45 protein-coding genes and 1 pseudogene (1 of these 46 only partly in view) are annotated in these 52,500 nt (G+C 38.8%); 27 read left to right on the top strand and 19 right to left on the bottom strand.

From position 1 onward, the window contains the following. The 6 genes from gyrA to dnaA form a co-directional block, all read right to left on the bottom strand. Nucleotides 1-1,725, bottom strand: partial view of a DNA gyrase subunit A gene (gene gyrA, locus ACYQ2D_RS10010; RefSeq protein ID WP_117457891.1) — the 5' portion only. Its footprint begins 765 nt before the window's first position; the window shows 1,725 of its 2,490 coding nt (coding positions 1-1,725); the start codon lies at nt 1,723-1,725; its stop codon lies beyond the left edge, outside the window. Nucleotides 1,726-1,833: 108 nt separating this feature from the next. Then, on the bottom strand, nt 1,834-3,762 hold the full coding sequence (gyrB, locus tag ACYQ2D_RS10005; protein WP_022303320.1) for a DNA topoisomerase (ATP-hydrolyzing) subunit B: 1,929 nt from the start codon (nt 3,760-3,762) through the stop codon (nt 1,834-1,836). A 24-nt stretch (nt 3,763-3,786) separates the two neighbouring features. Continuing rightward, nucleotides 3,787-4,866, bottom strand: coding sequence for a DNA replication/repair protein RecF (gene recF, locus ACYQ2D_RS10000; protein ID WP_117457890.1), 1,080 nt, complete (start codon nt 4,864-4,866; stop codon nt 3,787-3,789). Between the two features lie 14 nt (nt 4,867-4,880). After that, on the bottom strand, nt 4,881-5,090 hold the full coding sequence (locus ACYQ2D_RS09995; RefSeq protein WP_022303322.1) for an RNA-binding S4 domain-containing protein: 210 nt from the start codon (nt 5,088-5,090) through the stop codon (nt 4,881-4,883). A gap of 51 nt (nt 5,091-5,141) precedes the next feature. After that, nucleotides 5,142-6,254, bottom strand: a complete 1,113-nt coding sequence (gene dnaN, locus ACYQ2D_RS09990; protein ID WP_117457889.1) for a DNA polymerase III subunit beta — start codon at nt 6,252-6,254, stop codon at nt 5,142-5,144. A gap of 396 nt (nt 6,255-6,650) precedes the next feature. Continuing rightward, complete coding sequence (dnaA, locus tag ACYQ2D_RS09985) at nt 6,651-8,021, bottom strand: chromosomal replication initiator protein DnaA (RefSeq protein ID WP_022303959.1); 1,371 nt, start codon at nt 8,019-8,021, stop codon at nt 6,651-6,653. 764 nt (nt 8,022-8,785) lie between these two features. On the opposite strand from dnaA, the gene rpmH reads away from it, so the two are divergent. The 12 genes from rpmH to ACYQ2D_RS09925 all read left to right on the top strand — a co-directional run bounded on the left by rpmH (nt 8,786) and on the right by ACYQ2D_RS09925 (nt 21,097). After that, nucleotides 8,786-8,920 (top strand): 50S ribosomal protein L34, encoded by a 135-nt coding sequence (gene rpmH, locus ACYQ2D_RS09980; RefSeq protein WP_022303960.1) that lies wholly within the window; start codon nt 8,786-8,788, stop codon nt 8,918-8,920. 49 nt (nt 8,921-8,969) lie between these two features. Further along, complete coding sequence (gene rnpA, locus ACYQ2D_RS09975) at nt 8,970-9,332, top strand: ribonuclease P protein component (RefSeq protein ID WP_022303961.1); 363 nt, start codon at nt 8,970-8,972, stop codon at nt 9,330-9,332. Further along, nucleotides 9,313-9,522, top strand: a complete 210-nt coding sequence (gene yidD, locus ACYQ2D_RS09970; RefSeq protein ID WP_117457887.1) for a membrane protein insertion efficiency factor YidD — start codon at nt 9,313-9,315, stop codon at nt 9,520-9,522. The genes rnpA and yidD overlap by 20 nt, the downstream gene beginning before the upstream one ends. An 81-nt stretch (nt 9,523-9,603) precedes the next feature. Further along, complete coding sequence (locus ACYQ2D_RS09965; RefSeq protein WP_243182813.1) at nt 9,604-10,884, top strand: YidC/Oxa1 family membrane protein insertase; 1,281 nt, start codon at nt 9,604-9,606, stop codon at nt 10,882-10,884. An 18-nt stretch (nt 10,885-10,902) separates the two neighbouring features. Next, nucleotides 10,903-11,727 (top strand): RNA-binding cell elongation regulator Jag/EloR, encoded by an 825-nt coding sequence (gene jag / locus ACYQ2D_RS09960; RefSeq protein ID WP_117457886.1) that lies wholly within the window; start codon nt 10,903-10,905, stop codon nt 11,725-11,727. 135 nt (nt 11,728-11,862) lie between these two features. Next, on the top strand, nt 11,863-13,248 hold the full coding sequence (mnmE, locus tag ACYQ2D_RS09955) for a tRNA uridine-5-carboxymethylaminomethyl(34) synthesis GTPase MnmE (protein ID WP_117457885.1): 1,386 nt from the start codon (nt 11,863-11,865) through the stop codon (nt 13,246-13,248). Nucleotides 13,249-13,289: 41 nt separating this feature from the next. Next, nucleotides 13,290-15,185 (top strand): tRNA uridine-5-carboxymethylaminomethyl(34) synthesis enzyme MnmG, encoded by a 1,896-nt coding sequence (gene mnmG / locus ACYQ2D_RS09950; protein ID WP_022303965.1) that lies wholly within the window; start codon nt 13,290-13,292, stop codon nt 15,183-15,185. Next, nucleotides 15,182-15,904 (top strand): 16S rRNA (guanine(527)-N(7))-methyltransferase RsmG, encoded by a 723-nt coding sequence (rsmG, locus tag ACYQ2D_RS09945; protein WP_187559276.1) that lies wholly within the window; start codon nt 15,182-15,184, stop codon nt 15,902-15,904. Before mnmG ends, rsmG begins: the two co-directional genes overlap by 4 nt. A 199-nt stretch (nt 15,905-16,103) precedes the next feature. Beyond that, nucleotides 16,104-17,072 carry an ABC transporter ATP-binding protein gene (locus ACYQ2D_RS09940; RefSeq protein WP_459785357.1) on the top strand — a complete coding sequence of 323 codons (969 nt, stop codon included), beginning with the start codon at nt 16,104-16,106 and terminating at the stop codon, nt 17,070-17,072. Then, on the top strand, nt 17,056-17,919 hold the full coding sequence (locus tag ACYQ2D_RS09935; protein ID WP_022303968.1) for an ABC transporter permease subunit: 864 nt from the start codon (nt 17,056-17,058) through the stop codon (nt 17,917-17,919). Before ACYQ2D_RS09940 ends, ACYQ2D_RS09935 begins: the two co-directional genes overlap by 17 nt. Before the next feature lie 35 nt (nt 17,920-17,954). Next, nucleotides 17,955-19,556, top strand: a complete 1,602-nt coding sequence (locus ACYQ2D_RS09930) for a DUF7088 domain-containing protein (RefSeq protein WP_459785355.1) — start codon at nt 17,955-17,957, stop codon at nt 19,554-19,556. Further along, a complete protein-coding gene (locus ACYQ2D_RS09925; protein ID WP_459785354.1) occupies nt 19,556-21,097 on the top strand; it encodes a DUF4340 domain-containing protein in 1,542 nt (513 codons plus the stop codon). The genes ACYQ2D_RS09930 and ACYQ2D_RS09925 overlap by 1 nt, the downstream gene beginning before the upstream one ends. Before the next feature lie 212 nt (nt 21,098-21,309). Here ACYQ2D_RS09925 and ACYQ2D_RS09920 read toward each other — a convergent pair whose 3' ends face one another. Next, on the bottom strand, nt 21,310-22,269 hold the full coding sequence (locus tag ACYQ2D_RS09920) for an alpha/beta fold hydrolase (RefSeq protein ID WP_459785353.1): 960 nt from the start codon (nt 22,267-22,269) through the stop codon (nt 21,310-21,312). A gap of 284 nt (nt 22,270-22,553) precedes the next feature. Between ACYQ2D_RS09920 and ACYQ2D_RS09915 the strand changes: the two genes are divergently transcribed. From ACYQ2D_RS09915 to ACYQ2D_RS09885, 7 genes are all read left to right on the top strand, one after another. Beyond that, nucleotides 22,554-23,330: a ParA family protein gene (locus tag ACYQ2D_RS09915; protein ID WP_022303610.1), complete on the top strand. Its 777-nt coding sequence runs from the start codon at nt 22,554-22,556 to the stop codon at nt 23,328-23,330. Then, a complete protein-coding gene (locus tag ACYQ2D_RS09910; RefSeq protein ID WP_459785351.1) occupies nt 23,321-24,292 on the top strand; it encodes a ParB/RepB/Spo0J family partition protein in 972 nt (323 codons plus the stop codon). The genes ACYQ2D_RS09915 and ACYQ2D_RS09910 overlap by 10 nt, the downstream gene beginning before the upstream one ends. Before the next feature lie 47 nt (nt 24,293-24,339). Then, nucleotides 24,340-24,846 carry a DUF4446 family protein gene (locus ACYQ2D_RS09905; RefSeq protein ID WP_372554596.1) on the top strand — a complete coding sequence of 169 codons (507 nt, stop codon included), beginning with the start codon at nt 24,340-24,342 and terminating at the stop codon, nt 24,844-24,846. A 24-nt stretch (nt 24,847-24,870) separates the two neighbouring features. Further along, nucleotides 24,871-26,148 carry a serine--tRNA ligase gene (gene serS / locus ACYQ2D_RS09900; RefSeq protein WP_022303613.1) on the top strand — a complete coding sequence of 426 codons (1,278 nt, stop codon included), beginning with the start codon at nt 24,871-24,873 and terminating at the stop codon, nt 26,146-26,148. An 11-nt stretch (nt 26,149-26,159) separates the two neighbouring features. Next, nucleotides 26,160-27,032, top strand: a complete 873-nt coding sequence (locus tag ACYQ2D_RS09895; protein ID WP_117457879.1) for a DUF3881 family protein — start codon at nt 26,160-26,162, stop codon at nt 27,030-27,032. A gap of 199 nt (nt 27,033-27,231) precedes the next feature. Continuing rightward, entirely contained in the window at nt 27,232-28,749 is a 1,518-nt protein-coding gene (locus ACYQ2D_RS09890; RefSeq protein ID WP_117457878.1) for an alanine/glycine:cation symporter family protein, read from the top strand. Between the two features lie 94 nt (nt 28,750-28,843). Then, nucleotides 28,844-29,857, top strand: a complete 1,014-nt coding sequence (locus ACYQ2D_RS09885; RefSeq protein WP_459785350.1) for a DHH family phosphoesterase — start codon at nt 28,844-28,846, stop codon at nt 29,855-29,857. Between the two features lie 639 nt (nt 29,858-30,496). Here the strand turns inward: ACYQ2D_RS09885 and ACYQ2D_RS09880 are convergent. Next, nucleotides 30,497-31,852 carry an MATE family efflux transporter gene (locus ACYQ2D_RS09880; protein WP_459785349.1) on the bottom strand — a complete coding sequence of 452 codons (1,356 nt, stop codon included), beginning with the start codon at nt 31,850-31,852 and terminating at the stop codon, nt 30,497-30,499. Between the two features lie 159 nt (nt 31,853-32,011). Between ACYQ2D_RS09880 and ACYQ2D_RS09875 the strand changes: the two genes are divergently transcribed. Further along, complete coding sequence (locus tag ACYQ2D_RS09875; protein WP_459785348.1) at nt 32,012-33,871, top strand: N-acetylmuramoyl-L-alanine amidase family protein; 1,860 nt, start codon at nt 32,012-32,014, stop codon at nt 33,869-33,871. 88 nt (nt 33,872-33,959) lie between these two features. On the opposite strand, the gene ACYQ2D_RS09870 is transcribed toward ACYQ2D_RS09875, so the two are convergent. Next, entirely contained in the window at nt 33,960-34,724 is a 765-nt protein-coding gene (locus ACYQ2D_RS09870; RefSeq protein ID WP_459786163.1) for a TRAP transporter large permease subunit, read from the bottom strand. A gap of 197 nt (nt 34,725-34,921) precedes the next feature. On the opposite strand from ACYQ2D_RS09870, the gene ACYQ2D_RS09865 reads away from it, so the two are divergent. After that, a complete protein-coding gene (locus tag ACYQ2D_RS09865) occupies nt 34,922-35,590 on the top strand; it encodes a 3'-5' exonuclease (RefSeq protein ID WP_459785347.1) in 669 nt (222 codons plus the stop codon). A gap of 121 nt (nt 35,591-35,711) precedes the next feature. Here the strand turns inward: ACYQ2D_RS09865 and ACYQ2D_RS09860 are convergent, their stop codons facing one another. From ACYQ2D_RS09860 to ACYQ2D_RS09840, 5 genes are all read right to left on the bottom strand, one after another. Next, entirely contained in the window at nt 35,712-38,156 is a 2,445-nt protein-coding gene (locus ACYQ2D_RS09860; protein WP_459785345.1) for an ABC transporter permease, read from the bottom strand. Then, complete coding sequence (locus ACYQ2D_RS09855; protein ID WP_459785344.1) at nt 38,153-38,827, bottom strand: ABC transporter ATP-binding protein; 675 nt, start codon at nt 38,825-38,827, stop codon at nt 38,153-38,155. Before ACYQ2D_RS09855 ends, ACYQ2D_RS09860 begins: the two co-directional genes overlap by 4 nt. 112 nt (nt 38,828-38,939) lie before the next feature. Next, nucleotides 38,940-40,205, bottom strand: a complete 1,266-nt coding sequence (locus ACYQ2D_RS09850) for a sensor histidine kinase (protein ID WP_117457871.1) — start codon at nt 40,203-40,205, stop codon at nt 38,940-38,942. Beyond that, a complete protein-coding gene (locus ACYQ2D_RS09845) occupies nt 40,181-40,870 on the bottom strand; it encodes a response regulator transcription factor (protein WP_459785343.1) in 690 nt (229 codons plus the stop codon). The genes ACYQ2D_RS09850 and ACYQ2D_RS09845 overlap by 25 nt, the downstream gene beginning before the upstream one ends. Nucleotides 40,871-40,949: 79 nt before the next feature. Next, nucleotides 40,950-41,072: a hypothetical protein gene (locus ACYQ2D_RS09840; RefSeq protein WP_459785342.1), complete on the bottom strand. Its 123-nt coding sequence runs from the start codon at nt 41,070-41,072 to the stop codon at nt 40,950-40,952. A gap of 136 nt (nt 41,073-41,208) precedes the next feature. Here ACYQ2D_RS09840 and tnpA point away from each other — a divergent pair, with 136 nt between their 5' ends. The 3 genes from tnpA (at nt 41,209) to ACYQ2D_RS09825 (ending at nt 43,951) form a co-directional block, all read left to right on the top strand. Further along, on the top strand, nt 41,209-41,658 hold the full coding sequence (tnpA, locus tag ACYQ2D_RS09835; RefSeq protein ID WP_118701188.1) for an IS200/IS605 family transposase: 450 nt from the start codon (nt 41,209-41,211) through the stop codon (nt 41,656-41,658). Nucleotides 41,659-41,826: 168 nt separating this feature from the next. Continuing rightward, a complete protein-coding gene (locus ACYQ2D_RS09830; protein ID WP_459785340.1) occupies nt 41,827-43,587 on the top strand; it encodes a diguanylate cyclase domain-containing protein in 1,761 nt (586 codons plus the stop codon). 196 nt (nt 43,588-43,783) lie between these two features. Continuing rightward, a complete protein-coding gene (locus ACYQ2D_RS09825; RefSeq protein WP_459785339.1) occupies nt 43,784-43,951 on the top strand; it encodes an AraC family ligand binding domain-containing protein in 168 nt (55 codons plus the stop codon). On the opposite strand, the pseudogene ACYQ2D_RS09820 reads toward ACYQ2D_RS09825, so the two are convergent. The 4 genes and pseudogenes from ACYQ2D_RS09820 to ACYQ2D_RS09805 form a co-directional block, all read right to left on the bottom strand. Next, a pseudogene (locus tag ACYQ2D_RS09820) lies at nt 43,928-44,578 on the bottom strand (ATP-binding protein); the annotation flags it as partial. The gene ACYQ2D_RS09825 and the pseudogene ACYQ2D_RS09820 overlap by 24 nt on opposite strands. Before the next feature lie 408 nt (nt 44,579-44,986). After that, nucleotides 44,987-47,599: a carboxylesterase family protein gene (locus ACYQ2D_RS09815; protein ID WP_459785338.1), complete on the bottom strand. Its 2,613-nt coding sequence runs from the start codon at nt 47,597-47,599 to the stop codon at nt 44,987-44,989. Between the two features lie 133 nt (nt 47,600-47,732). Further along, on the bottom strand, nt 47,733-49,130 hold the full coding sequence (locus ACYQ2D_RS09810) for a family 43 glycosylhydrolase (RefSeq protein WP_187559291.1): 1,398 nt from the start codon (nt 49,128-49,130) through the stop codon (nt 47,733-47,735). A 68-nt stretch (nt 49,131-49,198) separates the two neighbouring features. Next, on the bottom strand, nt 49,199-50,755 hold the full coding sequence (locus ACYQ2D_RS09805; protein ID WP_459785337.1) for a GH39 family glycosyl hydrolase: 1,557 nt from the start codon (nt 50,753-50,755) through the stop codon (nt 49,199-49,201). A 192-nt stretch (nt 50,756-50,947) separates the two neighbouring features. On the opposite strand from ACYQ2D_RS09805, the gene ACYQ2D_RS09800 reads away from it, so the two are divergent. Continuing rightward, complete coding sequence (locus ACYQ2D_RS09800) at nt 50,948-51,811, top strand: helix-turn-helix transcriptional regulator (RefSeq protein WP_117457050.1); 864 nt, start codon at nt 50,948-50,950, stop codon at nt 51,809-51,811. 56 nt (nt 51,812-51,867) lie between these two features. On the opposite strand, the gene ACYQ2D_RS09795 is transcribed toward ACYQ2D_RS09800, so the two are convergent. Further along, nucleotides 51,868-52,029: a TipAS antibiotic-recognition domain-containing protein gene (locus ACYQ2D_RS09795; protein WP_117457051.1), complete on the bottom strand. Its 162-nt coding sequence runs from the start codon at nt 52,027-52,029 to the stop codon at nt 51,868-51,870. Here ACYQ2D_RS09795 and ACYQ2D_RS09790 point away from each other — a divergent pair. Then, nucleotides 52,023-52,253: a flagellin gene (locus ACYQ2D_RS09790; RefSeq protein WP_334297844.1), complete on the top strand. Its 231-nt coding sequence runs from the start codon at nt 52,023-52,025 to the stop codon at nt 52,251-52,253. The genes ACYQ2D_RS09795 and ACYQ2D_RS09790 overlap by 7 nt on opposite strands. A 34-nt stretch (nt 52,254-52,287) precedes the next feature. Next, the coding region (locus tag ACYQ2D_RS09785) for a family 43 glycosylhydrolase (protein ID WP_459785335.1) at nt 52,288-52,500 on the top strand (213 nt) is incomplete at its 3' end.

The raw sequence follows: 52,500 nt of genomic DNA, 5'->3' as shown, positions 1-52,500 counted from the left end.
AGCTTTCAGACGATACACACGTCCCATATTCGTAAAGAACATCAGATAATGGTGAGTCGTTGTCATCAACAGTTCTTCCATATAGTCGTTATGAATGGTTGCCATGCCTTTGATTCCCTTACCGCCTCTGTTCTGACTGCGGAAATTATCTACGGTCATACGTTTGATATAACCTAATTTGGTCATGGCAATCACCGTATTTTCTTTTGGAATTAAATCTTCCATGGATAAATCATATTCATCAAAACCAATAGATGTTCTTCTGTCATCTCCGTATTTTTCAGCAATTAATAAAATTTCCTGTCTGATAACACGAAGCAGAAGGTTTCTGTCTCCTAAGATTGCTTTGAGCTCACGGATTTTATTCACCAGCTCATCGTACTCACCCTGCAGACGGGCACGTTCCAGTCCGGTTAATGCACGCAGACGCATGTCTACAATCGCCTGAGCCTGAACTTCTGTCAGTCCAAATGCAGTAATCAATCCTTCTTTGGCTTCCTGTGTATTTTTACTTGCACGGATAATACGAATCACTTCATCGATATTTTCCAGTGCTTTCAAAAGTCCTTCTAAGATGTGGGCTCTTTCCTGCGCTTTATTTAAATCATATTTGGTTCTTCTTGTAACTACATCTTCCTGATGCTGTAAATAATATTTCAGCATATCCAGAAGATTCATCACTTTCGGCTCATTATTTACAAGCGCAAGCATGTTTACCCCAAAGGTATCCTGAAGCTGGGTATGTTTGTATAACTGATTTAAAATAACATTCGCATTTGCATCTCTTCTCAACTCGATACAAATACGCATCCCCTCTCGGTTTGAGTGGTCGTTGATAGAAGTGATTCCATCAATCTTTTTATCTCTTACCAGTTCTGCCATCTTTTCAATCAGACGCGCTTTATTTACCATGTATGGCAGTTCTGTGACAATAATCTGGCTCTTGCCGTTTGGAAGCGTCTCAATATCTGTGACTGCGCGTACTCTGATTTTTCCACGTCCGGTACGGTAAGCTTCTTCAATTCCTCTTGTTCCAAGAATCATAGCTCCTGTTGGGAAATCCGGACCTTTTACGATGGATAAAATTTCATCCATCCCGGTATCTCGATCCTCTTCCACATAGTTGTCAATAATTTTAACAACCGCAGAAATGGTTTCTCTTAAATTGTGCGGTGGAATATTTGTTGCCATACCAACCGCAATACCGGAAGTTCCGTTTACTAAAAGATTCGGGTAACGGGACGGCAGTACCACCGGCTCTTTTTCTGTTTCATCAAAGTTCGGTGCAAAATCAACTGTATTCTTGTTGATATCTGCAAGCATTTCCATGGAAATTTTACTCAGCCTTGCTTCTGTATAACGCATAGCAGCTGCGCCATCACCATCCACAGATCCAAAGTTTCCATGACCGTCTACAAGCGGATATCTTGTAGACCAGTCCTGAGCCATGTTTACCAACGCTCCATAAATTGAACTGTCACCGTGAGGGTGATATTTACCCATCGTATCACCTACGATACGAGCACATTTTCTATGTGGCTTATCCGGTCCATTATTCAATTCAATCATTGAAAACAGAATTCTTCTCTGTACCGGCTTTAAGCCATCTCTTACATCGGGAAGCGCACGAGATGCAATAACACTCATTGCATACTCAATGTACGACTCTTCCATTTTTTTCTGCAGGTCCACCTCGTGAACTTTATCAAAAATATTATCTTCCATTCGTCTCTCCTTAACTCTGTTTAAGTCAATTTAACATCATATGCTGACCAGAATCACGCACCAAGTCTCACAGACATTCGACTTGAACAATCTATTCACGCATCAAACTTAAATATCAAGGTTCTTGACATATCTTGCATTTTCCTCGATAAACTCACGTCTAGGCTCTACTTTATCACCCATAAGTGTCTTAAATGTTAAATCCACTTCTGAAGAAGTTTCTTCATCCATAACAACTTTTAACAAAATACGGCGTTCTGGGTCCATTGTTGTCTCCCATAACTGCTCTGCATCCATCTCTCCAAGACCTTTATAACGCTGTATACGATTATTGCCGTCACGTCCGATTTCGTTAAGAATCTCATCCTGTTCTTTTTCTGAATAAGCATAATACACTTTTTTATTCCGTTCAATCTTAAACAAAGGTGGCTTTGCAAGATATACATGTCCCTGTTTAATCAGCTCCGGCATGAAACGATATAAAAATGTCAGAAGCAGGGTTGCAATATGTGCACCATCGACATCGGCATCCGTCATGATAATGATTTTATTATATCTGAGCTTGCTGATATCAAAATCTTCGTGAATTCCTGTTCCGAAAGCCGTAATCATCGCTTTGATTTCCGCATTTGCATAAATTCTGTCCAGACGCGCTTTCTCTACATTCAGAATTTTACCTCGAAGTGGAAGAATCGCCTGAGTCGCACGGCTTCTTGCAGTCTTTGCAGAACCACCGGCAGAATCACCCTCTACGATGTAAATTTCGCACTTAGACGGGTCTTTATCCATACAGTCTGCCAGCTTTCCAGGAAGAGACATTCCCTCAAGTGCAGTTTTTCTTCTGGTTAAATCTCTGGCTTTTCTTGCTGCATCTCTGGCTCTCTGTGAAAGCACAGATTTTTCTATAATGATTTTTGCAACTGCAGGATTCTGCTCTAAATAGATCTCAAGCTGATTGGCTACGATATTATCCACCGCACCTCTTGCTTCGCTGTTTCCAAGTTTCTGTTTTGTCTGTCCTTCAAACTGAGGGTCTTCAATCTTGACACTGATGATTGCAGTTAATCCCTCACGAATATCTTCACCGGAAAGATTCGCATCGCTGTCTTTTAATAATTTATTCTTTCTTGCATACTCATTAAAGGTTTTTGTCAGTGCATTTCTAAAACCAACTACATGCGTTCCGCCTTCCGGAGTTGTAATATTATTTACAAATCCATAAGTGTTTTCTGTGTAGGAATCATTATGCTGCATTGCAACTTCTACCATAACTCCGTCTTTTGTTCCCTCAAAATATAAAATCTCTTCGTAAAGAGCTGTAGTACTTTTATTTAAATACTGCACAAATTCCCGGATTCCGCCTTCATAGTGAAAAACTGTTTCTTTTGGTTCTTCCCCACGATTATCTTTTGCAATAATTTTAAGACCTTTTGTCAAAAATGCAATTTCACGGAATCTGTGTTTCAATGTATGAAAATCAAATACGGTCTCCTCAAAAATTTCAGGATCCGGATGGAACGTAACCATTGTTCCGGTCTTTTCCGAGTCACAATCCCCAATGACTTTTAGTTTATAAATAGTTTTTCCACGTTCATAACGCTGACGGTAAATTTTACCCTCATGATAAATCGTAACCTCAAGCCAGGTCGACAGTGCATTTACAACAGATGCACCTACACCATGCAGACCGCCGGATACTTTATATCCGCCACCGCCGAATTTTCCTCCGGCATGAAGAATTGTAAATACAACCTCTACCGCAGGGATTCCCGCTTTATGATTAATTCCTACCGGAATACCTCGTCCATTATCAATAACCGTAATCGAATTATCTTTGTTAATTGTAACTTCTACTGTATCACAATAACCGGCCAGCGCCTCGTCTACCGCATTATCCACAATCTCATACACAAGGTGATGCAGACCTCTGGATGAAGTACTGCCAATATACATACCCGGTCTCTTTCTTACTGCTTCCAGACCCTCCAGTATCTGAATCTGGTCGGCTCCATACTCTGTTTTAATTTCTGTGTTCATCCAATTCCTCCTGTTTCCCTGATATCAGTTAACGATGGTTCCGTCTACTACTTTGAAAAGTTTATTTATCTCAAACCTGCTGTTCACAAATTCATCCAGACCCGTACAGGTAATCATGGTCTGAATATTTTTGATGCTCTCCAGAAGATAATTCTGCCTGTTCACATCAAGTTCTGATAATACATCATCCAGCAGCAAAATGGGAACATCTTTAATTTTTCTTTCTACCAGATGAATTTCTGATAATTTCAATGACAAGGCTGCTGTACGCTGTTGTCCCTGAGAACCGTATTTTCTAATGTCGATATGATTTATTTTAACACACATATCGTCTCTGTGGGGACCCGATGATGTGTTTTTAAATTTAAAATCTTTTTCTCTGTTTTTAAGCAGTATTTCCAGAAACTGTTCTTCTTCCACATTGGGCTCATAAATCAGCTCAATCTGTTCTTTTTCTCCTGTAATACTGCTATGTATCCGCTGTATCACTTCATTCATCTCACGAACAAATTCACGTCTGCTTCGAATTACCGAGGCTCCATAGCGAACAAGCTGTTCGTCCCAGATATCCAGCGTACTCTTAAGACTTTCTTTTTGTGCAATATCTTTTAACAATTTATTGCGCTGATTTAAAATGTGATTGTACTGAAACAAATCCGACAAATAGATTTTATTAAGCTGACATAATTCTGAATCAAGAAATCTCCGGCGCTCACCTGGACCATTTTTTATAATATTTAAATCTTCCGGTGAGAAAAATACAATATTCACAATCCCCAGAAGTTCTTTTGCTTTACGGATTGGAATCCCGTCAATTGCAATTCCTTTCGCTTTATTTTTTTTCAAATGCATATCTATTCTGTGGGAAATGCCCCCTTTGTTTATTCTGAGCTTGATATGCGATTCATTTTCATGAAACCGAATCATCTCACGGTCTTTACTTCCTCTATGTGACTTTGTTGTTCCACAAAGATACACAGCTTCAAGGATATTTGTTTTTCCCTGTGCATTGTCGCCGTAAAAAATATTGGTTCCCTTGTCAAACCGCAAAGATAAAAACTCATAATTTCTAAAATCCTTTAATTCCATTGATTCAATATACATCTGTACACCTGTCGCTATTTCACAATTTTAATTTCCTGTCCATCATAAGCTACAACATCACCGTCATACAGTTTCCTGCCTCTTCTTGTATCTACTTCTCCATTTACGGTTACAAGACCATCCTGAATAACGTATTTTGCCTCCACTCCGTCTTCTACTAGATTAGCTGCTTTTAGTGCCTGACCTAATTTTATAAATTCATCTCTTAATTTTATAATTTCCATGTTTTGTCCTTTCTGCGTTAATACACTTCCGGAGTCTTTCTGTGCTTCCGATTATCTTCCGACAGAATTAAAGTTTACCGGAAGAATGAGATATACATATTGTCCTGCATCATCACGAATAAAGCAAGGTGCTTTTGGATTCATGAGATAAATATGGATTTCTTCATCATCAATGACCTTTAGTGCATCAATTAAAAATTTTGGATTAAAACCAATCATAATATCTTTTCCCATTTTGTTAATGTCGATGTCTTCTTTCATCGAACCAATCTGAGAGTCGATCTGGAGTTCCATACCCTCATCGTTAATTGTAATAATAATTGGTTTTTTATCTCCTTCTTTTACAAGAAGAGTTGCACGGTCAATACTATCTAAAAATTCTTTTTTGTTCAGTGTTACCTTTGTTTCGTAATCACTGGACAACATCTGGTCAATCTTGAAATATTCTCCCTCAATTAATCTCGAAACAACTTTTGTATTGTCAAATTCAAACAGAATATGATTTTCAGCAAAATAGATATCCACCATGTCTTCTGTCTCACCGGATAAAATCTTACTGATTTCATTTAAAGTTTTTCCCGGAACAACCACTTTCTTGTCAGAACATTCATTCTTTAACGGAATCTTTCGGATTGAAATACGATGTCCATCAAGGGATACGACTCTCAATGTGTTGTTGGCAATCTGAAATAATTCACCTGTCATCAGTTTATTGTTTTCATTTACTGCGATAGAAAAGATGGTTTGACGAATTAATTCTTTTAATGTGAACTGTGAAATCTGAACACCTTCATTTTTTTCGATAAATGGCAGATAAGAGAAATCTTCACCTGACTGTCCCGGAATATTAAATTTCGCTTTTTCACAAGTAATGGTTGTGTTTTGTTTTTCGTCTGTCACAATTGTAACATCATTATCAGGTAATTTTCTAACAATTTCTGAAAAGATTTTCGCATCAAGAGCAACGATTCCTTTTTCTTCGATAGAACCCTCTACAATTGTCTCAATTCCAAGTTCCATATCATTTGATGTAAATTTGATAATATTGGCAGATGCATCAATCAGGATACACTGTAAGATTGGCATTGTCGTTTTTGAAGGAACTGCCTTCATGACAATGTTTACACTTTTTAGTAACTCAGACTTTGAACAGATTAATTTCATAATGTGGATAACTTCCTTTCTGTGAAAATGGTTTTGCTATAAACATATATATATATAATATATTAATAGTAGTAGTAGTAGGGGATGTGGATAATGTGGATAACTCTTGAAACCCTTGTAAATAAAGGGCTTAATGGGTGTTGACAATGTGGATAACTATGTGGATAACTTGTGGATAACTCAAAATCAATGTGGATAACTTTTCTGCTTAAACAACTTAAAAAGTACTTAAAAAAAAGTTATCCACATTTTTCACCGAGTTATCCACATAGTTATCCACAAAAAAATGGCAGTTATCCACATTTTTTTTCGAGTTATCCACATTTTTGACACCCAAAATGTGGATAACTATGTCAATTTTCAAGAGAAGTGTGGATGAAGATTAATTTTTTAATTTTATTTAAGCGAATTTTTAGCTGGATTAATCTTCTTTTTAAGTATATTAATCACTTCTCTGGTTTCTTCAGAATACTGAACTTCTTTTTCGATTCGTTTGATTCCGTTCATAATGGTACTATGGTCACGTCCCCCAAGCTTGTCACCGATGATTTTCAAGGTGATATCAGTCATTTGACGGCAGAGGTACATGGCAATTTGGCGCGGATAAGTGATTTGAGAGCTTCTCTTGTTTCCTATTAAATCACTGGCGGATAAATCAAAGTGTTCAGCAACCGTACGGATAATGATTTCAGGGGTTACGACCCTCATCTCTTCATCCGGAGAAATGATGTCTTTTAAGACTTTTTCAGCCAGAGCGAGGTTAATTTCACAGTTTTCCAGATTGGCAAATGCCATGATCTTATTGAGAGATCCCTCTAATTCACGGATGTTTGAGGTAACGTTCTTTGCGATGTACTCAATGACATCATCATCAATATAATAGCCGTCAAGTTCTTCTTTTTTCTTAAGAATCGCCATTCTTGTCTCGTAGTCAGGAGCTGAAATATCAACGATTAAGCCCCATTCAAAGCGGGAACGAAGGCGGTCTTCTAAGATTTCCATATCTTTCGGAGGTTTATCAGAAGATATGATAATCTGTTTTTTTGCACCGTGAAGTGCATTAAAGGTGTGGAAAAACTCTTCCTGTGTAGATTCTTTTCCTACAATAAATTGAATATCGTCAATCATCAGAACATCGATGTTGCGATATTTCTCCCGAAACTTAGTCATGGTCATATCTGCATTATTACCACTGCGGATAGATTCAATCAATTCATTTGTAAAAATTTCACTTGTAACGTACAATACCCGCGTTTCTGGGTTTTTCTGCAGAATAAAATGTGCAATTGAATGCATTAGATGTGTTTTTCCAAGACCAACGCCACCGTAGATAAACAGTGGATTATAAGCTTCTCCTGGGGATTCAGCAACCGCAACGGACGCTGCATGTGCCATTTTATTGTTGCTTCCGACTACGAAAGTATCAAATGTATAGCGGGGATTTAAGTTTGCACGCTCAACATTTTCATTAATAATAGTTGAGGGAGCTTGTACTGTTTCAGATGGAATATCTTTTGGCTCGATTAGGGCAATTTCATATTCTTCTCCGGTTGCCTCAGAAATGGCTACTTTTAAGGGAAGAAGATAACGGTTAGTAATATAGTTGATACCAATCAGCCCGGTAGGGACTACAATTGTCACTTCATTGTCCTCAACACTGTGGACAGTAAGCGTTTCAAGCCATGTTTTGAAAGAAATATCAGAGAGCTGATGTTCCTCTCTGATGGTATTAAGAATATCCGTCCATTTTTCTTGTATTGGATGCATGGTGTATCTCCTGTGTTTAAGTAAATATAAAACAACGTAACAATAGAAAGTGCGAAAAATACACTTTCTATCAAAATACTACAAGTTTTGTATTTATCTATTCTATAATAAATTGGGACTTTTATCAACCGTTTAATCACAAAAATGTGGAAAACTATGCGAAAAATGTGGAAAACTTTTCCCAATGTGGATAATGTGGATAACTTGCAAAAAAGCAATGTGGATAATGTGGATAACTCGAAAAAAGGCATTATTTGCAACCAGTAAATGTGGATAATGTGGATAACTTCTTTCCACATTATCCACACGCTAAAACCCTTGATTTTAAAGGATTTTTTAAAAACCAAAAAAAGTTATCCACATTTTTTTTGAAGTTATCCACAAAAAAAGGTCGAGTTATCCACATTTTTTTTGAAATATTATGTAAACCAAAAAATGTGGATAACTTTGTGGATAACTTTTTTAAAGAGTGGAAAAATTGAAAAGTTATCCACAAAATGTGGATAACTTGCAAAAGTGAAAATGTGGAAAACTTTTTCGCAATGCGGATAAATGTGGAAAACTTAAAAAGCGCAAAATAATCCATAAATGACAAATTTTAAAAGCTTCAGTCAGGTATAAATTGGTATAAAAAAATCGAAAAAATGCTTGACGGAGAGGGGGTTTATGAATATAATTGAAATGATGTTTACTAAATAATGCATAACCATAGGAATACTATCTCAAGATAGATAGATATTTATTTAAAGGAGGTGCCTGGAATTATGAAAATGACATTTCAGCCAAAAAAGAGACAGAGATCTAAAGTTCACGGATTCAGAGCTAGAATGAGCACAAAAGGTGGAAGAAAAGTTTTAGCTGCAAGAAGATTAAAAGGAAGAAAAAAATTATCAGCTTAAGACCGCAGACATGTGGTCTTTTCTTCTCTTTTCATTAAAAGGATGGTTTATGAAATATTCGGAGTCGTTAAAGAAGAACAGAGATTTTCAACTGGTTTATAAAAGTGGAACATCAAAAGCAAATCGATATCTGGTTATGTATGTAAGAGAAAATCAGTTAGAAAAAAACAGAGTTGGCATATCCGTAAGCAAAAAGGTGGGAAACAGTGTTGTGAGACACCATCTTGCGCGCCTCATAAGAGAAAGTTACCGGTTAAATGAGGAAAAGTTTAAATGCGGATATGATATTGTAATTGTAGTCAGGGTAAATGGAAAGAACCAGGGGTTTCATTCCATAGAAAGTGCATTAATGCATTTAGGAAAACTCACAAAAACCATAAAAAGCGAAGAGAATGAAAACGATACTAATTAAATTGATTCGGTTTTATCAAAAGTATATATCCCCATTAAAGAGTACACGTTGTCCCTATATTCCTACGTGTTCTCAATATGGACTGGAAGCAATTGAAAAATATGGAGCAGTAAAAGGCTGCTTACTGGCCGGTTGGCGAATTTTAAGATGTAATCCATTTTCCAAAGGCGGATATGACCCGGTGCCCTGATGAACCGAAAAATGATGTGGATAAGAACACACACTAATTAGAGAAATATTGGGGTCACCGGTTATATAAGGAGGACGAATTTTGGGTGCATTGTTAAGTAAGAGTTCAATGCCGATTGTAAAATGGGTAGCCGAGGTAATGGGCTGGCTGATGAACGGCATTTACAAGATTGGGATTCATAATCTCGGTCTTTGTATTATATTATTTACAATTATCATTTATGCATTCATGATACCTCTGCAGATTAAACAGCAGAAGTTTTCAAAAATGAATGCAGTTATGTCACCAGAATTGCAGAAAATCAGTAAAAAATACAGAGGAAAAAAAGACCAGGCTTCTCAGATGAAGATGCAGGAAGAGACAATGGCAGTTTATGAAAAATATGGTGTGTCTCCAACAGGAAGTTGTCTGCAGTTATTCATTCAGATGCCGATTTTCTTTGCTTTATACCAGGTTATTATTAATATTCCTGGATATATTGGCGAGATTAAAGCAATTTTTGACAAAGCCGTTGTAAGTATCACAAGTGTAGACGGATACGCAGATGTCCTGACACAGTTTATCAAGGATGAGGGATTAAGAACTTATACTTGGAGAGCAGATGATGTAACAACAAACCGTATTATTGATGTATTATATAACTTATCACCAACACAGTGGAAACACTTAGGTGAAATCAGTGATTTTAGTGGATTCTCAGATGTATTAAGCAATACAGCAAATACAATTCGTCCGATGCAGAATTTCCTTGGACTGAATATCGCAGATACCCCGCTTGCACTGATTAAGTCAGGATGGAGTTCACACTCTTATCTGTTGATTCTTGCAGCAGTTTTAATTCCGGTATTATCCTGGCTGACACAGATGTTAAACATTAAATTAATGCCAACGGCGGCAACCACTCAGGACGGTGGAGCAAATGACCAGATGAACGCAACAATGAAGAGTATGAACACATTTATGCCTCTGTTTTCTGCATTTATCTGTTTCTCATTCCCGGTTGGTATTGGTATTTACTGGATTGCCGGTTCTGTGATTCGTTGTATCCAGCAGCTTATTATTAATAAACACCTGGACAACATGGATTTAGAAGACTATATCCGTAAAAATCAGGCAAAAGCTGCTAAAAAACGTGAAAAATCAGGACTTCCGCCACAGAAAATCACACAGCAGGCAAAACAGAATGTCAGAAATATTGAAGAACCAAAATGTACCACAAATTTAAAGAAATACAATAATAACAGTGGTTCAAAAGCTGTAGATACTTACAGAGAAGTACCGGAAACAAAACCGGGAAGCCTTGCATCAAAGGCTAACATGGTTGCAGAATTTGATAAAAAGAATAAGACAAAGAAAAAATAACGGTAAGGGGGAAGCGTTATGGAATTCAAAGAGTTTTCTGCTAAAACAGCAGATGAGGCAATTATCAAAGCCAGCATTGAACTTGGCGTTTCCAGTGAAAATCTGGAGATTCAGGTTGTGACTGAAGGCAGTTCAGGATTTTTTGGAATCGGTAAAAAACCGGCAATCATAAAAGCTCGCAGAAAAGAAGAAACCTTACCGGAAGAACCTGTAGCAGAAGAAATAAAAGAGTCTGTTCCGGTAAAAAAAGAAGTGAAAAAAACTGATAAGGCAGCAGAAAAACCTGTAGAAGAAACCGTAAAACCGGTGAGACATCAGGAAACAAAAAAAGAGCAGCCAAAGCCTCGTGAAGAGAAGAAAATCATCAAACGAAGCGAGGAAGAGATTGCAGAAATCAAAGCGGAAGCTGAGATGTTCTTAAGTGGTGTATTTAAAGCAATGGAGCTTGAAGTTGAGCTTAAAATAGAATACACAGCAGAAGACGGCAGCCTTGAAGTTGAATTTATCGGACAGGATATGGGTATTCTGATTGGAAAAAGAGGACAGACACTGGATTCTCTTCAGTACCTTACAAGCCTTGTTGTAAACAAAGGCAGACAGGGTTATGTCCGTGTAAAACTTGATACAGAAGACTATAGAAACAGAAGAAAAGAAACACTTGAAAATCTTGCAAAGAGCATTGCTTACAAAGTAAGAAAGACGAGAAAACCTGTTTCTTTAGAGCCGATGAATCCTTATGAAAGAAGAATTATTCATTCTGCACTTCAGGGGAACCGTTATGTTGAAACATATAGCGAGGGCAGTGAACCATATCGCCATGTGGTTGTAAAATTAAAGAAATAATGTAATAAAAAATAAAGACGTTCTAGGTGAAAGCGTGAATGTTGGAGATGGATTCTCTGTGCTTTTATCTGGAGCGTTTTTTGTTTCTTAAGAGTAAATTAAAAAGTATATTAAATTGGGTTAGGAGGCTGGATTATGCCGATACTGGCATCAGAAACGATAGCAGCAGTTGCAACAGCTATGACCGCTTCAGGAATTGGAATTATACGAATGAGTGGTCCAAAAAGCCGTGAAATTGCAGGAAAAATCTACCGTTCCAAAAATGGAAAAAATAAGATAGAAGAAGTAAAATCTCACACGATAAATTATGGTTTTATTTATGATGGAGACGAAGAAATTGACGAAGTTTTAGTCATGGTAATGGACGGTCCGAGAAGTTATACAGGGGAAGATACCATTGAAATTGACTGTCATGGCGGTGTGCTTGCAATGAAAAAAGTGCTGGAAACAGTCATTAAGTATGGTGCAAGACCGGCAGAGCCAGGCGAATTTACCAAGCGTGCTTTCTTAAACGGAAGAATTGATTTATCACAGGCAGAGGCAGTCATTGATATAATTAATGCAAAGAATGAGTATGCATTAAAGAGTTCTCTTCATCAGTTAAAAGGCTCTGTGCAGAAAGTAATCTGTGAAATCAGAGAGAATATTATCTATCATATTGCATATATCGAATCTGCTTTAGATGACCCGGAACATATCAGTGTGGATGGTTATGGGGAAACTTTGGGGAAAGATATCAAAATTCAGAAAGAGAAAGTGGAAAACCTTCTTTCTACAGTAAAAGAAGGAAAGATGATGAAAGAGGGCATTAAAACAGTTATCGTAGGGAAACCAAATGCCGGAAAATCGTCTCTTATGAATGTACTTGTAGGAGAAGAACGTGCGATTGTAACGGATATTGCAGGTACGACAAGAGATATTTTAGAAGAAACGATTGTGCTTCATGGAATTTCTCTTCGTATGATTGATACTGCCGGAATCCGTGATACAGAAGATAAAGTAGAACAAATCGGTGTAGGACGGGCAAAAGAGTATGCAAAAGATGCGGATTTGATTCTTTATGTGGTGGATTCTTCACGTCCTCTTGATGAAAATGATGAAGAAATCATGGAGATTCTCGAAGATAAAAAGGCAATTGTGCTGTTGAATAAGACCGATTTGGAACAGAAAGTAACCGAAGAAATGTTAAAAGAAAAGCTTTCTCATCCAGTTGTGTCGATTTCAGCAAAGGAAGAACAGGGAATTGATGTGCTGGAACAGGAGATTAAAAACATGTTTTTTGAAGGTGAATTAAGCTTTAATGATGAAGTTTATATCACAAATATGAGACATAAAACGGCTCTTGAAGAAGCACTTGACAGTTTAAAAATGGTTGAAAACAGCATTGAAATGCAGATGCCGGAAGACTTCTTTTCGATTGATTTAATGAACGCTTATGAGTCTTTAGGAAGTATTATCGGAGAGGCTGTAGGGGAAGATTTGGTCAATGAAATCTTCTCAAAATTCTGTACCGGAAAGTAAAAAATCAGGATAAATATAGAAGCGAAAAAGGAGAAAAACAGATGAATCATTTGACAGAAAATTATGATATTGCTGTTGTTGGTGCAGGTCATGCCGGATGTGAAGCAGCACTTGCATGTGCACGTCTGGGGTTGGAAACAATTATGTTTACGGTAAGTGTGGACAGTATTGCACTCATGCCCTGTAACCCAAATGTCGGTGGTAGTTCCAAGGGACATCTGGTACGTGAATTGGATGCTCTGGGTGGAGAAATGGGAAAAAATATTGATAAAACATTCATCCAGTCTAAGATGTTAAATGTATCAAAAGGTCCTGCTGTTCATTCTTTGCGTGCGCAGGCAGATAAACAGGAATACAGCAGAAGTATGCGCCATACACTGGAAAATACAGAACATCTGACCATTCGTCAGGCAGAGGTAACAGAGATTCTTGCTGAGGACAAACAGATTAAAGGAGTAAGGACCTATTCCGGTGCAGAGTATGCAGTAAAAGCGGTTGTGCTTTGTACAGGAACTTACTTAAAGGCAAGATGTATTTACGGTGATGTAAGCAATCATACCGGTCCAAACGGACTTCAGGCAGCGAATCATCTGACCGATTCCCTGAAAAAACTTGGCATCGAGATGTATCGTTTTAAGACAGGAACACCTGCCAGAATTGACAAAAGAAGTATTGACTTTTCAAAGATGGAAGAACAGTTTGGAGATGAAAGAGTTGTACCGTTTTCTTTTTCTACCAATCCTGAAGATGTTCAGATTGACCAGGCATCCTGCTGGCTGACTTATACCAATGAAACTACACATGAGATTATCAGAAATAATTTGGACCGCTCTCCATTATATTCCGGTATGATAGAAGGAACAGGTCCCAGATACTGTCCATCCATTGAGGATAAAGTCGTACGTTTTGCGGATAAAAAACGCCATCAGGTTTTTATTGAGCCGGAAGGATTATATACAAATGAGATGTATGTAGGCGGAATGTCAAGCTCTCTTCCGGAGGATGTACAGTACGAAATGTACCATTCTGTTGCAGGATTAGAGCACGCAAAAATTGTAAGAAATGCCTATGCGATTGAGTATGACTGTATTAATGCAAGACAGTTATATCCGACACTTGAATTTAAAGAAATCAAAGGTTTGTTCTCAGGCGGACAGTTTAACGGAAGTTCAGGATATGAAGAAGCAGCTGCTCAGGGATTGATTGCAGGTATCAATGCAGCAATGAAAGTGCTTGGAAAAGAGATGCTGATTTTAGATCGTTCCGAGTCTTATATTGGTGTATTAATCGACGATTTGGTTACAAAAGAGAATCATGAACCATACCGAATGATGACAAGCCGTGCGGAATACAGACTGCTTTTAAGACAGGATAATGCAGACTTAAGATTAAGAAAAAAAGGTTATCAGGTGGGTCTTGTAAGCAAAGAACAGTATGATTATGTTTTGTGGAAAGAAGCAAAAATCGAGGAAGAAAAAGAGCGTGTGGAACATACTTATGTAGGAGCAACGAAAGAGGTACAGGAACTGCTTGAACAGTACGAAAGCACACCTCTTAAAAATGGATGTTCCCTTGCAGAATTAATCCGCCGTCCGGAATTAAACTATGAATTATTAGCTCCTTTAGATAAGAAAAGACCGGAACTTCCGGAAGATGTAAGAGAACAGGTTAACATTAATATCAAATACGATGGATACATTAAGCGCCAGATGAAACAGGTGGAACAGTTTAAGAAGCTGGAAACAAAGAAACTTCCGGAGGAACTGGACTATGAAGCAATCAGCGGACTTAGAATTGAAGCAAGACAGAAATTAGAAGAATACCGTCCGGTTTCTGTAGGTCAGGCTTCCAGAATTGCAGGGGTTTCTCCGGCAGATATTTCTGTCCTTCTTGTGTACCTGGAATCTTATCGAAGAGGGGGAAATGGGAATACATGAATTATGATTTAACGCTGTTAGAAAACGCTGTAAAAGAGTTTAAAATTACACTTTCAGAAGAACAAAAAGCGCAGTTTATTCAGTATTATGAGCTGTTAATTGAGTGGAATAAGGTGATGAATCTGACCGGAATTACAGAGTTTGATGAGGTACTTCAGAAGCATTTTGCAGACAGTCTTTCGGTTGTAAGAGCACTGGATATGAGCAAAATTGAGAGCTGTATTGATGTCGGAACAGGGGCAGGATTTCCTGGAATTCCATTAAAAATTGCGTTTCCTCATCTGAAAGTAACTCTGCTGGATTCCTTAAATAAACGTTTGAAATTCTTAAATGAAGTCATCGAAAAATTAGGTTTAGAAGGCATTGAAACAGTACATGGACGTGCGGAAGATGGTGCAAAAAAACCAGAGCTTCGAGAGGCTTTTGATTTAAGTGTGACACGTGCAGTTGCAAGGGTAAGTGTAATCAGCGAGTATTGTCTGCCTTATGTAAAGACAGGTGGATACTTTGCTGCATATAAGTCAGGAAAAGCGGCAGAAGAACTGGAAGAAGGCAAAAAAGCGATTGCAGTTTTAGGCGGAAAAGTCGAAAAAACAGAAGAATTTTTGTTGCCGGACTCAGATATGGAACGTACGATTTTGCTGATAAAAAAAGTAAAAAATACACCGAAAAAGTATCCGAGAAAAGCAGGAACTCCTGCAAAAGAACCGATTGTATAAGTGGAAAATTGGATAAAAAATTGTATGAAAATAAAGAACGAAAGAGAGCTGAAAAAGGCTCTCTTTTTTTTATTAGGGATATTTGCAAGGATTCACAGAAAAAACACATTCTCATCTAATTTTTATCACAAATAGTAAATAGAATAGAACGGTGAGAAAAATATAAAAAAGCAAGTACAATATTAAAGGAGGGAATACCTTGATTGAAGTAAAGGATCTGGTCAAAAAATATGGTGACCATGTGGCCGTAGACCATTTGAGTTTTACCATAGAAAAAGGAAAAATTTATGGATTTTTAGGACCAAATGGAGCAGGTAAATCGACTACAATGAATATGATTACCGGCTACATTGCCTCGACACAGGGAGAAATTCTGATTGATGGACACAACATTTTAGAAGAGCCGGAAGCCGCAAAAAAATGTATCGGTTATCTGCCGGAGCTACCTCCGGTTTATCAGGACATGACAGTCAGAGAGTATTTAAAATTTGTAGCTGAGTTAAAATCCATTCCAAAAGCAGAGCGGGAAAAGAATATAAAAGAAGTTATGTCAACTACAAAGCTTGAGGAAGTACAGGAACGTCTGATTAAGAACCTTTCAAAAGGTTTTAAACAGAGGGTTGGAATTGCACAGGCTCTGCTTGGATATCCGGAAATTATTATTTTAGATGAGCCGACCGTTGGTCTTGACCCGAAACAGATTATTGAAATCAGGGATTTAATTAAGAGCCTTGGAGAAAAACATACCGTTATTTTAAGTTCACACATCCTTTCGGAGGTAAGTGCGGTCTGTGACCATGTATTGATTATTGACCGTGGAAAACTGGTGGCAAGCGACACACCGGAGAATTTAAGTAAGGTAATGGAAGGCGCAAATTCTCTTGAACTTACAGTAAAAGGGAAAGAAGAAGAAATCAGAGAGGCAATGAACCTCGTAGAAAATATTCAGGAAATGATTTACCATGAATCTTTTGTGCCGGATGCCTGCGATTTTACCGTTAAAATATCAGGGGAACAGGATATGAGAGAAAACATTTTCTTTGCTCTGGCAGATGCAAAATGTCCGATTTTAAAAATGCAGCCGACAAATATGACGCTGGAAGAAGTATTCTTGAGATTGACCGAAGACGACAATGAGGAGGAGAAAGAAAATGCTGGCGATTTATAAAAAAGAATTAAAAAGTTATCTTACATCCATGCAAGGATATGTGTTTATGGCATTTATCATGCTGGTTCTGGGGATTTATTTTACGGCATATAACTTAAATTATGCAAGTCCGGACTTTGGAACAACCTTAAATTCCGTGACGTTTGTATTTTTGATTATCACTCCGATTTTAACAATGAGAATTTTAGCGGAAGAAAAAAGAAATAAAACAGACCAGTTATTATTCACTTCACCGGTGCCAATCTGGAAGATAGTATTTGGAAAATATCTTGGAATGGTGACAATTTATCTGATTCCAGTTGTGATTACGTTGTTTTATCCGCTTATTTTGGCAAAATACGGAACAGTTTCTTATCCTATGACCTTAACTGCAATTGTTGGATTTTTCTTTTTGGGATGTGCCAATATTGCAGTTGGACTTTTTTTATCTTCGATTACGGAAAGTCAGGTTATCGCAGCGGTTCTTACCTTTGTGGTATTATTCTGCAGTTTTGTCATGAATGGAATTGAATCTTTCTTTTCACAGACGGCGATGGCTTCCATGCTTGCATTTGCGGTACTTGCAGTCTTAATTGCAATGGTCGTCTATCAGATGACAAAAGATAATATTTTGACCGGAATTACAGGAGTGGTACTGCTTGGAGCAGTTGTAATTATATATATTGTAAAATCCTCTTTGTACGAGGGAGCAATTCAAAAATTGTTAGATTTGCTCGCAATCGCAAATCATTTTGATAATTTTGTAGGAGGAATTTTGGATTTCTCCGGAATTGTATATATGTTATCCGTAATCTGCATTTTCATATTTTTAACCGTTCAGTCAATACAGAAACGGCGTTGGAGCTGATGATTTGAGGTGAATAGAGAGGAGAAAATGCAAATATGAAGACAAACAATGAAAATAAAGAGTTAAACAAAGACTCAAATAAAGATTTAAATAAAGATTTAAATAAAGAGTCAAATAAAGACGTAACTAAAAAAACGAATAAAGAGTCAAACGGCAAAAAATTCAAAAAAATAGATTTCAAAGAATTACGAAAGAAAAGCAAGGAAAAACGAATCCAAAATAAAAAGAACTTAAAGCATGGTTCCTACAGCATGGGTGCAATTACAATTTTTATTGCGATTATCGTAGTATTAAATCTGGTATTGCAGGAAGTGCCGTCAAAATACAGAGAAATCGATTTAAGTACGCAGAAACTTTACAGCATTGGTGACCAGACAAAGAAAGTACTTAAAAAGCTCGATAAAGACGTAGAGATTTATTATATTGCGCAGAGTGGTTCAGAAAGCAGTGATATCCAGAAACTTCTGGAAAAATACGAAGAGGGCAGTGACCACATCAAAGTGGAACAGAAAGACCCTGCAGTAAATCCGAAATTTGTTTCACAGTATACATCGGATGGCGTGAGCAATAACAGCGTAATTGTTGTGTGCGGAGATAAAAATAAAGTCATTGATAACAACTCATTATATGAAACGACTGTTAATTATCAGACTTACAGTAACGAGGTAACCGGATTTGATGGAGAAGGCCAGATTACAAGTGCAATTAATTATGTAACATCCGATAGTATGCCGGTGATGTATACGTTAGAGGGACACGATGAAGCAACCATGAGTGATACCTTAAAAGATACCATTCAGAAAGCAAATATCGATATTCAGTCTTTAAATCTGCTGACAATGGACAGTGTTCCGGACGATGCAGACATCTTGTTTATCTTTGCACCGGCAAAAGATATTTCAGAAGATGAGGCGTCTAAGATTATTTCTTATTTGGAAAATGGCGGAAAAGCGTTGATAGTTTCTAATTATTCTTCTGAAGAAATGCCAAATTTTGCTTCTGTATTAGAGAATTATGGTGTGAAGACGGCAGGTGGAATTGTACTTGAGGGAGATACCAATCATTATATTTCTCAGAATCCATCCTATCTGCTTCCAAATATCGAAAGTAATGACATTACTTCAAGCCTGTCATCTGGCAGTCGATATATTTTAATGCCTCTGGCACAGGGAATTGTAAAGAGTGATAACTACAGAGATTCTCTTGAAATCACTGATATTCTGACGACTTCAGACGGTTCTTACTCAAAAGTAAATGTAGAAGATATGCAGACAATGGAAAAAGAAAGCGATGACATTGACGGACCATTTGCAGTTGGTGTTTCCATCACAGAGAATTTAGATGATGAGAAAGAAACACAGATTGTTTATTATTCATCCGAAGCGCTGTTTAATGACCAGATGAACACAATGGTATCCGGAGCAAACTATGAATTGATTTCTGCTTCTGTAAACTGGATGTGTGAGAGCGAAGAGGATAGTAATACAATTTCTATTGCAAGTAAGAGCTATGATACTTCAACACTTACAATTCCGGCAGCAGATGCAAGTTTCTGGAGTATCTTTGTAACAGCAGTTGTACCGGTAGTGATTCTGGTAATTGGCGGTGGTATCTGGATGAAGAGGAGAAAACAGTAATGAAGAAAAAAAATATCGGATTAATCGCAGGAATTGTACTGCTTGTTGTGCTCTGCGTAGTCTATTTTGTTCTTCATAATCATAATGCCAGCAGCAGTGAAGCAGATAGTACAGATACAGCAGCAACAGCGTTTGAGACAGATACAGACAAATTGACAGAGCTGACTGTGACAACGGAAGGTCAGTCTTATACTTTTACAAAATCAGATGATAAATGGAGTTATAGTGCAGATGCTTCATTTCCACTAGACCAGAGTAATTTTGAAGAGCTGGCAGGAAAGTTAAAATCAATCAGTTCAGACAGGGAGCTCAAAGATGTAGAGGCTGTATCAGAGTATGGACTTGATGTACCTGCTGTACAGGTTTCTATTAAAAATTCGGATGATGAAACCCATACATTAGAGTTTGGTGCAGTAAATGACATGACAAGCAATTGTTATATGACAATTGACAAGGATACCAGTAAAATCTATATGGTTGCTTCTGATCTTGAAACCGCTTTTAATTTTAATTTAAGTGACCTTGCAGAAAAGGAAAGTTTCCCGTCTATTACAGCTACTACAGTTACGAAACTGACTGTAGAAAAACAGGGCGAAGAAGCCGAAGTGATTGAAAAGAGTGATTCTGCTTCCACCGGATGGAGTTATACAAAAGGAAGCACACAAAGAGATATTGACAGTTCTAATACTTCCAATCTCTTAAATGGAATTTCCAGTCTTTCCTGGGGCAGTTTTGTAAGTGCAGATACCAGTAAGCTTGCAGAGTATGGATTGGATGCACCGACCAAGATTATGATTGATTATCAGGTGACAGAGACAAAAGACAGTGACACGAGTACCAGTGAAGATGATACGAGTGAAGACAGCAGCAGTAATGAAGATGCAGAAAATGACTCTGACAGCGACAGTACCACAGAAACTGTGACAACGAATAAGCGGGAAGTTTTGCTTCTTGGAGGTCAGGACAGCAGTGGGAATTATTATGCGAAGCTTGAAAGCCAGTCCAACATTTATACCATTTCATCTTCGAGTGTGGAAAGTTTCTTAAATATCGACGTGAAAACTCTGGTCAGCAATTATGTCTCTAATTATATCTTTGCAGACCTCGACCGTGTAACAATTCAAAAAGATGGAGAATCTTATGAATTTACAAAAACAACGGAAGAGAAAGCAAAAGAAAAAGATGACAGTGATGATTCAAAGTCTGAAGATAGTGATACAGAATCGGATACAGAAACTGTGACAACCTATTTTATGAATGGAAACGAAATAAAATTGGAAGATTTCTCAAGCTTCTATAGTAATATCAGTTCTCTGGAATGTCAGGAGTGGCTTGATGAAGTACCGGAAACACAGGATGAGCCGGAAATGACTGTAGAATTTTATAAAGAAAATGGAGTTTACTTCAAAGTAGAATATTATCCGTATGATTCTAACTTCTATCTTGTAAAAAATAATCAGGGAACTGCGTGTCTGGTCAATAAAATGAAGATAAAAGAAATTGAAAGTTCTTTTGAAAAATTTTTGGAAAAACAGAATTAATGATTAAAAAGTCAAGTGGATATTCGCAATCCGCTTCGCTACTTGCTCATAACCAAATAGCTGCTACGCAGCTTATCAGAAGGGGCTTGCCCCCCTCCTGATACAAGCAAGTTCCACCCCTGCTTATTGCTTTTCGCAATTGAAGCAGGGGACTTACTTGATTTGGTTAAAAAGCGAGAGGAATGTTTCACGTGAAACATTCCTCTCGCTTTTTAGTCATCAAGAAAAACAGACAGACAATCAAGTAACTGTTCTGGTGATTCTAACTGAGGAAGATGTTTTGCTTCTTTTAAAATGTAAGTCTCAATTGCCGGATTTAATTCTACATATTGAGAGAGAACTTCGCACTTAGTGAGTTCGCCTTCCCCTTCGATAATAAAGATGCTGTTGTTTATATTTTTTAATGCATGTACGATATTGTTGTTAGTATATCCTCCAAGTAAACTGGAGAATAAGAAACGACCGCTTCCCATGCCTTTGTGGGCTGCTTCATAGTAAGTGTCGAGCCATTCCGCTTTGATATGGAATGGATTGTAAAGATAATCTTCTGTAAATGCAAGTTGAACATTACTCTGGCAGACCATCATGTTATAAACAAGAGTTCCGAATACAGGAAGCTCAAGAAAAGATTTATAAAGCTTGCTGCGTTTGGTTGGAATCTTATTTAACTGTGAAAGTGCCGGCGGATTAATCATTAAAATTTTTCTAAACAGTTCGTTTTCGTTATGACAGGCGAGGATTGTAAAAGAGCCGGAAAAACCACTGGTAATCACATCGGTTCTTTCGTGAATTACGTTTTTGATAAAATCAGATATTGCCTGGACATATAAATAGTTGGTGTAAGTAATATGCTGTTTATCAGAACGGCCGCATCCAGGTAAGTCGATGCAGTAGACGGTATGATTTTTCTCAAGCTGTTTTACAAGTGCTTCCCATTCATAAGCGGAACTGTAAATGGTTAAATCGTGAATTAATAAAACGGGAGAACCCGTACCTTGTTTTGTGTAATAAATTTTTCCAAAACGCCAATTGTAATAATTGCTTGCCGTTGACTTTAACAAGTCTTTCATTATTGCGGTTGTAGAAATCAGATGGTTCATGAAATGAATAATAGCAGTTGCGGTGGTAAATAAAATACCGGTTGTAATAAGTTTGTATCTATGCTTTTTCATAAAAAAACCTCCAATATAGGATTACTTTAGTTAGTTATAATTATAAGCCATTGACTCTGATTATACAAGCTGAAAGTAGGGAGAAGAATCGTGTGATAATAAAAAAAGGGGAAATGTTTCACGTGAAACATTTCCCCTTTTTTCATTGATTGATTAATGAAATTTATATCGTAAAAAAATATAATGTTTCACGTGAAACATTTGTGTAGAAATACGTTTAAGAAGATGTTATAATAACCATTGAATGAAATAAATACGAAGTTTGATGAAAAGAGGAAGCTTAAGTGGGAAGAATAATAGCAATAGCAAATCAGAAAGGCGGAGTAGGAAAATCTACAACTGCAATCAATCTGTCTGCATGCCTTGCCGAGCTGGGACAGAGAGTCCTTCTTATTGATATTGACCCACAGGGGAACACAACAAGCGGAGTCGGCGTAGACAAAGATAATGTCAATGCGACTTTGTATGAACTTCTGGTGGGAGAGTGCGAAATTTCGGACTGTCTGATTGAGAATGTATTCGAAAATTTATCCTTGATTCCGTCGAATGTGAATTTGTCTGGTGCAGAGATTGAACTGGTAGGCGTAGAGGGGCGTGAATTTCTTTTGAAAAATCATATTGATTCCATTCGTGATAATTATGATTTTATTATTATGGACTGCCCGCCGTCTTTAAATGTGTTGACTATCAATGCAATGACAACAGCAGATTCTGTACTGGTTCCGATTCAGTGTGAGTATTATGCACTCGAAGGATTGACACAGCTTATTCACACGATTGAACTGGTTCAGAACCGTTTAAATCCGGATTTGGATATTGAAGGCGTTGTATTTACGATGTATGATGCAAGAACAAATCTGTCATTGCAGGTTGTTGAAAATGTAAAGAACAATCTGGACCAGTCTATTTACAAGACCATTATTCCGAGAAATGTTCGTCTTGCGGAAGCACCGAGTTATGGGCTGCCAATTACCTTATATGATAAAAGATCAGTAGGGGCGGAAAGCTACAGACTCCTTGCAGAGGAAGTATTACACAGGGAGGATGAAGAATGGCGGTAAAAAGAGGTGGACTTGGCAAAGGTCTTGATTCTATGATTCCGGTTTTAGATTCTACAGCGACAAAAAAGAAAACCGGAAGAACAGCAATCGATAAAGAAGCGCTGCAGAATGCGGCAAAAGAAGCTCATAAACATCAAAAAGAAAAGATGGAATTTGAGGGGAAACCTGGAGAACAGGTACAGATTGTGAAGCTGACAAAGGTTGAGCCGAGCAGGGAACAGCCGAGAAAACAGTTTGATGCCGATGCACTTCAGGAACTGGCAGAATCTATTAAGCAGTTTGGTGTACTTCAGCCATTATTGGTTCAGAAAAAGGAAGACTATTATGAGATTATTGCCGGGGAGCGCAGATGGAGAGCTTCTAAACTGGCAGGACTCAAGGAGGTTCCTGTAATTGTAAAAGAATTTACAGAACAGGAAGCCGTTGAAATTTCTCTGATTGAAAATATTCAGCGGGAAGATTTAAATCCGATTGAAGAAGCAATGGCATATAAACGTTTGATGGAAGAGTTTCATTTAAAACAGGATGCGATTGCAGAACGGGTTTCAAAGAGCAGAACTGCAGTTACAAACTCAATGCGTCTTTTAAAATTAGATGATAGAGTTCAGCAGATGCTGATTGATGAAATGATTTCAACCGGACATGCAAGAGCTTTGCTTGCACTGGAAAGTAAGGATGCACAGGCGGAAGTGGCAGTTAAAGTATTCGATGAAAAATTGAGCGTACGAGAAACAGAGCGTTTAGTGAAAGAACTGTTAAATCCAGTGCAGAAAAAAGAAGAGAAACCCAAAAATCAGGCAGAAGAACTGGTTTATAAGAATCTGGAAGAGAAAATTAAACAGATTATCGGTTCAAAGGTTGCAATTAACCGAAAGACAGATAATAAGGGAAAGATTGAAATAGAATACTATTCTCAGGAAGAATTGGAACGTATTGTTGAATTATTGGAAACAATAGGATAATGTACAATCGGAAGATTCCGAGAGTACCTAGATAGGAGTTAGAGCAGATGGGTAATCTAATCAGCAAGATTCAGTCGATTTCCGGCATACTGTCAATTTTTTTACTGATTGTGGTAATTGCACTTTTGGTATGTGTGGTCAGTCTTTTTTTGGAAGTAAACCGACTGAATCAAAAATACCGCGTATTTATGAAAGGAAGAGATGGACAGTCTCTTGAAAAATCGTTCCGACGCAAATTTGCAATGATTGACAAAGGGCTGGATGCGGCAGCGGCAAATGAGCAGGAAATTGAAAAATTAAAAGAAATCATGGGAAACACCTTGAACAAATATGCTATTGTGAAGTATGATGCATTTGAGGATATGGGAGGAAAACTCAGCTTTGTTCTGGCTATGTTGGACGATAAGAATACAGGATTTCTTCTGAATGCGATTCACAGCAGAGAAAACTGTTTCCTCTATATTAAAGAGATTGTAAATGGGGAATCCTATGTAATATTAAGCCAGGAAGAAGTGCAGGCATTAAAACAGGCCGTAAATTTCAGACAAAACTAAAAAAAAGAAGCAGGGAGAAAGATTATGTTAGACATTAAATTTTTAAGAGAAAATCCAGATGTAGTAAAACAGAATATTAAAAATAAATTTCAGGACAGCAAATTACCTCTGGTAGACGAAGTAATCGAATTGGATAAGAGAAACCGTGAAATCAAAGGAGAAGTAGAAGCGTTAAGAGCAGAAAAAAATAAAATCTCCAAAATGATTGGTACTCTTATGAAAGAGGGCAAAAGAGAAGAAGCAGAAGAAGTAAAGAAACAGGTAACTGCAAATGCAGAGACTGTAGACCGTTTATCTGCTGAAGAAAAAGAAGTAGAAGAAAAAATCAAAAAAATCATGATGACAATTCCAAATATCATTGATCCATCTGTTCCGATTGGAAAAGATGACAGCGAAAATGTGGAAGTACAGAGATATGGTGAACCGGTTGTTCCGGACTTTGAAATTCCATATCATGCAGAAATTATGGAAAAATTCAATGGTCTTGATTTAGACAGTGCAAGAAAAGTAGCCGGAAACGGTTTTTACTATCTGATGGGAGATATTGCACGTCTTCATTCCGCAGTTATTTCTTATGCAAGAGATTTCATGATTAACAGAGGATTTACTTACTGTGTACCGCCTTTCATGATTCGAAGTGACGTTGTTACAGGTGTTATGAGCTTTGCGGAAATGGATGCGATGATGTACAAAATCGAAGGCGAAGATTTATATCTCATCGGTACAAGTGAACATTCCATGATTGGTAAATTTATTGACACAATCATTCCGGAAGAAGAGCTGCCAAAAACACTGACCAGTTATTCTCCATGTTTCAGAAAAGAAAAAGGTGCACACGGACTTGAAGAAAGAGGTGTATACCGTATTCATCAGTTTGAAAAGCAGGAAATGATTGTTGTCTGCAAACCGGAAGAAAGCAAAATGTGGTTCGATAAATTATGGCAGAATACAGTTGATTTATTCCGTTCTATGGATATTCCGGTTCGTACACTGGAATGCTGCTCTGGTGATCTGGCTGATTTAAAAGTAAAATCTGTAGACGTAGAAGCATGGTCTCCAAGACAGAAGAAATATTTTGAAGTAGGAAGTTGTTCAAACCTCGGTGATGCACAGGCAAGAAGACTGAAAATCCGTGTGAATGGAAATGACGGTAAATACCTGGCACATACACTGAATAATACAGTTGTTGCTCCGCCTAGAATGTTAATTGCATTTCTGGAAAACAATCTGCAGGCAGATGGTTCAGTAAGAATTCCGGAAGCACTGCAGCCATACATGGGTGGAATGACTGAGATAAGATAAGGAGGCAGTCTTTGCACAGTTATTTAAGGTCCATTGGTTTTTCAGAACTGGAAAGAAAAGAACTTGACCAGATTTTGAAAGAGGTAATTACACAATACGATGAAAAGACAGTAATAGAAAACTCTGAGGGACATCTGTTTGTGGAAGTATCAAAAATATTTGGATGTGACGTTGGAATCACAGTCTGCGGAGAATACGATGAAAATAATGAATTTGAGATGGAATATTATTTTCCGTTCTTCCGCGGAACTGGAATTACGACACAGGAAAATGTGTTAATTGAACGCCATGTGGGAAAAGAGTCCTATGCCGGAGCAGTGGATGATATAAGAATCGGCGTTACAATTATCTTTTATCTGCAAAATGCAGCCGAATATCTGACAGAACACCGGCATGGACATTATACAAAGGGTGTGTATCCGGTGACTCTTGCCGGACTTGCAAGAGAAGCCAGAATTCTTCTTCCTGTTAAGAAAGATGAAAAACAGCAAAGAGAAGAACGGGAGAATACCGTGAATCGTAATCGAATGATTGCAGCAGCCCGTAATGGTGATGAAGAAGCAATGGAAAATCTGACGATGGAGGATATTGATACATATTCCATGATATCTGGCCGTATAGCAAACGAAGATATTTATTCGATAGTGGATACTTATTTTATGCCTTATGGAATGGAATGTGATTTGTACAATATCATGGGAGAAATCACAGAATGGTCCATTACAAAAAATACACTGACAAATGAAGAAATCTATCAGATTCGCATTTCCTGCAATGATATGGAAATGGATATCTGCGTTAATGCAAAAGATCTTTTAGGGGAGCCGGAAGTTGGACGAAGATTTAAAGGAGTTATATGGCTTCAGGGAAATGTGGATTTTTAGATGAAACCTGAGAATTAAAAGAAAGAATCTTGCTTGCGAGATTCTTTCTTTTGTTTCACGTGAAACATCTTATCGGTTGAGGGTAGGGTTAAATTATGGTAGAATGATACCACATGATACAAGACAGTGTCATAAAAACTCACAAATTCACCAAAGATAAAGTGATATTGTGAAATAAAAAAGAAGGGAAAAGGAAAAAATGGAGTTATTTGTCAAAGTGATGAATGTAGTCAATGATATCGTATGGCATCCTGTAATGTGCGTGTTTCTTATGTTTGCGGCGTTGTGGTTCACGTTTCATTTAAGAGGCATGCAGGTACGAAGATTTGGCGATATGCTTAAATGTCTGACTGAAAAGGGCGACAATAAACAAGATACTGGTCTTTCTTCTTTTCAGGCATTTGCAACAACAGTTGGAGGTCGTGTAGGAACCGGAAATATTGCAGGAACGGCAACTGCAATTTTTATGGGGGGACCTGGTGCAATTTTCTGGATGTGGGTTACTGCAATTTTAGGTGCATCCACAGGAATGGTTGAGTGTATCTTAGGTCAGGCATATAAAACGAGAAATCTGGGAGAATTAACCGGAGGACCTGCTTTCTATATGTCAAACGGAATTAAGAATAAAAAATTAGGAAAGATACTGGCCTTTTTATTCTGTATCGCAGTCTTTATCGGACCTGGATTCTTGCTTCCGGCAATGCAGACTCAGACAGCGGCAACAGCGGTAAATGTAGCATTTGGACTTCCATTTGTTGTTGTTGGAGTGATTATGACAGCAATTGTTGCATTTGTTATTATGGGAGGAATTAAACGTATCGGACAGGTTGCGGAATTTTTAGCGCCGGTTATGTGTGGAATTTATTTCCTGATTACGATTATTATTATTGTACTTAATATTGGAAAAGTTCCTGGAATGTTTGGTTCTATCTTTGCAAGTGCATTTGGAAAAGATGCGGTCTTTGGCGGAATCGTTGGTTCGGCAGTTTCCTGGGGAATCAAACGTGGATTCTTCTCAAATGATGCTGGTAACGGAATGAGCCCTTTGATTTCAGCAACAACAGATACTTCTCATCCGGTAAAACAAGGTTTGGTTCAGGGATTATCTGTGTATATCGATACTCTTTTGGTATGTACTTGTACCGGAATTTCTATTTTGCTTGCGGGAACTTACAACGTTGCAGCAGACGGAGCAGGTGCTTCTCTGTTAGTAGAGCATGTTCCGGGAATACAGTATGGAATTGCATTTATGCAGGAGGCAATGTCGGTATCAATCGGTAAAGCAGGAGCAATGTTCCTTGCAATTATGCTGTTTATCTTTATTTTTACAACCATGCTGTCCTATTCTTATCAGTTGGAATCCACATGTAAATATCTGTTCGGCGAGAATAAAATGGTGGTTACAATTGTGCGTATTTTATTCCTGGTATTCTGCATGTTTGGTATTTTGATTGATGGTGATACTATCTGGCCAATGGGTGATATTGGTGTTGGATGTATGCTTTGGGTTAATACTTTTAGTATCTTACTCTTAACTCCCAAGGTTTTGAAAATCGTAAAAGATTATGAGAAACAGAAAAATGTTGGCTTGAACCCATTGTTTGACCCTGCTACAGTAGGAATTGAAGATAAAGCGGGGGTATGGGATACTTATGTAAAACAGAAAAAAGAGCGTGGAGATTATGAAAATCCGCAGCTTGGATATGATAAAAAATAAGAAACTTTTGTAGAGATATACTCTTGTAAGGTTTTGGCTATACCTTCAGAAAAGATTTCGAGAGTATATTAAGATTACATGGAGGTGTGCAGACGTGGAATTTGATTTTAAAAACGAATTTGAATCTATGATGAAATCGAATGAACTGGACACGGTTGTTGTTTTGGGACACATCAATCCGGATGGAGATGCAGCCGGTTCTGTGATGGGAATCGCACATTATATTGGCGTGAATTATCCGGAGTATCAGGTATTCCCTTATCTGGCAGATACGATAGACAAAGGACCAAAACTTCAGGTGAGCCAGGATAAAAAATTTGATCCGTTTGAAAAGCCGGATTTGCAGGGCAAACGTTTCGCAACAGTGATATGTGATACTGCGACATTGGCACGTTTAAGCGGAAGAGAATTTTATGAAGCATCTGTCGCTTCTATTGTAATCGACCATCATGCCTCAAATGAGGGCTATGGAGACAGAAACTATACAAAGGTTTCGGAAGCCTGCGCGGTAAATGTATTTTATAGTTTGAATCAGGATGATTTAAAAAAAGCGGCAGAGGCAGAAGAATATCCAAACGCTGCAGATTATATCTATCTTGGAATTGTACATGATACGAATGCTTTTCAAAGAGCAGATGAAAGTATCATGAAGGCTGCGACAAAGCTTTTAGAACTTGGCGTAGACCATAGACGAATTATACAGACTCGGCAGATTGATACGTTAGAAGATTTGGAAAAACGTGCAGACATTTTAAAAAATGCGATACGTGTGCTGGATGGAAAAGTCGCCTACGTGTGTATAAACAAAGAAGAAAAGGTTAAAAAGAATATCAGCTATGAGGAAATTCATCCAATCAGCAGTATTTTGCGTGACTGTGTGGACATCGAACTGGGATTTACGATGTATGAAGAAGAACCGGACCGGTGGCGTTGTTCTTTCCGCTCAGATGGAAAGTGGATTGATGTAAATGAATTGATTACACCATTTGGTGGAGGCGGTCATGCCGGGGCAGCAGGGCTTAGAAAACGAACCGGTGATATGGAAGAACTTAGAAGTCAGATTCTTGAGAGAGTAAAAAAACTAAGAGCAGAAAAATGTTTCACGTGAAACAAAGCGGTTGTCAGTTTAGTTAATGACAGCCGCTTTTTGTTACTTGTACGGTGTACTGGTTTAAATGTTTTTAATATAGAAGCAAGGTTTGCAGAAACCAGATGTTGGTTAATGACTGCGTTCATGAGCAAGTAGCGAAGCGGATTGCGAATGTCCGCTTTAAGAGAATCAACCGGTGAATTATAAAATGAGTTTTCATTAAATCAGTGGATTGTGAATATTCGTTTGATAAAAACAAGATATTGTTAAAAAAATGTTTATTAAACTAGATATAGTATTTTCTGATTTTGTATGTTATACTGACACTAGATTACAGAAAATCAGAAAAAACGTGAAAATTGCCCGTCACAATTACGACAGTAATAGCATTTCCAGATATTCCATGATAATGAGTGGGGATATACATCTCAGATTTTCAGACTCATTCAGTATATGAATCAGATTGATACTGGTCGATAACATTTAAGATGTGACAGGGCAGTTAAATTCTGATTTTAACGTAACCTGCTTTCTGTAAGGGACATATCCATTCGTTATTACGATTATGAACCGTAAATGAAAATCGGAAGCCGGGAGATAAGTCTGGCTTCCGATTTTTTGTATTTAGATGCTCTGGTAACTTAGTTACCGAGGAGTTTACATAGTTGTTTCGTATGTTTGTTTTCTGGTAACCCAGAAAAAGACGCATACAAAGATAATTCCTTTGATAATCGATGTGGAAGAAAATGCCCACCAGATTCCGTGCAGTCCAAGGGAAGTATTTTTTAAGAAAATAGCAAGAGGGATCCTTGAACCTGTAAATATAATACTGATGATACTGCAAAGGCGGGTCATTCCAAGTCCGGAAAGTGCACCGATGGTTGTCAGTTCAATACACATAAAGCCTTCACTGAATCCAATGATAATAAGATATCCGACTGCGATGGTAATCGCTTTTGGTTCATGAAAGAAGATTGTTGCAATTGTATTTGGCGCAAAGACAAATACAAGAGTGATAATAAGCCCCCAGATGCCAACGGTCCATAGAGAGGCACGATATCCTTTTCGGACACGGTTCATTTTTCCGGCACCATAGTTTTGAGCAGTAAAGGAATTTAAGGCTGATGCAAAACCATCTGCAGTATTCCAGGATACGGACTCAATCTGACCTCCGACTCGTTGTGTGGCAACCGCTTCTGCACCGAAAGCAGATACCATACGGGTAAGCACCATCGAGATAATACAATATGCCATACCCTGAATGGCGGTAGGAATTCCAATCCGGCAGATACCATTTAAGTAAGGTGCCGGAATTTTTGCAAGTAAATGAGTTCCCTTTAATACATTTTCTTTTTTCTGTTTGATAACGCAGATTATCATAATGCTCATAACGATAAACTGTGCAGTTACGGTTGCAATTGCTGCACCGGTAACGCCAAGCTTTGGAAATGGACCGGGACCAAGAATTAAAACAGGGTCTAAAATCATGTTTGTCACAAGTCCAACTAGATTGGCGAGAAATGGTGTTTTTGAATCTCCCTGTGCGGTATAAATTCCGGTTAACGTGACTGTTAAAAAAGAAAATACAATCAGTCCGCAGGCAATTTTCGTATAGGACAATGCGGCTGAGACTGCTTCTGGGTCATTGAGCTTAAAAAATCCGACCATCTGCCGGACAAAAATGAGGCATAAAATAGCGTAAGCCAGTCCCATAAAAGTAGATAGCTGCACAGCGGTCTGCGCAAAACCGTGTGCTTTTTCTTTTTCTCCCCGTCCTAAAGACTGTGCGACTTTTACCTGACCACCCATCCTTGCCATGGAAGCCAGCCCCTGCGAAAGCCAGGTAAACATACCACCGACTCCGACTCCGGCAACGGCTTTTGAGCCAAGCAGACCAATCCATGCCATATCGGTGATATTGTATAATGTCCCCAGAAATGAAGAAGCCATGATGGGGAGTGCGAGTTTGGTTAAGGTCTTTAAAATAGGACCTTTTGTTAAATTTCCATCCAACGTATTTGTGTAACCTCCAAATTATTCTGTATATCTATGTTATCTTATTTTATGAAGAAAAGCAACGAGAAAAAAGAAAGAAAATTTGAAGGATTCATTGAGAAAATCTGGATATCATGATATTCTGTAGTCAGAAAATGTCGAAAAGGAGAGAAGTATATGAAGAAAAGATCATTTTTGCTTTCATTTTTCCTTGCCATGCTTTTTGTTGTATTAGGCAGTGTGAATGTAAAAGCAGATGAAACATTGGAAGGATATATTTATGTCAATCCAATGTATGAAGACCTTGAGGGGAATTTTGATTTTGAGTCTGATTTTGAGCTGTATTCTGAGTCTGATAGTGAGGAATCAGATGAAGAGGATGGAATTGACACTTATGATTCCAGGAGTGTTCAGTATACGAGTGACAAGCAGAGTCTGATAAAGACATTCAGACAGCAGTTAGTCAATCGTGCAGGAACAATTGATTTGTATTATCACTGTAATCAGAAGATTACACAGGATTTTTTTGACGAGTTCTCTGCTGAACTGTTTAATGGGGCAGTGGCACATACGGGTGTAGGAAAAGAGGGAGATTATATCAGATGGCACTACCAGGGATGGCGTGTCAATGCAAATTATAAAACGGACCGCAATGGTGGATACAATTTGAATATTACTTATAATATGTATTATTTATCAGACGCATCACAGGAAAGTCAGATGGATCAGGCGGTTTCCAATGTGTTGAAGTCTTTAAATCTTTCAAATAAAATAGATTATCAGAAAATCAAAGAGATTTATGATTATATATGTTCCAATATCACGTATGATTATGTAAACTTAAATGATGATACCTATCTCTTGAAGCACACCGCATATGCTGCATTGATTAATAAAACAGCAGTTTGTCAGGGATATGCAACATTATTTTATCGTCTGTCTTTGGAGGCAGGGGTAGATACGAGAGTCATTACCGGAGATTCCGGAGGTCCACATGCATGGAACATTGTGAAACTGAATGGAAAATATTATAATCTTGACAGTACATGGGATGCTGGTTCATCAAGCTACTATTATTTCTTAAAGAACATGAATGACTTTTCTAACCATACGAGATATGAAGAATATCAGACATCCGATTTTATGTCTACTTATCCGATGGCAGAGAAATCTTATTCTGAATCAGGAAATCAAGAGCCACTTGAAAAAGAACATAATTATGGACAGCCAATGTATGTATGGGCAAATGACCACAAATCGATTACCGCAGCGCGTATCTGCCAGAATGATTCAAGCCATATTGAGCAGGAAACAGCAGAAGCAGAACAAACGGTTATAAAAGAACCGACCTGCACAGAAAAAGGCAGTGTTCTTTGGCGTGCGGTGTTTGAAAATCCGGCATTTGAAGCACAGGAAGAAGTGGTTGAAGAACCTGCGCTTGGTCATAGCTTTAAAAATGGAGTCTGCGTCAGATGTAATGCGAAAATCACAGGACGCTGGATAAAATCAGGTTCTAAATGGTGGTATCGCTATGAGGATGGTTCTTATCCTAAGAATGGATTATATAAAATCGGAAATACATGGTATGGATTTGATGCTTCCGGCTGGATGAAAACAGGATGGGCTGCTTTTGATAAAAACTGGTATTATTTTGCACCGAGCGGAGCGATGAAAACAGGCTGGCTAGCAGAAAATAAAATCTGGTATTACTTGAAATCCGATGGAAAGATGGCAAAAGGCTGGCTTAGAGTAGACGGTGCCTGGTATTATATGAATGGAAGCGGGTATATGCTGAAAGGTTTCATTACGGTAGGAAACGGAAAATACTACATGAATGGAAGCGGAAGAATGGTAACCGGCTGGAATGTAATAAATGGTTACTGGTACTACTTTACCTCAAGTGGAAAGATGGCGACCGGCTGGCAGAAAATTGATAATAAATGGTATTATTTAAGTTCAGACGGTAAAATGGCAAAAAACACCTGGGTCGGAAACTGGTATGTAAATGGCTCAGGCGTGTGGGTAAAGAGCAGGTAAAACAATATAAAACAATATAAAGAAGTATAAAAAAGAAAAAAAGAAATCCTCGGTTGCTGCTGACAGCCGAGGATTTTCTCTTATATAATTAGCCTAAGAAGAAGTTCATTGGAACAGTAACAATAGCAGGGAAAAGTACCATCAATAATAAAATGATGACTTCGGCTAATAAGAAAGGCCAAATGGATTTTACCATGCGTTCCATGTTAATTTTACCTGCACCACATGCAACATTTAATACAGTTCCGACAGGAGGTGTTAACAATCCCATTACAGTCATTAAAATAAATACAACTCCAAAGTATGCAACATCAATTCCGGCAGCTTTTACGGCCTGCAGTAAAACAGGTGTTAAAATCATAATCGTAGGAGTTACATCCATAGAAGTTCCGACTAATAAAACGATTATACAGATAATAAACATTAACAGTGTCGGATGATTGATAAATGGTGCAAGAATACCGGTTACAATAGCCGGAACATTTGCAACAGTCATCATCCAGGATGAAACCATAGCTGCTGCGGCTAAGAACATAATAACAGAAGAAGATTTTGCGGCGGAAACGAGGCAGTCCATTAACATGTTAATTTTTAATTCTTTGTATACAAATAATCCGATTACAAGTGCATATACTGCTGCGATTACACCAGCTTCGGTTGGAGTGAATTTTCCACTTCTTAATCCGACAAGAATAAATACAGGAAGGATTAATGCCCACAAGCCATCAATTAAGGCTTTCACCACTTCTTTGGCAGACTGTCTTTCAGCTTTTGCGAGGTTATCTTTTTTGGCAATGAAGAACCATAATACACATTGGAGAAAAAAAAGAACTGATGAAGCTGTATCCGGAATTTTTTGTGAATAATGAGTAAATAAAAATGGCGTATTAATCCCATAATTTGTGGGAGTTAATACGCTGTTTTTTCGTATATTTTTTGTTTGATTAACATTGAGTAAACTCAGATATCATGGTATTATATATAATATTAAACGTGTCGGTGAACCTGTGAGCAAGGGAAGGAAGCCCTTTATGATTGGAGGATGATGCCATGAAATATGTAATTGTTGACCTTGAAATGAATCCTGTTTCAAATGAATATCCAAACGAACGAAAAGTAAGCAGACTTGAAACAATTCAGATTGGTGCAGTGCTTTTGGATGAGAAGTATCAGGAAATTGGAAGTTTTGTAACGCTGGTAAAGCCAGAGTACAATACTCGTATTCAGAAACGTTATGAAAAGCTGACAGGGATTAAGACAAGCATGGTAGAATCTGCTCCGCATTTTAAAGAAGCACTGGGTATGTTCTTTAACTGGTGCAGCAGTATTCAGGATGAAGTGCAGATTATTCAGTGGAGTGAGAATGATTACCTTCAATTTACAAGAGAATTGCAGATGAAAGGAATTTCAGTATCAGAACAGAATCAAAAGTACATGGAACATGTCTGGTTGGATTTTCAGGCGGAATATGAGAAAGTGCTTGGACTGGAAAGAAATATCTCTTTAAAAGATGCGATTATGTATGCCGGAGAAGATTTTCATGGTCATCAGCATGATGCACTGGTTGACGCGAGAAATACGGCCTGTCTGTTTGGGATTGTAAGAGATGAAGAGAAATGTGAGAAAGCGTTGAAACATGTCATCGAGGTGTTAAAACCAAAAACGGAAGTTTCCCTTGGAGATATGTTTGACTTCTCAGGTTTGTCGTTGTCGGCATAAGAATTAAAAAAGCTGCAAAGCGCAAAGATTAAGAAATGATATGCGCTCTTTGCAGCTTTTTTTGACGTATACTCGCAAACCAAGCCGCCACTCATTGCCCGAGTGACAGCTTGGTTACTTGCTATCCCTGATACCTTATTCTTTCAACCAGCGTTTCCTTTTTCAGATTACTGCTTAAAACGCAGGAAAGTACAATCTGCAACAGACCGACCAAAAAAATCATAATAAAAATTGGTACGATTGGAACATGGTAGATATTCATTCCAAATATTCCCATATGTTTTGCATAGGAAAAAAGTGCATATCCGAGCGGCAGACCGATGATCAAAGCTACGCATATGGTGCCAACCGTAAAAATCAGTCCCTGTAACTGCAGGCATAAATTTAATTGTTTATTCGTCATACCCACAGCCTGTAATACACCATATTCCTGCTTTTTTGTCGTAATATTCATGATCATGGTGTTTGCCATATTCATAAAACCGATGAGTCCTACAACTGCCATAAACAGATAACAGCCAAGCTTCATCATGCGGGCTGCTAATTCTGCAGATTGTAACTGTGCATGATAGGTATCCATTTTTATATGCGAAGTACTAGAAATCAAAGTATTCAGACTCTGTTCCACAGATGCCACATCTTTTTTATCACAGTCCACCCACAGATAGCCATAGGCTGTTCCTCTCGGATTCATGGAACGGTATACACCTTCCGGAATAACAAGATAAGTCTCCGCACTTACAAAGGATCCTGCAATCTTTCCCTGATAGGTATAGGTTCCACTTCCATTCTCAAAGTCAAATGCAATTGATTCACCCGGAGCATATCCATCTTGTTCCATCCACGTCGACCAACCAAAGAAAATATCACCATTCTTTACCGCCTGATCATAGTCCATAGAGCCAATATCTCCGTCTTGGCGCATAAAATCAAAATCCTTTTTACTCACAATAGCACCCGGAAATCTTGTTCCATTCAGATTTACAGAAACAATCTCTCTCGTCATGACATCTGTCACTCCCGGAATGCTTTTGATTTCTTCAATCAGCGAATCATTCAATGGATTATCCGTCAGAATCGTATCCAGATTATTCTCCGGATATCTTTCATCATATTCAGCAGAATAGTCAAGCTGCAGTTCAAATTGTCCATGATTAACGGAAAGACGTGCTTCATGCTCCGTGTCAATATTTCCCACATAATTAGAGATAATCACAAACAATGTGCAGGAAAGCCCCATTGTGAGGATGGTACTAATGGTTCTTTTTTGATTACCCGTTACATTTGCCATTGCCATAGAAAACACGGTGACATTTTTTCTGCCATTTCGTTTTCCTTTTTTGTGTGTTTCAGCATTTTCTAAATACCGTGTTGCTTCGATAGGCGAAATCCGTGAAACAATTTTCATTGGTTTACGCAGCGCCAAAACAACGGTAAGAAATGATACGAAAATACATAGAAGCATAACAGGCAGGGAAAACAGTGGCACCTGCTGATTTTGGACTCCCATAGAGCCAGTTTCGGTTGATACAAGGTTTCCCTGTTCTACCAGCCAGTTAAAACCGCATTTTGCAATCAGAAAACCAAGAAGCAATCCAACTGGTATTGAAGAAATTGTCAAAAACATGCCCTCTCTGAAGATCAGTTGTTTCATCTGCTTTTTTGTCGCTCCCAGAGCCTTGATTTTTCCATACTCCTGTATCTTGTTGGCAATACCGACCTGAAAAATATTATAAATGACCACAACAGAGAAAAGTACAATTGCAAGAATCAAAACCCCGCATACCGCAATCGTTTCATAACTCGGCTGCAAGACCCATTGCAAATAGAGATCATTGACTATAACGTTTTTTTCTTCGATCCCACAAGCTGCTGCAATCTGCTTTATAACCGAATCAATATTATTCATAGATACATTTGCAGAATCATTTAAAGTAAAATAAATATTATACTGTCTGTCATTCTCTGCGACGTGTTCATCATAAAACTCCTGTGACCCGAAAGCAACATAAGATGCCTCGATGGTATACTCATCCCGATCATATAGGATTCCGCTGACAACAAATTCTTCCGGCTTATATTCTGACTGCATCCCTGCGCGGTAATCCAGTGTAACCGTATCTCCGATCTTTACATCACCATACCCCATTGCACGAAAAAATGCTCTTCCTGCGGCAATTTCCTGCATTTTTTCCGGATACTTTCCTTCCTTCAACTCATATTCTTTATTATAAGGAAGCATTTTTCTTGCAGTCTCATCCATGCAGACAAACCCGCCTTTTTCATTGCCTTTTATGATACCTTCGGTGCACATAGTGCCTGTAGCATCTATTTCCGCACGGAGGTTTACTTCTTTTAATTGCGATCCGTCTGCGGAAACAAACAGACCATAATTGCTTCCATATGATCCTGCCGCCTGACTTTTCTGTAAATGAATTACTCCATTTCCCACAGTACTGATGATAACAAGCAGCATCGTGGTCAGACAGATTGCCATCATGATCAGTATACTTCTTGTCCTGGTCCTTTTGTCATTGCTATATGCAATCCTGCTTATTGTCTTCATCTGAAATCCACCACCTGTCCGTCCTCAATCACCAGAATACGGTCAGCGACCTGTGCAATTTCGTCATCATGGGTAATCATTACAATTGTCTGTCCATATTTTTTTGCTGTCATCTTAAGCAGAGCGATTACCTCATCACTGGTCTTAGAATCAAGATTTCCTGTCGGCTCATCTGCAAATATAATTTCCGGACGATTCACCAGTGCTCTTGCAATTGCTATTCTCTGCTGCTGTCCTCCGGATAACTGATTTGGCAGATTATAAATCCGGTTTTCAATTCCCAGAGTTGCAATAATATCATTTACATACGCTTCATCCACTTTTCTTCCATCCAGCCCCAGTGGCAGTACAATATTTTCCCAGACATTAACAGATGAAACCAGATTAAATGCCTGAAAAACAAATCCGATTTTTCTTCTGCGGAAAACAGCAAGGGCATCTTCCTTCATCCTGTATAAATCTTTCCCTGCTAAAGTAACACTGCCTTTTGTCGGGGTGTCTAGCCCTCCAAGCATATGAAGTAATGTACTTTTACCGGAACCTGATTTTCCAACAATTGCGACAAATTCTCCCTGCTCAATCTGAATGTCCACCTGATTGACCGCTTTGACCTGATTCTCACCTGCGCCATAAAACTTACAAAGCTGCTTGGTTTCTAATATTACACTCATGTGTTGCCTCCTTTTCATCCTACATCCAAATTGTATCAGGACAATCTTTCATTTCACTTTCAAAAACGAGCAGAAGTCTTACAGAATTGTAAGATTTCTGCTCATTTAAAATTTAACTAACATATGGTAATTGAATCACAAACGTGCTTCCTTTTTTCTTTTTGCCGGAGGTTACCGTAATCGTACCTGCGTGTTTTTCGATAATTTCTCTCGATAGAAAAAGTCCGATTCCTGTACCACTCTTTTCCATGACCTCCTTGGAACTTCCTCTGTAAAATCGTTGAAAAATTTTGTGATACTCATTTTGCGGAATACCAATTCCCTGATCTTCAATTTCCATTCTTACAAGATCGTTTCTTTTTTGTAACCGGATAAATATTTTTGAACCACACGGACTGTACTTGACCGCATTATCCAGAACGTTGATCACAGCTTCACCAAGCCACCTTTTATCCTGCATAATCGTGCATGTTTCCAGCTCTTTTTCATAGTCAAAAACGAATTCAATTTCTTTCTCATCCGCTTTAGGATAAGTGCGGTTCACAGCAGATATGACAGTATCCATAAGCGGAAGTTTTTTCTTATTCATCTGAATCAGTCCAGTTTCCATCTTGGATATTTCAAGAAGCGACTGCAATAATGTCTCCAGTCCATCCAGAGCACTCCGACAACGGATACGAAACTCCTCCTGTTCTGTGGCACTTAAGTCATTCTGCATCAGCACACTAAAACATATATCCAAAGCTGCAACCGGTGTCTTTAACTGGTGTGAGATGTCAGAAACCATTTCTTTCGTGCTTTCTTTTTCTGTCCGTGCTTCTTCCTTTAGCAACTGAATATGATGTCCGATTGCTTCAAGCTGGTCATTCAATTTTTCCAGTTCTGCATGATTTTCCGTTTTCAGTAAATCATCAAATTTATTTTCACGGAATCTGATCAGAATTTCTTCCAACTGGTCTAAAATTTTCTGATGACACGCATCTTCTTTTTTCTTCCAATAAAGTAAAAAAGTTAAAAAAAACACGCATATCACAGTGCTTACAGCACCGGTCACCATAACCTGATGCCGGAATTGTGAATAAAATGCATTCCCTTTATTCCCCCAGTATCCATATTGCTCCAATAATTGCTTTCCCTGTTCGTTGGTTTCAATATCCTTATCCTTAAGCAATTCCGAAACAGCATCCAGCCCGGAAAATTCTTCCTTTGCAGCAATCTCTGTCATAAGATTCATTTTATATTTATAATCTTCATAAAACACATACGTGGTAAAGCAATTTAATATTGCAAACAATACTATGACAGGCAATACCAGGGAGAGTACTACTGTGATCTTCTTGCGATATCTCTTTGTCACTGCCTTACCTCCTGATTCCATATATACCCAAGACCTCTGATATTCTTTATATAGACCGGTGTAGCCGGATTGTCTTCAATTTTCTCACGAAGTCTTCTGATATTGACAGCGATTGTATTTTCATCCACAAAATCCCCTTCCAGATCAAACACATTTTCCAATATTTGTGTTTTTGAAAGAATCTGTTTCGGATTCTGAAGAAAAAAAGTCAGCATTTTCAACTCCGTTTTTGTCAGACTGATTTCACGACTCTTTATCAGGACTTTCATTTCTCCTGCGATAAATACGATATCTCCCGAAATCATCTTTCCGGTTTCCGTTTTCTCCTGTCTGCGACGGAAATGTGCTTCTATTTTCAAAAGAAGTACCGAAAGACTAAATGGCTTTGTAATATAATCATCTGCCCCTGCTTCATATCCCATAACCTGATCCATCTCCTGATCTAGTGCTGTAAGACAAATAATATATGTATTATAATTGCATCTCATCCACCTTACAAATTCCAGTCCATTCCCATCCGGAAGATTCACATCACAAATGGTAACATCCACATTATTATCACTTGCAATTCTTTTTGCTTTTTTCACTGATTCTGCTGAAAAAACCTCATATCCGGATTTTTTCAGTGAGAACGTAATTCCACGATTTAAATTTTCATCATCTTCAACCACGAGTATACTTGGCATAGCATATGCACCTCTCTTTATTAGATATATATTTAATATCAGAGTAGATATTGTTTTTATAACATCACCTCAACGTACTTCATGGCTTGATTTTGATATGATTGAATCGTTCCATCGTCTGAATCAAAGACTCTACGTTCTGAATTTCATCCTCATCCAGATAATACCGCTTATCTGCATTTATCGTTCTGGTTAACTGCATGAAAACACTCCTTTTCTCAAAATAATTCGTCGGTTAAAAACATAACAATAATTGAAATAGTCCTTGATTTATAGTATAATTATAACACAAATCAAACCATTTTACAATGTCGGTTAATTTTTAGAAAGGAGAATTTATGGAAAACAAAACTTATACCAGAAATGCTCACTCGGTCTGCTGTCTGACCTATTACGCTGTTTTCGTCATTAAATATCGAAGAAAAGTAATCACACCAGAAATCCTTGCTTTTATGCGTAGTCACACAGATTACTTAATTTCACAGCGTTATCATGGAAAACTTTTGGAATTTAATGGTGAAGAAGACCACATCCATATCCTATTTGAACTTCCGCCATCCGCTGCACCTTCTGTTATTATCTGTAATTTAAAGACTCAGCTTTCAAAGGAAGTCCGAAAACGCTTCTGGGAACAAATTCACAATCAATTATGGAAAGATTCTTTTTGGAGTGACAGTTACTTCTTATCGACAACTGGCGGTGCAAATTTGGAAGTATTAGAACAATACATTCAACAACAAGGAATCGAAAAACAAAAACGGAAATACGTTCATCACAAGAAAAAATGAGCATTCATCCCCAACCGACTCGTCGGATGGGGTTTTCTGCTCTATAATAGATAAATGTATAAAGATTTTGCACAGTTCGTTTTTTTCAAAAAACTTATTCTGTTTTTCAACTTCTGTGATATAATGCTTTATTATAATAATTCCCATTGACAAAATGAGGTGAACCAAGTGAAAAAGAAAACACTTGTGCCTCTTATCATTTTTTTACTGGGCATATGCCTTGTTAGTTTGATTGTATACAAAACAGACACCCACGAAAAAGAGCAGAGACACATAACAGCACAATTAAACGTAGCCACCTATGGCGAACAAATAAAGAATGAAATTACAAATGGAATTGAGATCACAGATACCTTGAAGCAAATCTTAATAAGTGAAGATGGCGAAATCCATCAGTTTGAAACAATTGCAGGAAATCTTATGTCTGATTCTATTGAAAGTGTACAGCTCGCTCCTAATGGTGTTGTTACAGATATTTATCCGGCTAATGAAAATGAGGCAGGTAAGATTGATTTGATTCATGATAAAGACCGCGGAAAAATTTCCTGTTACGCCAGAGACAACCATACAATCATTACGCAGGGTCCCTTCAAATTAAAACAGGGAGGATATGGAATTGCAGTCCGCAATCCCATATACCTGAAAGATAAAAACGGACATGAGTATTTCTGGGGATTTACTATTGTTATCCTGCGTGTTCCGGATATTTTTTCAGATTCAATCAGTGCACTTTCAAATTTTGGATACGAATACAAAATTTCAAAAACAGACGCTCCATGGAGTGATACTTATAAAGTGGTTTATCAATCAGATGGGCAAACAAATCATCCTGTTTCTTATACATTTACAATAGGAGATGAAAACTGGAAATTTGAAGTAAGTCCTAAAAGTGGATGGAGAAATGCCACTCTACTGATAATCATCATCGGAATGTTTCTTACAATAAGCCTTCTCCTGTCAGTTCTTACCAGAATATGGTTAGTAGAAAATGAACATAAGAAAAAGTTTCAGATACTGGCGCGCACAGATTCTCTTACAAATATTTATAACCGCTATGGATTTGATGAATTTGCAGAAAAAATGATTCAAAAAAATCCAAAAGCACATTTTGTGGCTGCGCTCCTTGATATCGATGATTTCAAGTTTATTAATGATATCTATGGACATAATTACGGAGACAGGGCACTAAAGAATCTTGCAGACAGCATGAAGACTTTTTTCCCATCCGATGCATTACTTGGAAGAAATGGTGGTGACGAATTCTGCATTCTTTTACCAAATTGTACCTTTGCAGAAGCAGCTATACAGCTGCAGAAATTCACCAAACTTCCTAAATCATTCTCATACCATGGTAAGGAACATGCATTTTATATTTCTCTAGGATATGCAGAATATCCAACATTTGCATCCAATCGTTCACAGCTCATGCGCTGCGCAGATGCCGCTCTTTATGAAATAAAACTTCATGGAAAAAATGGATGTATGGTCTACAGAGAAGGAATTCGGACAGGTGCCCGCAAACAACTTGGATTCGCATTCAAGGATATCTCTGAACATCTTCCAGGTGCATTCATCATATACAGAGCTGACAAAGAAGATGATGAACTATTTTTTGCAAATGATGAATTTCTTCATATGTCCGGATATAAAGATATAGATGAACTGTTCAGACTTACTGAGAAAAGTTTTCGCAACTTGATTCGTGAAGATGAACAGCAACAGATAGAATCAAGTATCTGGGAACAGATTGACAACGGCAATGAAAATGACTATATTCACTTTCATCTTCGAAAAGCTGACGGAACTTATTTTTCTGTTCTTGATCATGGAAGAATTGTAGAGAACCCGCAATACGGGAAAGTATTTTATGTATTGTTCATGGATTGGGAAGATATGCATATTCGTTACAATGATAAATTCGCAAGATAATAAAATATTGCAAAAAAAGAGAGCGTATGATCTATTTTCATATTAATACTTGGTTTGAAAACTGATGGAAGAATAACACGATACTGCGATAGAATAAGGAAAACGGTTAAACTAACTATTGCTGAGTGAGCAACAGCAAAAGTAAGCATGACTGGAAAGTGCTTGTGATCTTAGGGATTAAGAGAGGATACAGATTATGGAAGATTCTTACGTATTACAACTGTTGAAACCAAAGTTTAAAGATTTTCATTTGTGTTTCTGCGGATTTGCAGAATGCAAGCCATTACATAGCTACGGGCCAGCCGCAAGGTCCAATTATATTTTGCATTATGTAATGAAGGGCAAAGGTATTGGCAATCTTTGAAGGGTTGGTCGGTGCGCCGATTGCAGATGCAAGCACATCAACCAGAATCCCAATCTCATCCACGTTCTGAATCTTATTTCTTTCGATAACATCCTTCAGATAGACATTTGCAAAGATGTTCTTCAGATAGTCCGCTTTCTGTCGTTCGCTCTGAAAACTTACGATCTGTGGCAATCCTCCGTAGATCATGTAGTCATCCCAGGCATCATCATAATCGCCGTCATAAGCAGAAAAAAACTCTGCAAAGGAGAGGGGATAGATTCTGATTTCATCACCTCTGCCACGGAACTCGGTTACAATATCGCTGGATAAGAACTTAGAGTTGCTTCCGGTGACATACACATCAATATTGCTCATGCGGAGCAGGCTGTTCAGCACTTCCTCAAATCGTGGCATAAACTGCACTTCATCTAGAAGTAGATAATATTTATCATCGTCTTTCATGGCATCTTTGATGTACTTGAAACACACCTTAGGATCTCTTAGTTCCTCATTTTCAATACCATCCAATGCAATCTCAATAATATGATCAGTATCAACATCATTCTCCAGTAAGTATCTCTTAAAGATAGTAAACAGCAAAAAGGATTTGCCACATCTACGAATGCCGGTAATCACCTTTATCATTCCATTATCTTTTCGCTCAATCAGCCTGCTATATCGTTATTATAGTTAAGCTGAAACACGGAGGAGATTTCAAAGGGGCACTATCTTTTTGGAGAAGTATAAGTGATGCTTTTGTCCAAGGAGGTTTCTTATGAAAAAATGTTTTCTTTAGTCCTTTGCACTATCCTTACTCCTTTCTTTGTCTACTACTGGCTATGCAGCAGTAAATGATGATTGCAACAATATCACTATTGACGTTTTGAAGAACATTTTTATTATGACGGAGATTGTAGAACAGAAAATTGTATCAGGTTGCAAAAATCTTTCCTGAGATCAAGTAAAGAAAAAGAGCATATAGATGAACCGCCCCCCAGAAGTTAGACCCAAAAATCTAACTATTGGAGGTCGGTTCAATTGTAGGCTCTTTTTTTACATTCCAAGAGTTTTGATCACTACCTGTGCCAGAATTCTGGCAAGATAATCATTGGGGTGATTTAACCAGTTTCCGGTTATATCAATGTATCGTTTTCTCTTTCCGATTTCTTTTTGAACTGCCTGTATATCTGCTATAGCAACTCCCATACCTTCTAAGCCCTTCAGACTTTCACTGTATTCATCCTGATGTGCCCAGAAATGGTGTGGCTCCGTAGCAGCCAGTTCATTGGGAAGCGTAGACGCAATCAATAAAAATTCCGTTTTCGGACTAACCTTCCGGATTGCCTCTATGAGTCTGCCTGTTTTATTTCTGTATTCTTCCATACCGCAACGGTCATTCATTCCAAAACCAAGAATAACCAGATCCGGATGGAAGTTGGCTGCACGCTGTGATGAATTTTCGATTGCCCATTCGGAATCCATTCCTCCTACCGATGTGTTGTGGAAGCATACTGGACTCTGCCATTTTTCCTCCATCTGATGGAACAGCAGTTCTGCCCAGGTAGGCTGTCCCGGCTTCTGTCCATACATACCGCTGCAGTCACAGCCACAGCACACGCTGTCCCCATACAAAACGATCTTAACGGGTTCTCCTACTTCCAGCTTTGCAGAGAGCTTCGGCAGTTTGTCCAGTTGACTTTCCGGAGCGGAAAGTAACTCCTTCTTCGTTGCCTTATAGGTAACGGCGATCTGTTTCTCTGTAACAAGCTTCGGATTGCCTATGGCACATAGGTTTAAGAATTTTCCGTTGGTAGCCACTAGCGGACCGAAATCTTTTGCAAATTCGCTTGTTTCTCCTGCCTTCTTTGCCGTATCAAAGTCCGGATAAAGGAAGGTATCCCATCCGGTTACTGGTATGTGACTCCCTTCAGGAATTACCAGCTCATCTCCCTCTACAAGGTAATCGATCCCCTTTTCATATACTGTTTCCCGGTCATAGCTTTCTACGGACAAAACTTCTTTTGGAGTCCACAGGAAAGAAGCCCTGCATCCATTCTCATCAGCAACTGCTGCAAAGGTTTCCCGGAAGCAATACTCACCTTCCCATATCGGCTCCAGCCATTCTTTATGGAAAATCTTTCCTATCGAAAGGGTTTTCTTGATCTGTTCTTGTAAAAATTCCTTAAAGGGTGTCACCCATCCGCAGTTCACTACCGGTCTATCTGACATGAAGATCATCTCACAGGGCTTTTCTTTTTCATATGGATACCAGTAGGGCATTGGTTTTCCGTCCGCATCATTGCCGTTTGGATCACCTGTTTTTATGAAATTCACCCAGTAATTGCACATCATTCTGGAAAGATCGTAATGCTGCCCAACAAAGGGTCTCCAGCATTTCGCCAGTGTTTCAAAGAAAAACCATAAATCTACAGAATGGAAGGTTCCGGCATTATCCCATCCTGGAATATCTGGATCAAACCTGTAATAATAGTAGGGCTTTTTTTCACCTGCACTTTTTTTATCTGAAAAAAGACACTTGATCGTACATTCAATTCCGTTTACCTTCGCATACTTTCCATCAGAATCCTCCCGCATTGCCTCGGGAAAGCGCAAAAAGGTCTCAGCATTCTTTCCGAAAATCTCTTCTGCTTTCTTTTTCAAATCTTCTTTTGAGGAAGCTTCTATATAACTGGGAAATTCATCTGAAGTATTTCCAGACATAACGGGAACATTTACATGCTTGCCTTCCATGAAAAGAACCATTGGGTCACCTACACAGAACTTGTGATCCAATACGGTAAACATAGCCGGAAATATTTTGGTATATTCCTCATACTTGTCACGAATCGTAGCCGCATCCAGCTTACGAGCCTGCTCAATAGTTGAGCAACCCAGGAAAGAAAGAAAATGCTGTCCATTTTCCTCAGCATGCCACAATTCCTCCGGCACTCCGATTCCTCCAACCTGATAAGGAGAGCGAATCATTGCACTCATCACTACTGCACGATGAAATAAGCCTTCATTATCCATACATGCCATCTGGCTCATAACACTTCCGCCTCCGGCTGACTGTCCTGCAATGGTCACATTACCCGGATCTCCACCAAAGAAAGCAATATTTCTCTGTACCCATTGAAGTGCTGCCTGCTGATCCAGACTTCCAAAATTAGTCGGTGCGTCAGGCTGCTCCTCTGTCAGCTGAGGATGTGCCAAAAATCCAAAAACATTAACCCGGTAGTTTACCGTTACAACAACCACACCGCGACGTGCAATTCTCTCTCCGTCAAATTCCATTTCGGCAGGATATCCACACTGGAGTCCTCCTCCGAAAAACCATACCAAAACCGGCTGTTTTTCTGTTACTTCTTTAGCACCTGTCCATACGTTCAAATACAGACAGTCCTCATCCATGGCAATTTCCGGATCCACATGCCACTCACGGATATACACGTTATCACCGATTCCCGGGACGCTCTGCATGGAAATCGGAGCAAAGCGATAGCATTCACGAACTCCATCCCAGTCTTCACAGGGCTGGGGTGCTCTCCATCTGTTTTCTCTTACCGGAGGAGCCGCAAAAGGGATTCCCTTAAATGCAGTTATCCTAGGGTCTGCGGCTTCAATACCTTTCACCCATCCATTTTCTGTCCGTACTGTTCTCAGCATAATTCCTACCTCCGCTAATTTTACTATTAGCCATGAGCAAAACTCCACATACTCAGTATTTATGCATGTTTGCGAGGCATGGCAACCTCTCTCAATGACTTATAAGTTACTACAGCACATGCAATAACATAGATTATGATAACTCAAATGATCTTAATGCAGCATTTCCGTTACCGCGATAGGTCAGGTAAAGCGCCTGTATTCCATCCGGAATCGTAACCGGTGCGGTATACTTTTCCCAGACATTGGTATATTGAACCTCTAATGTCGCCAGTACCTCTCCATCCCATGCTGTCTTTACTTCAAAAGTGCCATCTGCATAGCCCCGGATCCAAATACTGATTTCACGAATATCATGGCAGTCAAAATATTTGAAGCCGATAGTAGTTGAATCTGTAATATTGGCAATATATCCAACTTCTTCGTCTCCATCCCTGCCGTCCTGCATTACTCGTGGAAAATTCCCTTCGCCCACATAAACTGATGGGGTATCGGTAAACAGATTACATGCAAGATAAGCGGGGTATTCGCCTTTACCCTCAAGCGGACCTCCATTTAAACCGCAGGAGGTAATTTTTACCTGTGGAATACTGCCGTCCGGCATAATCTGAAGCTTTTCAGCACATCCCTGTCTACTGTACCAGGTATTATTGGTATGCCTGTGATAAAAAATGTACCAGTCCTCTCCGATCTGCACAATACTTCCGTGATTATTGGCACCGTAAGCTGTTGGCATATCTGCCGGCTTGTAGGTATCGATGTGCAGATCACAATTGCTGACAATAACTCCGCCATAGACAAAGTCCCTAGTAGGATTCTTGCTGGTGGCATAACATAATTCGTGCATTAATATGGATGAATAGACAAAATAATAGGTGTCACCTACTTTACGGATGGAAGATGCCTCAAAAAACTCATGTCCCTCAAATCCGGTACCGGCACCATATTCACAGCCGGGGACCACAAACACCGGAGCTTCCCTGATCGTCAACATATCTGCTCCCAACACCGTAGCCATAGCTCCGGTACGGGATTTATCACCTTTTCCGCAAGCTCCGGTATAAATATATGTCATATCTCCTTCCGTCAGAACCCCCGGGTCAAACTGGGGCTCATCACCTTCCTTTTCGCCCAGACGTGTGCCATCTTCATAATGAACATAGCCATAAAATTCATACTTTCCTGCCGGAGTATCACATACAGCAACTGAAACTACCGAAACCTTGTCCAACACGTAATAAAGATAGTACCTTCCGTCTGGTCCCACCGTAACATCCGGGGCATACAGACACATTTTGCCTTCCGGGTTCAGCGGATCGGCTGTCTTCGGATAAATCACACCCTCATATCTCCAGTTGCCCAGGTCATCGACCGGAGCTGACCAGCACACATAGTCTCCCATGCAGAAAACATATCCGTTAAAGTAATCATGGGATCCGTAAACATATACGCGATCGCCAAAAACATAAGGTTCTCCGTCCGGAATATACTCCCAGGACGGTAAATATGGGTTAAACGCTTGTTTTTTCACTTTGATATTCTCCTTTGCAAGCCTAATTCATGTACATTGTTTCATAAAGCAAATTACTGGGTGCTAGTTTAAGCCTTCAAGCTGACCACACGATCATAGTCATATCCTCGATCCGGATTCACCTTTCCGGCATTCAGTTCGAAATAAACCACACCGTTTTCGTTTACAGGAAGCTCTACGCAGATATTTCCGTCCTCCTGCTTTTTACGCTCTGTTTTTACAAAAGGTCTGGATGATTCCCGAATCAGTTTCGTCTGTTCCTCACTCAGATTGGCAGGTTCTCCCATATCATGCCATACCTTCAAGGGATTACATGTTTCCTCATCTACCGTCTTAGTCAGGAAGCAGTACTCCTCCTGTTCAGCCGGAAATGTAAACTCCAACAGCATTTTTTCTTTACCATGTTCTGTACTTTTACGGGCAATATTCCAGGCTACACCTAGATAATCACCGTTTGCACGTTTCAAAACGACAATATTGTCATCCTTATATACACAATTGGCTTCACTTTCCTCAAGCTTTTTGTAAAAAGCAAATGTCCAGAAGGTCGGCTTGGTAATACAGCCATTGGCAACCAGTCCAAAGCCGCCGTGGAATGGTGTAAAAGGAACTCCCAGCTCTTCAAACACATCACCAAATGTCCAGTAGGAATAGGATTCATTCACATCTCCCAATCTGGAAAGCTGCTGTGCTATAAAGGCCGCATTCAGGTTTGTGTCATGAATGACGCCCTGAGGAGTATAGGAGCTGTTGAACTCCGTGATATGAATCTGCAGACCCTTATATTCCGGGAAACTGTCAATAATATCTCTGGTTGTTTTTAAATTGGCAAAGCCGTCCTCTGCATTCATCAGTTCAGAATATGCATAATGTCCAATATATTCCGGCGGATCAACGGTGTAATGATGTCTGGTTACGAAATCCACAGGTATGTGATTCTCATGGCAATATTCCATAAATGCCTGAATCCATTTCTCATCCGTTCCTCCACAAACAGCAGGGCCTCCTACACGGAATCCCGGATTCACTTCCTTTATGGCATCAAAGGTTCTATGGAACAGCTTAAAATATTCCTGCATATCCGCATTTTCCCAGAAGCCGCAAAGATTGGGCTCGTTCCATACTTCAATGGGCCATTGAATAACTTCCTCTTCTCCATAGCGTCCCATCAGATGCCGCAGCAATGAACGCACCATATTACACCATATATCATAATCTTTTGGAGGAGTGGTATTTCCCTGCCAGTAAAAGATAGTCTGGCTTCCATTTGCCAACTTTTTAGGCATAAAACCCAGTTCAAGAAAAGGTCTCAGCCCCACCTTCTTATAGGCATCCATTACTCTATCCAGATAAGTATAGTTGTACTCGACCCTTACCTTACCATCCTCCTCATAGGTCTGAAAGATTGCCATATCATCACAGAATAATCCATGTCCCCGGATATGCTTAAATCCGATTTCCTTTTGAACCAAGCGCAGCTCCTCCTGATATTCTTCTGTCAATGCAAGCCCCATTCTTCCGGTTCCCACACAATAATCTACATTATTGTGAAAAAAGGCCTTTGAATCCTTTGTAATCACGATCTTTTTTCTGTCATGCTCTGTTGCCCCACCAAAATTTACCATGCATGTATCTCCTTCTTCTAAATCATGTTCCTATGCAGTCACGCATCAGATGTCTGACCGCTGCACGATCCGCAGCTCTCTGATGACGATTGCCATATTAATATGATACTATCGCATTGATTTAAAGTTTTCAATGATTTATACTATAAGAAAATTGATATATCCTCTGATGTATCAGAACGGAGATTCCAGATGACTGAAATTGAATTTGTCGGCTACAGTGCCGTTCACCCCTCAGATTTTATATATGATGTTCCGAATGGCTTTACAGGCTATCTTCTGCTTCTTTTCGACTCTCCCTCGGAGCTGCTCATAGACGGAAGACTAATGCGGACAGCCGCCAATTCTGCTATTCTGTATACACCAGGAAGCAGGATTTATTACCGTGCTGCCGGTGAAGAATACCGGAATGACTGGATTCGTTTTCGTTCCGATCACTCCTTCGTGAAGCTGTTTCCGTTAACAAACACCCCATTTCCCGTAACAGATCCGGAATACTGTCATCAGCTTTTTAAATTACTAACCTGGGAGTCCGCCTTTTTCTCCTCTGAAAGCGAATCAAACATTACTCACCTGCTTCGGGTTCTGTTCTCCAAATTAAGAGAAGGAATCCAGAATGAGTCCCCGGGTATTCACGAGCATGAGCTGGTTGCATTGCATAAGATGATCTACAATAATCCTCAGCTTCCATGGAATATAAACATGATGGCTGCGAAGCTTCACTTAAGTCCCAGTCATCTTCAGACTCTCTATCACCGCAAATTTGGCTCCTCCTGCATGGACAATGTCATCGAAGGACGTCTGCGCCGTGCAAAGGATTTATTAGAGTACAGCGAATACTCCATCCGCGACATTTCCGAGCAATGTGGTTATAATAATGTAGAGCATTTCTGCAGACAGTTCCGTCAGCATAACGGCTGTACCCCTGGACAATACCGGAAAAATGCATCAGCGGGAAGCAACAAAAGACTTCTCACCCACAATACCCTGGGAGGAAGGGAGTTTGAGAAGATTAATCGAAATCATCCGGTTGCAGAATCTTTTCCGGTTCTGTGACGTCTTGATACCGGACATATCGGGATGAATCAACAGTATATTCTTTCTTATTAATTTTAAAGTTCGGGAAGGCCCATTCCATAAGCCTTCTCCAAAGTGACTTTTTCTCCTCCAACATCATCAATATTTTCTGTAAGTTCTTCTCCACCGGCATACATTCTTCCAAGACCGCATAAAATTTTATCAGAACATGTATAAAAATGACCTGTAAGTGACATTGATTCAGAACCGTCTTGAGTACACTGTCAAAGTTGATAACAACACATCTGAGAACCTGCAGTCCGCTGAATCCCGTATCCGTGATACTGATATGGCAGATGAGATGACAAGATTCTCGAAAGAGAGCAGCAGGCAGCTACTTCCATGCTTGCTCAGGCAGAGGATGAATAAAATCTTCTTTTTCTTCTTTTTCCCATTGCAAATCCCACATTTTCCTGTATGATAGAGATATATTAACAATAAGGAGGCATACAGTTATGTTGCAGATTAAAAATCCGGTTTTGCCGGGATTTAATGCAGATCCATCCATTATCCGTGTGGATGATACATATTACATTGCGAACTCTACGTTTGAGTGGTTTCCGGGAGTTCGTCTGCATGAGTCAAAAGATTTAGTACATTGGAATCTTCTTCCATCCGCATTGTCCACGACGACATTGCTTGATATGAAAGGAAATCCGTCATCGGGA

It is taken from the genome of Blautia stercoris, from assembly GCF_054657695.1.
Note: the sequence above shows the minus strand (reverse complement) of the source record. Positions and strands in the feature narration are given on the sequence as shown.

Bases quoted from the DNA above. Each gene is read 5' to 3' on its own strand.
- ACYQ2D_RS09875 (WP_459785348.1), top strand. From the start codon at position 32,012: ATGAAGAAAAGATCATTTTTGCTTTCATTTTTCCTTGCCATGCTTTTT.
- ACYQ2D_RS09930 (WP_459785355.1), top strand. From the start codon at position 17,955: ATGAAGACAAACAATGAAAATAAAGAGTTAAACAAAGACTCAAATAAA.
- ACYQ2D_RS09815 (WP_459785338.1), bottom strand. From the start codon at position 47,599: ATGCTGAGAACAGTACGGACAGAAAATGGATGGGTGAAAGGTATTGAA.
- yidD (WP_117457887.1), top strand. From the start codon at position 9,313: ATGAAAACGATACTAATTAAATTGATTCGGTTTTATCAAAAGTATATA.
- ACYQ2D_RS09890 (WP_117457878.1), top strand. From the start codon at position 27,232: ATGGAGTTATTTGTCAAAGTGATGAATGTAGTCAATGATATCGTATGG.
- dnaA (WP_022303959.1), bottom strand. From the start codon at position 8,021: ATGCATCCAATACAAGAAAAATGGACGGATATTCTTAATACCATCAGA.
- ACYQ2D_RS09860 (WP_459785345.1), bottom strand. From the start codon at position 38,156: ATGAAGACAATAAGCAGGATTGCATATAGCAATGACAAAAGGACCAGG.
- gyrB (WP_022303320.1), bottom strand. From the start codon at position 3,762: ATGAACACAGAAATTAAAACAGAGTATGGAGCCGACCAGATTCAGATA.
- ACYQ2D_RS09840 (WP_459785342.1), bottom strand. From the start codon at position 41,072: ATGCAGTTAACCAGAACGATAAATGCAGATAAGCGGTATTATCTGGAT.
- ACYQ2D_RS09795 (WP_117457051.1), bottom strand. From the start codon at position 52,029: ATGTCACTTACAGGTCATTTTTATACATGTTCTGATAAAATTTTATGC.
- ACYQ2D_RS09905 (WP_372554596.1), top strand. From the start codon at position 24,340: ATGGGTAATCTAATCAGCAAGATTCAGTCGATTTCCGGCATACTGTCA.
- recF (WP_117457890.1), bottom strand. From the start codon at position 4,866: ATGTATATTGAATCAATGGAATTAAAGGATTTTAGAAATTATGAGTTT.
- serS (WP_022303613.1), top strand. From the start codon at position 24,871: ATGTTAGACATTAAATTTTTAAGAGAAAATCCAGATGTAGTAAAACAG.
- ACYQ2D_RS09865 (WP_459785347.1), top strand. From the start codon at position 34,922: ATGAAATATGTAATTGTTGACCTTGAAATGAATCCTGTTTCAAATGAA.
- mnmG (WP_022303965.1), top strand. From the start codon at position 13,290: ATGAATCATTTGACAGAAAATTATGATATTGCTGTTGTTGGTGCAGGT.
- ACYQ2D_RS09920 (WP_459785353.1), bottom strand. From the start codon at position 22,269: ATGAAAAAGCATAGATACAAACTTATTACAACCGGTATTTTATTTACC.
- ACYQ2D_RS09845 (WP_459785343.1), bottom strand. From the start codon at position 40,870: ATGCCAAGTATACTCGTGGTTGAAGATGATGAAAATTTAAATCGTGGA.
- ACYQ2D_RS09925 (WP_459785354.1), top strand. From the start codon at position 19,556: ATGAAGAAAAAAAATATCGGATTAATCGCAGGAATTGTACTGCTTGTT.
- ACYQ2D_RS09805 (WP_459785337.1), bottom strand. From the start codon at position 50,755: ATGGTAAATTTTGGTGGGGCAACAGAGCATGACAGAAAAAAGATCGTG.
- rpmH (WP_022303960.1), top strand. From the start codon at position 8,786: ATGAAAATGACATTTCAGCCAAAAAAGAGACAGAGATCTAAAGTTCAC.
- ACYQ2D_RS09995 (WP_022303322.1), bottom strand. From the start codon at position 5,090: ATGGAAATTATAAAATTAAGAGATGAATTTATAAAATTAGGTCAGGCA.
- ACYQ2D_RS09910 (WP_459785351.1), top strand. From the start codon at position 23,321: ATGGCGGTAAAAAGAGGTGGACTTGGCAAAGGTCTTGATTCTATGATT.
- ACYQ2D_RS09855 (WP_459785344.1), bottom strand. From the start codon at position 38,827: ATGAGTGTAATATTAGAAACCAAGCAGCTTTGTAAGTTTTATGGCGCA.
- ACYQ2D_RS09935 (WP_022303968.1), top strand. From the start codon at position 17,056: ATGCTGGCGATTTATAAAAAAGAATTAAAAAGTTATCTTACATCCATG.
- mnmE (WP_117457885.1), top strand. From the start codon at position 11,863: ATGCCGATACTGGCATCAGAAACGATAGCAGCAGTTGCAACAGCTATG.
- rsmG (WP_187559276.1), top strand. From the start codon at position 15,182: ATGAATTATGATTTAACGCTGTTAGAAAACGCTGTAAAAGAGTTTAAA.
- dnaN (WP_117457889.1), bottom strand. From the start codon at position 6,254: ATGAAATTAATCTGTTCAAAGTCTGAGTTACTAAAAAGTGTAAACATT.
- jag (WP_117457886.1), top strand. From the start codon at position 10,903: ATGGAATTCAAAGAGTTTTCTGCTAAAACAGCAGATGAGGCAATTATC.
- ACYQ2D_RS09850 (WP_117457871.1), bottom strand. From the start codon at position 40,205: ATGGAATCAGGAGGTAAGGCAGTGACAAAGAGATATCGCAAGAAGATC.
- ACYQ2D_RS09825 (WP_459785339.1), top strand. From the start codon at position 43,784: ATGGAAGATTCTTACGTATTACAACTGTTGAAACCAAAGTTTAAAGAT.
- ACYQ2D_RS09800 (WP_117457050.1), top strand. From the start codon at position 50,948: ATGACTGAAATTGAATTTGTCGGCTACAGTGCCGTTCACCCCTCAGAT.
- rnpA (WP_022303961.1), top strand. From the start codon at position 8,970: ATGAAATATTCGGAGTCGTTAAAGAAGAACAGAGATTTTCAACTGGTT.
- tnpA (WP_118701188.1), top strand. From the start codon at position 41,209: ATGGAAAACAAAACTTATACCAGAAATGCTCACTCGGTCTGCTGTCTG.